Origin of the sequence: Vibrio sp. SG41-7, assembly GCF_014164465.1 — a bacterium.
GTDB lineage: Bacteria > Pseudomonadota > Gammaproteobacteria > Enterobacterales > Vibrionaceae > Vibrio > Vibrio splendidus.
The window spans coordinates 1-47821 of record NZ_JACJFF010000034.1 but is presented as its reverse complement, the minus strand read 5'-3'; the positions used below and the strand labels follow the sequence as shown (position 1 = coordinate 47821).

Here is a 47821-nt window from a genome sequence, read left to right as displayed (position 1 = left end):
AACAACGGATTAACTATCGTCCGAAAAAGTGTTTGGGGTTCAAGCAGCCAGCTGTCCTATTTAAAGAAATGATGTCGGCTGCTTGAAAATTAAGAGTGTCGCAGTTCGGAGTTGAATTCGGGAGTCACTAGCAACTGTTAACGATATAGTCAGCTAACTACTTAAAATAACTGAAAGTCCTCATTTAATGCGATGCCTGCGATTTGAAAGATTGCCGACATGAGTGTTAATGAGGACTTTTCTTTTGGCATCTTATCTTGCCACATCTAAGGAAGTAGGCGTCTCAAATCACTTAGTTTGTGTATATCAGGGGTTAACTAACCTTTACCACCAACGAATCTTGCTTTAACAACCTAATAGGCTATTAGTTACATATTCATCATTTAAATAAATCTGTTAATTACAAAATAAATATGAATATCAACGTCACTGGCTTAAAGGGAATTAACCATGAGTAATCCATCGGAACCTCAGCGTCGTTCGCTGTCTCTTTCAATACGCAGTAAATTTATTCTAATCAACCTCACCTTGTTTGTTTCAGTCTTCATATACGCCATTTACGAACAGTTTAGCTTAGACAAGCTTGAATCCTTGGAGCGCGCTGCGACTGAAAACCTCAGGAGTTCAGTTGACTTGCTAACGCTCAGGCGACACGAGAAAGATTTCTTGTCTCGCCACGATCAAAAATACGCAGAACGTTTCGATAAAACCGCCGACACATTGAATCAAAGATTGGTGACGTTGAACCAGACTCTCACCTCGCATGAGCTGCACCTGTCTGACCAAATGACACGGATTTCGGACACTCTCCATCAATATCAAAAGCAATTTCTCCAAATCGTCGAACAAGTAAATAAAATTGAACGTACGACCGCACCTTTAGGCTTTGTCGCTGCGTTAGATGGCAAAAGAACCGCGTTAAAATCAGCGATCGAATCTGAATCGAGTTTGGCTTTAGAGCTTGCGCTGTTAGAGTTGATTGAAAAAGACTTCCACTATCTCGCTCATATTAATGACCAAACACATATGGCGTTAGCTGATGCTCTTAAAGAGTTTGAACCCTACTCTCAAACTTCGGTTGCTACAGAGCAAGCCTATTCGGATTACAAAGCTGCGGTTGAAACGCTTCTTCTGGCTAACACCAATTTAGGCTTGTCGGCAGAACTCGGTCTTAGAGGCACCTTACGTAGCAACGTCCACAAAACAGAACAAGCTATTGAAACGGTACAAAACGAGATAAGCCAAGCCATCACAGCGGCGAGTACACATACCAAAAATACATTGCATCTATTTGGTGCCGCCATCGTCGCCCTGCTCTCTTTATTGTTGGTGTTCATTGGGCGCAACATACTTGCGCGAATCAAAGCGATAAACGTGATGATGGAATCAATCGCCAGTGGAGATGGTGACTTAACCGTTCGCATGAACGCCAAAGGCAACGACGAACTCGCACAACTTGCTCACTCGTTCGATACCTTCATCAATAAACTGCACGGTAACATCAAAGAGCTATCCGGCGTGATGACGGTGTTGACCGATAGTTCGTGTAGCTCTGAAGAAGCGGCAATCAAAAGCATGAGTAATGCTGAAAAGCAGAAGCAACAATCTGAATCAGTAGCGACGGCAGTTAATGAGCTGGTGATGACCAGTAATGAAGTGACGGCGAACATAGAAAACGCAGCAATGAACGCTGAGAAGATTAAAGACAATGCACATCAGGCGTTACAAGAAACCCACGCAACCAATGACAGCATTAATGTGCTGGCCGAGAATATTGCAGAGTCTCAAAACCTAATTGTTCAGCTCGAAGACCAGAGTCGTGAAATCAACCAAGTCGTCACTACCATTCAAGGCATTGCGGAACAAACTAACCTACTCGCGCTAAATGCGGCGATAGAAGCTGCGCGTGCTGGTGACCATGGTCGCGGGTTTGCAGTCGTGGCCTCTGAAGTGAGAGAGCTTTCGCTAATGACTAACGATTCAACCCATCAAATTGAATCGACCATTCATGGCCTAACGTCTGGAATAGCAAAAACGGTCGCTAAGATGTCGGTAAGCCTAGAACAAACGGGGTTAGTTAAACACCAAACCAAAGATGTGGTAAATGCGATTGAAGGTATACACTTTCAAGTTGGAGAGATGTTCGACTTAAACAGCCAGATTGCCACGGCGTCTGAAGAGCAATCCATGGTTTCAGCGGACATCGATCGGAACATTACCGATATCGCTCATTTAGCCAGTGATACTCATACCGTGGTTTCAGGGTCAGTTCGTTGCAGTGAACAAGTTTCGAACGTGAGTGTGAAGCTTGAGAAGATTGTGGCGCAGTTTAAGTATTAATGAGCAGTGTAAGTATTGATGAGTAAAGGTATTTGCGACCAACCACTCGACGTTTTTTAACACAAAGAGATTGATATAAAAAACGGATATGAAAAACAAAAGGCCTCTATCTTATTCATAAAGATAGAGGCCTTTTTAATCAGGGATACGTACTAACGTTGTATTACGTATTCATGTTTAATGCATACTAAGCGCGTGCTTTCAAGAACTCAGCGTAAGTACCGCGGAAGTCGTTGATCTTGCCGTCTTTGATTTCAAGAACACGAGTCGCTAGAGAGTCTACGAATACACGGTCGTGAGATACGAAGAACAATGTGCCTTTGTAGTTCTCAAGAGCCAAGTTAAGCGCTTCGATAGATTCCATATCCATGTGGTTTGTTGGTTCATCCATTAGCAGGATGTTTGGCTTGTGCATCATGATCTTGCCAAGAAGCATACGACCTTGCTCACCACCAGAGATAACCTTTACCGACTTTTTGATGTCGTCTTGGCCAAACAGCATACGACCTAGGAAGCTACGAACAACTTGCTCGTCTTCGCCTTCTTGACGCCATTGGCTCATCCAGTCAAACAGGTTTAGATCTTCTTCAAAATCATGTGCGTGATCTTGAGCGTAGTAACCGATGTTTGAGTTTTCAGACCACTTATATTCACCAGTACGCGCTTCTAGTGCACCCGCTAGTGTGTTAAGTAGTGTTGTTTTACCTACACCGTTCTCGCCGATGATAGCAACACGCTCACCTACTTCGAAAATCGCATCGAACTTGTTGTATAGGTCTTCTTCAAAACCTTGAGATAGGTTTTCAACCACAAGTGCGTTACGGAATAGCTCTTTAGACTGTTCGAAACGGATGAATGGGTTTTGACGGCTAGACGCTTTTACTTCATCTAGTTGAATCTTGTCGATCTGTTTAGCACGAGATGTCGCTTGTTTCGCTTTAGATGCGTTAGCAGAGAAACGAGAAACGAACGTTTGAAGTTCAGCAATTTGTGCTTTCTTCTTCGCGTTATCAGAAAGTAGACGTTCACGAGCTTGTGTCGCTGCTGTCATGTACTCATCGTAGTTACCAGGGAACAGACGAAGTGCGCCGTAATCAAGGTCAGCCATGTGTGTACAAACTGAGTTTAGGAAGTGGCGGTCATGCGAAATGATGATCATTGTGCAGTTACGTTGGTTTAGCGTATCTTCCAACCACTTGATGGTGTCCATGTCCAGGTTGTTCGTTGGTTCGTCAAGAAGCATGATATGCGGGTCTGCAAACAGTACTTGAGACAATAGAACACGAAGTTTCCAACCCGGTGCTACTTCGCTCATTAGACCGAAGTGCAGTGATTCTTCAATACCTACCGCAAGAAGAAGCTCACCCGCTTTCGCTTCTGCCATGTAACCGTCCATTTCAGCGAACTGAACTTCAAGATCAGCCACTTTCATGCCGTCTTCTTCGCTCATTTCAGGCAAAGAGTAGATACGGTCTCGCTCTTGCTTGATAGCCCAAAGCTCTTTGTGACCCATGATAACCGTGTCGATTACCGTGAATTCTTCATAAGCAAACTGGTCTTGGTTTAGCTTAGCAACGCGCTCATTTGGATCGTTGCTTACGTTACCTGCACTTGGCTCAAGTTCACCAGATAGGATCTTCATGAACGTCGATTTACCACAGCCATTCGCGCCGATTAAACCGTAGCGGTTGCCTTCGCCGAACTTAACTGAAATATTTTCGAAAAGTGGCTTAGCGCCGAATTGTTGGGTGATATTTGCTGTGGAGATCAATGCCGTTACCTTTTTAATGTGAAAAACGCCGCAACGTTACTTCTTCGGGGCTTTAACTGCAAGTCTTGATTGCAATTACTCACCATTAAGTGAGTGATAACCTAGCCAAATCATAGTTTGAGCTGACTCACATTTTTGATTTTCTATTTGTCGTTAAAAAAACATCTACTTTCAGGGAAAACAAAATATCGAACAGCACCCCATAATGGGCGGTATATAACGTCCCAAATCATGCCAACCATTGAATATATCGTATGCTGATTGGTCGCAGTAAAACTAACCCGATCAAAGCAACAACAGACATAGGCAAGACTAGCCTAATCTCTGACAATTTCATGACAAAATCAGCCAAAACGGGAATAAAGTACTCGCCCCCGATACGGGGTTGGATTTCACAAAGTAAGATTAACTAACTATAGTAATCCTAACCTCATAATTCTATGAGACTTTTATGCGTTCACTTTCGCGCTTCTTAATCTTCACTTTGGCCATTCTCTCTTGGCCGAGTCATGCCAACTTGGAATATGACTTACAATCTCAGCCTCAGGTATCTAATAGTGCTGTAGATCTGGATAAGCGTATTGATTCCCTACCTGATCCCCTCTTTATGGAGCAGTCGGACAGACGCCAAGTCAACATTTTACTTGCCGAAGTTCTGCGAGTTCAAAAGCTGGAAATCAAAACCTTCGAGCAACAGGTAAAAGCCTATAGAGATAACAACGACTCCGATCAATGGTTTTCCGTGCAAACGAGCTACGTCACATTGAATAGCTTGAACGTAAGTAAACAGCATCTTTTAGAGCAGACAAACTCCGCGAATAAAGAGCGCTTAACCGGTTTTGGCCCATACGGCGTGACTCAATTTAAACAAGAGTGGGAATTAACCAAGCTCAATATTGAGTATCTTGTTTACTTCCAAATTCGTAGCTTTAAAGCATTAGTTAAAGACATTTTTATTTCTCCAGTGCCTGTCATTTGGGCTTCTCTAAAGGTGCTGTTCATTTACTTCGGTTTAGTATGGTGGCTTGCCAACAGCACTCGCTTGATTGAGTTGTTTCGAGTTAACTTTCTCGAAGCGAAAACGAACCCTCCTTTTCTGGTTCGTGTGATTTGGTATATCAGCCGCGCTGAGCGTGCGATTGCTTGGTTAATCGCTATCACACTTTCTTTGAGAGTGCTTTCTAGCATCCCTAGCCTGCAGCACCTGATTTTCCTAGAAATATTCACGTGGTGGATTCTAGGTGGTTCGATTGCTATCAGCTTTATTCTTGAATTTGCGTATCGCTTGGGTCGCACATCAAATCAAGAAGTCATCGCGCTGAGACTATCGACTATTCGTCGCTATGTTTGGAGTATTATTGTTGCAGGTCTGACTTTACAGATATCGAGCATCACACTGGGTAAAGGCACCATTTATAGCTGGATCTACACTGCGCTGTTTTTCTGGTTTGTGCTGGTCACGATATCGGTACTTAGATTATGGAGAGCGAAAGTCTTCGATACGCTGCAACACATCTCTGATCGTCCGGTGTGGGTTAACTGGGCGGTAAACCGCAAGGAAACCTTCTTACTTAATATACTAGCGACGGCAATTGGAATCGTGTGGTTGAGTGTTTACAACTTCCAACATCGAATCATGGCATTGCTTTCTAGTTACACGTTGTTTAGTCAAGCATTAGCCTATCTCTTTCGAATCGAAGTGGCTAAGCAGTCTGATCTTGATAAAAACCAACAAAACTTGGTTCGAATCAAAGGAGACAAAACCTATGAATACATTCTGCCGGGTAATATCGATAGCACCTTAATTGATTACGCGGGCGATGAGGTTAAGCAACTCTCTCGTTATTTGATGTCGGACAGCCCTGCTATTTGTATTGTTTCAGGCGAACGTGGTGTGGGCGCTACAACGCTGCTTTATACCTTGCTGCATAAAGTATCCAACGCAGAGCCTGTTTACGTGAGTTGCCCTTACGCGGGTTACCAAGAGCTCTTAGCGCATCTAGCCGTGAGCATCGGCTTGGAAGAAGAAGCGACTGAGATTCAGATCCTGGCGCACCTACGTAAAAGTAACACCACGTACTTGATTGCGATCGACAATGCACAGCGATTGGTTAAGCCAATGGTTGGCGGCCTGTCTGATTTGATCCGTTTAACCAACCTACTGCGTCGCTCTAAAAAGAACCACCGTATCGTGATTTCGATTGCTAAGTCGAGCTGGCGATTTGTCGATCGAGCGCGTGGTGAGCGTCTGCTGTTTGATTTGGTGTGTTTCCTACCTCGTTGGACAGAGAAACAAGTCGGTGAGCTTCTAAATAGCCGTATCAATACCGAACTTGAAAAGCCGTTATCGTTTGATGGTTTAGTTGTCCCTAAGCAGTGGGATCAAGATGACATGAGTGAAGAAGAACGCGCACGCCAAGGCTTCTATCGAATCTTGTGGCACTACTCTGATGGCAACCCTACCGTTGCGCTGCGTTTCTTCCGACTCTCTTTAAACCGAAATAAAGAGACAGATCAAGCGGTGGTACGTTTGTTCCATGTTCCTGAAGCGCAGGAACTCGAGAACATGCCAAAACCTATGTTGGCTGTACTTCGTTCTATCGTGCAATTGGAAATAGCTTCTCCGGAAGTGTTGTCTGAATGTACTCAGCTGAGCATTGCAGAGATAACCGGGATTCTACGTTATTTTGAAAGCCGTGGTTATATTGGTTGGCATGAAGAAAAGGCTCGAATTTCTGAGCACTGGTTCCGCCACATTACAAACGTTCTCGACCGTCAACATCTACTGGTGAAGTAAAATGAAGAAGTTATTTATCCTACTATTTGTTGGCTTGGCAAGTGCTGTCAGTTTCCCGACCTTTGCGACGGAAGAGTTAGCTAACGTAGAAAACATCTCAAAGATTGCGAGCTTGGTGCGTTGGAGCGGTGTGTTCTTCTCCATGATCGTTATTGCCGCAATGTGGTTGTTACTTAAGTTCATCAATTCGTTGGTGACCAGTTTTGGTAGTCAGTTCGTGCAATATCGAATGCTGCTACAGAAACTGCAGTCATTTACTCAGTTCTTTATTTACGTGAGCACCGGCCTTATTGTGTTCATGATGAGTTTTCGAATCAACGATCAAATACTGGCTTTGATTGGTGGTACCCTCGCCGTGTCGGTCGGCTTTGCGCTTAAAGACTTGGCTGCGTCATTCATTGCTGGTATTACGGTGATGATTGATAGACCTTTTCAAGTTGGTGACCGTGTCACGTTCGAAGGTAACTATGGCGACATCATTACCATTGGTTTGCGTTCTGTTCGAATGAGAACCCTGAACGACGACATTATCACGATCCCGAACAACAAGTTCTTAAACGAAGTAACGACCAGTGGTAACTATGGCGCGCTGGATATGCAGGTGGTAATTCCATTTTATGTCGGTATGAATGAAGACATCACCCTAGCTCGAGACTTGATTCAAGAAGCGGCGTCTTCAAGTCGTTACATCCACTTGCCGAAGCCTGTTACGGTTCTGGTCAAACAGACGATCACGGATAATTACTTGGCGATACAGTTAACTTGTAAGGCCTATGTGGTCGACACGGCGTATGAGAAGCTGTTTGAAACCGATATTACCTTGCGTGTGATGAAAGAGTTTAGAAAGCACAATATCAACCCTCCGAAGATTTCAGTAACTGCACATTAGCAAGATTGGCTTAACGCGCTTCTTTTTCTTAACGCTCTTCTTTTGTTGAGCGAGCTAACAATCCAGTTATCTACAAACGAAAACACCTCCGAACTTATCTCAAGTACGGAGGTGTTTTTTTATGGGCTTCTTGGATTCATCTCTTAAAGATAAGAAACCTGTGACTGGCATAGTCCGTTTTAAAAAAACCTTAGCGGTTAAACCTTAAAGTACTTCAACTGATCAGTAAGGTGCTCGGTGGTGTTCGCCATTTTTTGACTGTCTTCTGCGAGCGATTGTGAAGCTTGCAATACTTCATTTGCTGCTAGATGAATCCCTGTGACACTTTCACTCATTTCGGTTGCTACCGTGCTTTGTTGCTCCGAGGCGGCGGCGATCTGCGCGACCATGTCGTTAGCGTTGTGAAGCTCATTCACAATCACATCGAGTTGTTGGCGAGTTTCGTTAGACGCGACAACACTGTGATCGACTTTCTCATTGCTGCTTTGCATTGCTTTAAAGGTACGCTCGGCTTGCTGAGTCAGTTTTTCAATCGTCGATTGAACTTCATTGGTTGAGTTTTGAGTGCGGCTTGCGAGGTTACGTACTTCATCTGCGACTACCGCGAACCCTCTTCCTTGCTCACCGGCTCGGGCTGCTTCTATTGCCGCATTAAGCGCTAACAAGTTCGTTTGCTCAGATACATCACGTATCACGCTCACCACTTGGCTTATCTCTGTGACACCAGATTGTAAGTCTCTGACGAGATCGTTCGCCGTCGAAATATTTTCTGAAACTTGAGATATGGTTTTAGACGTTACTTGCATGTTCTGGTCGTTCTGGTTTGCGTGCTCGACAACCTTATTGGTGCTTGCGGCAGTATTTTCAGCATTAACAGCGACATCAGAAATGGTGGCACTCATTTCTGTCATTGCCGTCGATAGCAACTCAAGCTGTGCATGTTGTGAGTTAACACTGGTCGCAGCCTCTTCACTGGCTTGTGCAATGTGACTCGCCATGTTGCTGGATAAACCTGCTGATTCATTCGCTGTACGAAGCGTGCTTTGTAACTTGTTGAGCATGGTATCAATTTGATTACTCATATCGCCTAGTTCATCTTTACGTGTCATGTTCATGCGTACACGAAGATCCCCATCGGCAATCTTATGGGTGTTGTCGATAAGCTTGTTAAGTGGCACAAGGATATTGTTAGAAATCGCGTAGCCCATAGCAAACAACAGGCCTGATAATACAACCGCGACCAGCCCTTCTTTGAGCGCTAGTGCATAGAAGGCGTCTTGAATATCCGCAACTAAGATTCCCGAGCCAACAATCCAATTCCACTCAGGGAATAGCTGTACATATGAGATCTTGTCTTTGAGTTCACCTTGCGGGCTCATCCATTGATAATCAAGAAACCCTTTCTCCTCTGGGGTACGTGAAATGGTGACCATCTCACGCCAGTGGTGTTTACCTGCACCATCTTTAAAGTTACCTGCGTTCTTGCCATTGAGTTCAGGTTTTAATGGATGGATAACAACGTTGAGTTGTTGGTTTAAGATCCAGAAATAATTGGTGGTGTCGTAACGAAGCGTTTCAATTGCTTGCAGCGCTTGTTTCTTTGCTACTTCTTCACCGAGCACGTTACGTTGGCTGTAATAGTAACTCGCTAAGCTGACCGCGGTTTCGACTTGAGCACTGAGTTTATCTTGGCGCTCTTGCATTGAGCTTTCACGTTGTTGCATTAGGTTGAAAGATGACGCCATTACCAATAGAACAACCGATAAAATGACGATGGAGATAAGTTTTGATTTAATAGATAGATTACTTAATTTCATAGCTGACTGACTTTATTATATTTTTTGATTATGAATTTGGGGTCAATGTATCAAAAATCCGTACAGTTCAGATGATATGCATCAAGATCAAAAGATATACACTGTGTTACATATTCAAAAAGAGGCGCTCGTCAAACAGGCAGAGGTTGAGATTTAGTTGGCGATAGTTTAGTAGTGCGGGATTTTCGTGCTTGGGCTGAAACGTTCATGTAACAGCCCAAGCGCAGTAGAAATATTATCAGGTGATAATATGGTTGGATTCGATTCGAGCTTAAAGCTAAAAAAATTATAGGTTTGAGACCAATAACTGTGGTGTCGCTTTTTGCTGAAGGTAGATACTAAAGCGGCTTCCCTTGCCTACTTCTGATTCGACACGTATCTCACCGCCAGTTTGGCTCAAGATACTTTGAGATACTGACAAGCCTAAGCCTGTACCATCACGTTTGGTGGTGTAGAAAGGCGAAAAGATGCGTTTCAATTGTTCTTCTTTGATACCGCAGCCTTCGTCTTCGACATGAACGATTGCACCATGAGACACGCCATTCTCCACCCAGTCTTCACTTGAGATAGTTAATGTGCCCTGTCCGTCCATGGCATGAATCGCGTTCATCTGTAGGTTAACCAAAATCTGCAAAAGTTGGTTTCGGTTAACTTCCACAGACGTTTTCGCATGCAGTTGTGATACGTAGACAATGCCTTTCTTTTTCGCGCCTGTTTTTACGAGCGTAATACTTTCATCCACTATTGGATTGATATGTTGCCACGTAATTTCGTCTTGTACACCGCCGTGTCGGCTGTATTGAAGCAGGCTTCGTGTGATATTTCGAATTCGGTCGATCTGTTCCATGATGGCGTGGACTTCTTCATCTACACGAGCGACTTCGTCACCGAGTTCAAACTTCATTAATTCGACATTGCCAAGAATCACCGCTGTCGGATTATTAATCTCATGGGCAATGCCCGCGGTTAATTCGCCTAGCGCGGCTAACTTTTCGTTGACCACCAGCTTGTCTCGAGCTTGGTTTAATAGTTTGATATGCAGTTCGAGTTCTTCGGTTTTCTCTTTCAAGCTAGCAGTACGAGAATGAACCTTACATTCGAGTTCTGAAGCGGCTTGTTGGATCTCTTGATTACGTTCGTGCAGCAAATCCAACATCTTATCGAATTGTTTAGCGAGCAAAGTCAGCTCGTGTTGATCGTTCAAACCAAGAGTACCAATTCGCTTGTCTTGCCCCATCTGGACTAGCTTCACCACTTTGTGAATGCGTTCAATTGGGTTGAAAAGATCACGCGCACCACGGTGAACGATCAAACCAGAAGCCAGTAACAACAACACAATCGTAATGCTGATTTCACCAAGGTTGGTTAAGTACGTTTCCACCAATGGCCAAATCAGATAACCGGTATAGAGCATGCCGATGACGTTATCGAATTGGTCATGAATCGGTTGATACGCAGTGATGTACCAAGCGTCGTAAACATACGCTCTATCTAGCCACTCTTTGCCTTCATTCAATACTTTAGAATGAACCTCGTGAGAAACACGAGTACCAATTGCGCGCCCTGCACTTTCTTCGCTGCTCAACGGTACATTAGTGCTGACACGTAGGTCATCAAGGAACACAGTGACGGTACCAATGCGGCGATTAAAGCCCTCGCGTTGCGGATAAATGAGATTGCTGATCTGATCAACTAACTGTGTGCTGTTATTAAGGAGGATCCCGCCATCAAGAAAACCAATTACATGATCATTCTTGTCACGAATCGACACAACGGTGCGGCTAACTAAACCTCGAGTTTCAACATTTTGACTATTGAGCATTGGGACTTCGGCTTGCCTGGCAAGGTTTTGGTCTAAATCGTTGAGTTCGTTTTGGCTCAATACACTAAAGAACGATTCTTTGTGTGTCAGGTTGAGGTATTCAAGCTTTTTCTCCATGCTCTCGACGCTACGCCAGCGTAGAAAATCGAGTTCATAGCGAGATTTGTTTTCTGAAACCCAACGTGTGAGCTCTTCTTTCGAAATATCACTCGTGAGTTTGATTCGGAAGTTGTAAGACTCAGCAAATGCTTGAACGTTATAGGCCTGTTGGTTCTGAATTAAATGGATACTGTTGTCGGCAACATCCAAACGCTCATCGACATCAATCAGAGCACCCTGCCACGTGTAATGTACTGACCAATACAGTGTTATAGCGACAAGCGCACACAAAGTAAGAATGATGGGAGCGGATGTTAGAAATAGCAGGCGATAACGCACCATGGTTTTGAACCGGAACGCCCACTTTGTCCACCAATGACGTCTAATCGGCATATTCAGAGCCTTCTGTGTTCCATTCTTTGTACTTACGCTCTAGTGTTTTACGCGCCACACCGAGATCTCTCGCTGCTGCAGATTTATTGCCATCATGAAAACTCACCAGTTGTTCTATGTGAGATTTCTCGACTTCTTTGAGTGTCCAAGTGTTCGGGTAACCCTCAGCTGCGTCTACATTATTCAAGTTTGGTATTTCCGCCCCATGTGACACCGTCACTGAAATGCTGGTTGGGGCTGGATCACCATTCACTTCTCGCCAATGGTGTGCTGGTGGCTTGTCTAAAAGAATGCATCTTTCGACTAAGTTCTTAAGTTCGCGGATATTGCCCGGCCATTCGTATTCATTCATTGCCAAGATATCTTCATGTGCCCAGTTTGGAACCGGCATACCCAGTTCACTAGATAAAAGACGAGTGAAGTATGGAACAAGCTCTATCAGATCAGACGGTCGTTCTCTCAATGGCACAACATCAATCTTAAGTACATTGAGTCGGTAGAACAGATCGCGACGGAAGTGGCCTTTATCGACCTCTTCTTGAAGGTTTCGGTTTGTTGCTGCGACGACACGTACATCGACAGCGATCTCTTTCTCACTGCCAACTGGACGAATAGTACGTTGCTCTAACACACGTAACAGCGCTGCTTGCATTGGCAGTGGCATTTCACCTATTTCATCTAGGAACAAGGTGCCGCCACTTGCGACTCTGAACAGACCTTCACGGTTTTTCTTCGCACCAGTAAAGGCACCAGAGGTATGCCCGAATAGCTCACTTTCCAGAAGTTCAGGCGCAATTGCACCACAGTTGATTGGCACAAATGGGCCACTACGCTTGCTGGCTTCATGTACACCACGAGCAACTAACTCTTTACCCGTACCTGACTCACCTTCTATAAGAACGGATGCTCTCGACGGTGCAAATTGACTGATCAGCAATTTAAGCTGTTTAGTCTTGTCTGAATTGCCGATCAATTCGGTCTTGATATGACGGCTAACATCGCGCTTCAACGCGTACTGCATTCTTTGGTCAAGTCGCTTATCCATACAACGCAGAACCGCTTGTATCATCTGTTCTAAGTTGAACGGCTTAAGAATGAAATCTGAAGCGCCAAGCTTAAGCGCGGATATCGTCATCTCTAAATCAGCATAACCTGTCATGAAAATCACATCGGCACGTTTGTCGTTGTCGTTAAACGCCTCTTCCCACTCAATACCAGACCGACCTGGCAGGTTGATATCAAGAACAATCAGATCAAAATGCTCGCTCGAACGCAGTATTTCGGCTTCTTCAACCGACCCCGCACTCGATACCTTGCCAAAGAACTTACCCAGAGCTTTCTTTAAAATAGCCTGCATACCCATTTCATCATCCACAACCAAGACGGAAAACGCTTGATATTGAGTCAATGTGTTCGGATTGAGGTTGGGTGCAGATGAACTAGGTATAGACATAATGATTAGCCGGTGGGGAAAGTTGGGACAGAGTGTACCAATTACCCTTTTGTGCAACAGGGACAATGTGCGACATTTTGTCCTAGCTCATGTTTTGATTCATTTTAGAGGGCTAAATGACGCAGTTTTGTCCGAAATAACAGCAATTTAATGAGATCTGATGCATGATTTATTGGCATTAAGATTGCTTGTAAGGTGTAGATTTCTAATTACAACAATTAGCGTCTTATGCACATGCCCTTTTTTGAGCCCTTTAAAACTGAAGGCATGTCATTCATTTATAACAGAATGGACATAATAATAATGAAAGCAATTCCCCTAACTATTGCAGCTCTATCTATCGTCAGTTACACGGCTAGCAGCGCGGAAGACACCACCCATATCAAATTGGCAACAACCACAAGTACCTACCACTCAGGTCTACTTGACTACTTATTACCTGAGTTCGAAAAAGATTCTGGTATCAAAGTTGATGTTCTAGCGGCGGGTACAGGTAAATCACTTCGTATGGGTGAGAATGGCGATGTAGACCTAGTGATGACTCACGCACCAAAGGCTGAAGCGAATTTCGTTGAACAAGGTTACGGGGTTCTACCTCGCAAGCTGATGTACAACGACTTTGTCATTGTTGGTCCTCAAAGCGATCCGGCGAAGATTGAATCTCAAAAAGCAGTGACTGATGTGTTCAAAGCAATCGCGAACAATAACGTGACCTTTGTTTCTCGTGGTGACGACTCTGGTACTCATAAGAAAGAGATGGGTATTTGGGCACAAACTAAAATGGAACCAAACTTCGGTGGTTATCGCAGTGTTGGTCAAGGCATGGGCCCTACTCTGAACATGGCGTCAGAAATGCAAGGCTACACCATGACAGACCGTGGTACTTGGTTGGCTTACCAAAACAAATTGGATCTTAAAATCCTTTTCCAAGGTGACAAGAACCTGTTTAACCCTTACCAAGTGATTCTTGTTAACCCAGAACGCTACCCGAGCATCAACTACCAAGCTGCGAAAGTATTCAGTGATTGGCTGGTTAACCCTAAAGGTCAGAAACTGATTAACGACTTTAAACTGCACGGCAAACAGCTGTTTGTTGCGAGCGCAGAGTAGTTTGTTGTAAGCAATGAGTCGTTGGTTGTAAGTAAAGCGTAGCGTTGAAGGTGTAGTCAAAACCAACAAGCACTACACTTAGCTAAACAGTTAACGAAACACTCTTAAAAACAATAGCTGGCCAATTCAAGCTCAAATAGTTTGTGTCAGCTATGATTAACATCAGTCATTACCGATAAAGACCTATTATCGATTCACACGAGATACTTCATGACCCTATGGCAAACAACGATTGATGCAATGAACCTACTAGTGAGTTTTGATCACGAATTGTGGAAAATCGTCGCGGTATCCTTCAGCGTATCTTTGTCCGCCATCTCATTAGTGATTGTTCCCGCAATCCTTATGGCTTTCTTATTGGCTTATACCGAGTTCCCAGGGAAGTGGGCATTGTTATCGGTGATCAACACCCTGCAAGCTATCCCAACCGTGGTTATCGGTTTGTTGATGTACATGATGCTCTCTCGTTCTGGCCCGCTCGGTGATTGGGAATTACTGTTCACCCAAAAGGCGATGATTCTAGGTCAGATGCTGATCTGTTTCCCAATCCTAGTCGCGATGATGCACGGCGCTCTCCAAGCCAGTGACCGCCGAGCGGTTGAAACGGCACGCACGCTTGGCGTATCAACGACTCGTGTGGCGTGTACGTTAATTTGGGAAACGCGCTTCCCTCTTTTAGCGGCAACTATCGCTGCCTTCTCTCGTATCGTCACTGAGGTTGGTTGTTCAATGATGGTCGGTGGCAACATTATGGGGATGACAAGAAATATCCCAACAGCTATCGCTATGGAAAGCCACAAAGGCGCATTCGCTCAAGGCGTCGCCCTCGGTATGGTGTTATTAGCATTGGCATTAGCCCTTAACTTTTTCCTTTCCAGTGTGAGAGGAAAAGGCTATTTAAGAACTTAGGAACGCTGTCATGAGTATAAAAATAACAACGCAGCAAATTTCAATGCGCTACAAAGAGCGTGTTTTGTTCCATATTCCCGAATTGTCGATCGGCCCCAACGATGCCATTTATCTCAAAGGAGATAATGGTGTGGGTAAAACGACCCTACTTAAAATATTGTCTGGATTGATTCAGCCAAGCTCTGGCCGCATTCAGTCTCCGACACAAAGCTGGCAGCAGATCTTATTCCCTAGGCTCAAGTTCAAAGACATTATCTACCTGCATCAAACCCCCTATCTTTTTGATGGTTCGGTGTACCAAAATGTCGCTTATGGCATTCGCTTTAACAAAGAGAGCCAAAAAGATAAGCGAGCTCAAATAATTAATGCGCTGAGAATGGTAGGTTTAGAAACCTTGGCAGATGAACACATTTCTGTGTTGTCTGGTGGTGAGCGTCAACGCGTTGCAATGGCACGAGCCTGGATTCTTAAGCCGTCAATCTTGCTTATGGATGAACCAAGTGCCTCTTTAGACAAAGAATCTATTGAAAGATTGGTGATAATGGCCGAAGATCTTCTTCAAAGAGGCGCGAGTTTAGTCATCACGAGTCACCAAACTAACGCGTTAACCGACTTATGTAAGAAGCAATGGTGGATCAAAGACAATACTTTGACCGAATCGCCGCTTCTGCAAGTTATTCAGAAAGATAAAGCACAAGAGAATATTTATGCTGCTTCCAACGCAAACTAGTTGGGTTATTTTGGCTGGCGGACAGGCCAGCCGCATGGGCGGAAAAGATAAAGGACTTGTTGAGCTCAACGGTTCTCCGCTTATTCAATACGTTATAAACAAGCTGTCACAGCAAGATGTCAGCATCACTATCAATGCCAACCGTAACTTAGACAGTTACCAAGCATTTGCTCCGGTTGTTTCCGATTCCTTCCCTGACTATCCAGGTCCATTGGGCGGCATTCATGCTGGCCTTAAAAACGCGAGTACAGACTGGGTCGGCTTTGTCCCTTGCGACAGCCCACAAATCAGTGACGACCTTGTTGAGCGTTTTTGTTCTGCAGTTAAAGAAGACAGCGACATTCTTGTCGCGCATGATGGCGAATTTAAGCAACCTGTATTCACCCTATTCCACAAACGTGTTCTGCCAAAGCTAGAAGCGTTTTTGGAGCGTGGTGATCGTAAAATCATCTTGTTATACAAAGAATGTGTCACGGAATATGTCGATTTTAGCGATTCTCCTAACTGCTTTGTTAATCTGAACACGCCAGAAGAACTCACCCAATTCGGAACGCTTCAATAATGAAAGATTCAAAACAACGCCCTAACCTTCCTCTATTGGGCTTTGCTGCTTATAGCGGTACAGGCAAAACGACCGTACTTGAAGCTCTGCTTCCGCTGTTGACTGATGCGGGTTTAAAAGTGGGTGTTCTTAAACATGCTCACCACGATTTTGATGTCGATAAGCCGGGTAAAGACAGTTACCGCTTACGTAAAGCGGGCGCGAATCAAATGTTGATTGCATCGCGTAATCGTCACGTGATGATGACAGAAACGCCAGAAGCCGAAGCTGATTTTGATTACCTTCTGACACGTTTCGATACCAACACGCTTGATCTGATTTTGGTTGAAGGCTGCAAGAACATTGCTTTCCCTAAAATTGAATTGCACAGAGATGAAGTCGGTAAACCTTGGTTATACCCGAACGATGACAACATTATTGCCATTGCTGCAGACAGCCAAGTGGAATCCGAACTGCCACAAATGGCGATCAGTGACTTAGAAGCGATTCGTGATTTCATTATTGAATATGCTCAGTCGTTTGACGGTTCCTCGAAAATAAGCGAAACCGCTTCTTGTTCGTCTTCAAAAGACAACACGCCTGCAGTGTGTTGTGATTCGTTCTCTCCTGCTGGCTTAACCGTTACTCAAGGCCAACAAAAGATTGTTGATAGCATTGACGCGCTCGATCTCACAGAGAGTGTTGAACTATTGCAGGGCTACGGTCGTGTTTTGGCTGAAGATATAATCTCGCCAATCAATGTGCCTCAAAACACCAACTCAGCAATGGACGGCTACGCAATTCGTAGTGAAGATTTAGAACTGGATAGTTACCAACTGGTTGCTGAAGTTATGGCTGGTCACAGCTACGAGCAAACTGTTCAACAAGGTGAAGCTGTTAAGATCATGACGGGTGCACCAATGCCTGAAGGCGTTGATGTTGTTGTGATGCGCGAACAAGCCGTTCAAGATGGCGATAAGGTTAGCTTCCCAGGTGCGAAAATCTCAATTGGACAAAATGTCCGTATGGCTGGTGAAGATTTAGAAATCGGCCAACCTGTCTTTACTCGTGGTACACGCATCGAAGCACCTGAAATGGGCATGATGGCGTCGTTAGGTTTTGGTGCCTGCCCTGTTCTGCGTAAAGTTAAAGTGGGTGTGTTCTCTACGGGTGACGAAGTTCAAGCACCGGGCAGCGAGCAAAAACCAAACTCTATCTATGACTCGAACCGTTTTACTATTATCGGCATGCTTCAAAAGCTTGGCTGTGACATCGTCGATTACGGCATCATTGAAGATGATGAGCAGAAGATGATGGATATCCTGCATTCAGCGTCGCTTGAAACCGATATGGTTTTGACTTCTGGTGGCGTGTCTGTCGGTGATGCGGATTACATCAAGCTTGCGTTAGATAAGCTAGGTGAAATCAACTTCTGGCGTATCAATATGCGTCCGGGTCGCCCACTGGCTTACGGCAAAATTGAAAACAAACCTTTCTTCGGTTTACCGGGTAACCCAGTTGCTGTGATGGTGTCATTCATTAACTTTGTAGAACCCGCGATCCGCAAGCTTCAAGGTCAAACCAACTGGACACCAGTGAAAGCGAATGCAGTAGCAACTGAACAACTGCGTTCACGCCAAGGTCGTACTGAGTTTAGCCGTGGTGTGTTCTCGATGAATGAATCGGGTGTGCTTGAAGTGAAAACGACGGGCAAGCAAGGTTCAGGTATCCTGCGTTCAATGAGCGAAGCGAACTGCTTAATTGAAATCTCGCCAGCGGTTGATACCGTGAAAGTTGGTGAAACGGTAACGATCATTCCATTGCAAGGGCGTGTTTGATTCAAAGCTCAAACACCTAAATTGACTTAGCTGCTTTTTAATTGACTTAGAAGCTCATTGCCAAGACATAGATGAAGCCCCTTCTATCGAGCTTTCGATGTTATGGGGCTTTCTTTTCTGTTTATTTCGTAAAAGACAACCTGTTAGTTCCTTTAAATGCAAAAAAGCTTAAAAAGCTTAAAAAGCTTTAAGCGTGAAGAGCGTTAATCTTAAGATTTTTTATCATAACCTTGAGCCACGTACTGTTTTTATGTAGAGTGCGCGCAAAGTAATAATTCTATTGGAGAGCACCATGGCTCGTACCATTCTGTACACTTACAAAGACGAAGACAAAGAGTTACTGTTTTCGAAACAAGAACACCGCACGATCCAAGAAGCTGTAGCTGCAGCCGAAGGCATCGACATCACTGAGTACCTAAAAACTGAGCAACAGCTTGAGTTTATTTCTGATACTAAAGCGGTTCGTAACTACCAAGACAACTATTTCCGTAAGCTTGGCTTCACTAAGCTTACGTTGAAGCAAAAAGACAACCTTGGTGTTGGTAAAAAGAAGAAGTAAGCCCTCTGGCTTCTTTTTCTCGATCTGTAGTTTCTAGCTTTTCGTTTGCACTTGAGAGCTAAGAAGTTAAGAGCTAAAGAAACTGAAACACCGAACAATAAAAAATGCCGCAACCTCTTTTGAGATTGCGGCATTTTTGTTTGTGCTTTTAACTATCTAACCTTAACTAGGTTAACGGTAAGTAACGATTACTTAATGTTAAGGAATGCTGCGCCACGAACGCCGCCTGAATCACCGTGCTTCGCTTTGATGATTTTTGGACATTTCGCTACAGACAATAGGTATTTAGGAACACGCTTTGGCATCTCTTCGTAGATAAGTTCGAAGTTTGAAAGTCCACCACCTAGAGCTACAACATGCGGGTCAAGTGCAGTAAATAGGTTTGCGAAACAGATAGCCAATAGCTCCATGAAACGGTCAACGTGCTCAGCTGCTTTTGCTTCGCCTTCGTTGTACGCTTGGATGATTTCAATCGCTTTCTTTTTCTCACCGAAGTAGTGCTCATAAATCAGTTCAAAGCCGCGACCAGATAGGTAGCTGTCTAAACAACCTTTCTTACCACAACCACAACCCAATAGCGGTGCGTTGTCACCAAGGTGGAACCATGCATCAATAGGAAGACGCATATGGCCGAGCTCGCCAGCAACGTGGTTACGTCCTGAGAATACTTTACCATCAAAAACCAAACCACCACCAAAACCAGTACCTAGAATTAGGCCAGCTACTGATGGTTCATCTTTCAATTCATCATCCCACGCTTCAGACAGCGCAAAACAGTTCGCATCGTTCTCGATTTTAACACTACGACCAATCAGCGCTTCTAAGTCTTTGCGTAATGGCTTACCTGTTGAAGCCGGTACGTTAACAACAAGCATAGTGCCGTCGTCCGCATCTTCCATACCAGGAAGACCAAGGCCAATTTTGCCTTCGCAAGAGAATTCGCTATCGTATTTTTTTACCAAACCGGCAATCGTATCAAGTAGCAGTTGATAATCTTCAGTAGGCGTTGGTACGCGTTCGGTTGCTACTCGCTCAAGTTTTTCATTGAACGCACCAAACTCAATTTTTGTGCCGCCAACATCAAAGCCGTAATACATGAAATCTCTCCAATTTTTCCCTAAATTCGGGCAAATAAAATTTTTAAATTAAACAACTAGGAAGCATTATCCATAACACTCCCCCTACAAACCGTGATAGATAACAAACTTATCTCGTGTTCGAATCTGTTTGAACAACAAGTCAGCACAAAGCGGTTAAAGGTTAGAGTGACGTCTCACTTTTAGTATGCTCTATGAAAGCATTCAGGCTTGGCTTGGTTGGATCCGATTTATAACGTGTCTTACTCAACATGTAGCTTTCACGAAATGCTTCAAACCATAGCTGTAAAGTCTTAGCACCCTGCTCTTCACCGGCTTGTTTCAAAACTAAGCTCGCGACTTCGGCCGTTGATAGATGTTGTTCGTTGTCTGACTTACGCATCATGTATTGAGAAACCGATTCCGGTTCAATCGACAGCACGGGTAAATCTTGCAGATACTCTGATCGACGGAAGATACGTCGTGCTTCGCGCCAACTGCCATCAATGAAAATCAACAACAGTGTTTTGTTTGGGTCGCGCATTTGTGGCAGATCTTGAACAACACGCTTTTTGTCGTCGGTATAGTCTTCAGGGAATACGATCACAGGTTGGTATTTGTCATCTTTGAGGACATCCAACATCTCTTGATTTGGCTCAGTACGATGCCAAAGGTAGGCGTAACTGTCCTTAACCGTATCAACAATCAAACGGCCAGTGTTACTTGGCTTTAAGATTTCGTTGTCTGACAAGATCAACATAGTCGCGACATTCGTATTAACGTTAGGTTGATGCTCACAGATACAGCTGTCTTGTTTGATTTTACAGAATTCACATCGCACGACTTTACACCCGCGCGCATTAAACGGTTTGGTAGCAATGGATAAACGATGTTGATATAAACGGTGAAAAGCGTGGATTCTCATGGACAATAACGATAACTCTAGAAAAGTGGCACGATTGTACTTACAGTGTCCTTAGAATGATAGAAGGAATTCCCATGCAAGACCCATCACTGCTTCGCCTTGTTTGTTTTATTGTCGTTTTTGGATTGTGTGCGCTTTGGGAATACCGTTTTCCGCGAAAAACACTGACTCAAAGCAAATGGTTTCGTTGGGGGAATAACTTTGCGTTGGTTGCTTTGAACAGCTTTCTATTAGCCACTCTGATTCCTATCGCAGCATTCCAAGCGGCGGTTATCGCACAAGAAAACCAATGGGGTCTGTTCAATACCCTGTCACTTCCGAAAGAGCTCACCATTCTGGTCTGCGTATTACTGTTAGATTGCGCCATTTACCTGCAGCACTTGGTGTTTCACCGTGTTCCTTGGTTGTGGAAGCTACATCGAGTTCACCATGCGGACCTAGATATCGATGTCACAACCGGAACGCGCTTTCACCCTATTGAGATGATTCTTTCAATGCTCATTAAAGTGAGTTTGGTGATCGCACTTGGTGTCCCTGTTATCGCAGTCGTGATATTTGAAATTGTTCTTAATGCGAGTGCGATGTTTAACCACAGTAATGGACGTCTTCCGCTATGGGTGGATAAGCGATTGAGAAAAGTGATTGTGACCCCAGACATGCACCGCGTTCATCACTCGGTCATTGTGAAAGAAACCCACTCTAACTTCGGCTTCTTTTTATCTGTGTGGGACATCTGGTTTAAGACTTACCGCGCTCAACCAAAGCTTGGCCACGATAAGGTGCATATTGGCGTTCCAGAGATTCAAGATGGTAAAGAACAACGGTTAGATCTGATGCTACGTCAGCCATTTACTCAATTCCCGACGACGAAAAACTAGGTTTGAAGTCGTTTGAGGCTCAAGCTTATCTTGAGGCCAAAATTACCTTAAAGCCAAACTTATCTTAATAACAAACTTATCTGAATCCGAAAGCAAACGCCCTTAGATTCTTCCGAGAATTTAAGGGCGTTTCTGTGTCGATAGTTGTTATAAGCGTAGTTATTGATTAAGTGCTGCTAGTGCTTAAACTCTTGCGTTATCTAGCTTACCTCTCACGCTCGTTTATTTCAGTACGTTTGTTTATTTCAGCACGTACTTGTGAAGCATAGCTTGTTGGTGCCCTGCTATCTCACCAACTTGCTCTGAACTCTCGATCATAGATTCAAGTTGAAGTTTAGTCTTCTCACCCTGCTCAGACACGCGAGTGATAGAATGCGTTACATCGACAGTCGCACGGGCTTGTTGTTCGGTTGCCACCATGATTTGCTCAACACGTCCTTTGATCTGGCTAACCGCGAATTCGATTTTCTCGAAGGCTTGTTTTACATCGCCACTGGTTTCCAGTGCATTCGCCATTTCGCTTCTCGATTCTGTTACAGAAGCACGTGAGCGATCAGCCGCCGCCACCAATTCGTTCATCATATTACGAATATTAGTGGTTTGCTGAGAGGTACCACTCGCCAATTTTCGTACTTCATCGGCAACCACGGCAAACCCGCGACCTTGCTCCCCTGCTCGCGCTGCTTCTATTGCGGCATTCAATGCGAGTAAGTTGGTGTTTTCAGCAATACCACTGATCACGTCGACCATTTCACGAATCTGTTTAACGCGAATATCCAAGTCCGTCATCGATTCTTGATTCAGGCTAAGAGATTGCTCGAGTGCTTGTAATCGCTTCTGATTAAGGCCGATCACTTGGCTACCATTGACTGATTCGTTTTCTGCTATCTGCGCGTCGTCATTCGATGCGTTAGAGATACGAGCAATCTCACCAATGGATGCTTCGAGCTCTGTAATTGTGGCGATCATATTCTGTAGCGATTCGTTCTGCTCGTTCAAGCTTGAATTGGTTTGCTCGGCAGCATCATGACTTACTTCAGCGGTTTGATAGAGCGTTTCACAATTACGCGTTACCAAACGAACCGAGTCAGCGGTGGAATCTACGACCGTATTGAGTTTTGAAGTAATAACTTGCAGCTCTAGCGGCCCGAGTAGTTCACTCTGTTTAGAGAAATCGTGATCTGCAAGTGAACTCAACTGGTGAGTAATGTTTTTAAGCCCTTTATTCATCCAACGGCGTAACACGAACCATGAAATCACAATGATTACGGCAATCACTAGCCCGCTGATAAACAACACACGATCAATGTTGGTGATGGTTTGATTTACAACCAGTTCACTCTCATTAATCAGTTGGGAGGCTGTAGAAGACAACTGATTCAGTGTGCTGATGACGGTATTCGCTAGGGTGATGACTTGCGTTAAGTTTTGCTCTTGCTGCTGAACCAGTTCGAGTTTCAAGAGGATTTGTTTGATTATCCCTTGCTCGGTAAAGCCTTCTTTCACCATCTCGTACGGAGCCGTCAAGCTTGCGAACTCAGCAATGTCTGGGTGCCAATCGGCAAAATCGCTGTAAGCCAAGTTAAGGCCTGCGATTCGGTTTCTCAATTGACGGTATTCGTCTTGTGCTTTATCAATGTCAGATTGCATCATCAACATCAAGAAGGTGTTCGCCATAGCAGACGCACTGGATGTAAATCGGTTCGCTGCATCGCTCGCTTCTGGGTTGTCTTCAACCAAGAATGAGCTGATTCGGTTCATTTCTGGTCCGATAGATCCAACGCCATAACGGAACTCGCCCATTTTACTGTCGATTAGGTTTTGCTTACTTTGAATCTCAATCTGTGCCAGCAATACCGTATTAGTCATGGTTTGCAGTTGCGCCATATCATCAATAAGGTTTTGTTGCTGCTCTAAAGAGATCGCATCAGGAAAAGATTGGGAGATAAAAAGGAGTTCCTCAAGCGTGGTATTACTCTCTGTTGCGAGTTGGTCAATTGAAACCCTTGTCGAATTCAGCGCATCTAAGTCGGTTGACTGGGTGCTATAGGTGAGAAGTTTCACTTGCTCTAATACGCTTTGCGTTAATTCGGCGTTGTGTAAAGCAAGGGGTAAAGCTTGTTCTGAAAGTGCGTCAAAATGTCCTCCGACTCGTTCAACTCCCCGAATGCTAACCATTGATAAAAAACTAACGAGTAAAAGAATGGAAATAAATACAGCAGTGACGGTTTGAATGAGCGAGAATGTATAACGTGAGGGTTTTATTGATAAATTTGTGTCGGGCATGTGAAATCCAGTTTGACTACGAAAAGAGATATCCTTAAGTTAGTTCGTATACTAGAAGTCCTTGATGACGTTTTTATTTCAGTTTTTTGTCAGAAGAGTTACATATGAAATTCAGAAAAATGGCTGTAGTTACAATAACTTTAGCAACATTGGCTGCTTGTAGCTCGTCACCATCGCCTTCTCAGCTTAGTCAAACCGCACAGAAACCCTTATCAAAGTCAGAACAATTGACTACAAAAGCTTATATGAGCGTGTATGAACAGTGGAAAGGTGTGCCATACCATTTCGGTGGGACATCATTTCGAGGCGTAGATTGCTCCGCTTTTGTTCAAATTGCCGTGCAAAATGCGACACAACAAGCCCTACCGAGAACCACAAAAGATCAGAGTAAAAAGGGAAAAGAAATAGCGTATGGACAAGCAACAAGCGGAGATTTGGTATTTTTCAAAACGTCGATGACGGTAAGACACGTAGGTGTGTATTTAGGGAATAATCAATTCCTACATGCTTCGACATCGAAAGGTGTCATTATATCGAGGTTGGATAACCCTTATTGGGCTTCTAAGTTTTGGCACTTTAGGCGTTTATAGCGGTTTAAAGTCTTAACCGCTAAACGAGGTCACTTTTAAAGCTACGACGTAAACGCCTATCATCGTGAACATAATCATCGTGAAAAAATGACTAACGAGGAAATGGACAAATAGTTAGTCGTATTTAGCAACAGCAGAATCAAATAGATTCTTCACTAGCGCGATGTATTCATCTAGAAATACAATTTGCTCGTTGGTCGCTTTCTTAGCCCATACACCCGCTAATACTTCGCCTAAATCCGCTACCACAGCATCGGCTTCTTTCAAAAGTTGAAAACGAACACTCGAATGCAACTCTGGATTTTGCTCAAAAATAGCCATGATGTTTGTTGAAATCATGTCTGTGATGATGTCTTCAACACTCTCATTGCCTGTATCGCCATTACTATTTGTAAAGACATCCAGATTAAACGATAAGTGCTCGATCAGAGCCAAATAGCCATCGGTTTCTACAACCACAATAAATCTCCGTTTTAAGCTCAAGAGCAGATTAATACGTACTTGCTTAATACTATGTAAATGAAGCGATTTGTCATCACTTTATTACCAAAAACCGTATTAAAATGATCCTAGTTAGTATTTCAGCTTAAATATTAAACCAATAGCTGCATATATATGTGTCGCTAGATGTCTGTTGGTCAAGATACTTGCAGACTCTACACGTCATCATTACTCGGCTATTAAAGAGTTAGTAAAGAGCTAGCAAGCTGAGATGGTCACGTGCCCTATCGTTAACTATAGTCGTTTCAACCTACTCTGATAGCACATTTAAGTTGATGCGTAGACAATAACAAGCTCCAACTACTTTTCCAGTTTGTTTCGACCAAAACCGTTTCGATTGTGAGGCCAGTTCCAAACAATTCTATAACTTTACGTTGCCAATTTCTGTTTGTAGTTCAAAGAGCTTGAATCAGTTCGAGTTCACAAATCAGCCAATTGATTATACATAAGGTGAAGAACAGATAAGAACATTGACGAGTACGTCTATAAATTGCTCAAATTTATCCTAAACTATGGCTAACAAACAGTATTTCTAACCTTCAATTTTTTAACTTTCAGTCTTTGAGGATTTCCTATGTGGCAGGCCATTTCTCAACAACTTTCAGATACTCTTCTATTTAACTTTCAGATTACTGAACGTACCAAGGTTTCTGGTGGTGACATTAACGATTGCTATATGATCAGCGATGGTAATGAACGCTACTTCGTAAAAGTGAACCAGCGAGAATTTTTACCTAAGTTTGAAATCGAAGCTGAGAACTTACGCTTGTTAAGAGAAACCTCCACCGTTTATGTGCCTGAGTTGGTACTGATTGGTAAAACCAAAGAATGCTCATTCATTATTCTCAATTACTTGCCAACTAAGCCGCTTGATACGGGTAATAACAGCTTTGATTTCGGGGTGCAGCTTGCTCAGCTTCATAAATGGGGCGAGCAAAAAGAGTTTGGTTGTGACCAAGATAATTATATCGGTAGTACACTTCAGCCTAACCCTTGGCATAAGAAATGGGGTCGCTTTTTCTCTGAACAACGCATCGGCTTCCAACTGCAATTGCTAAAAGAGAAAGGCATTGAATTCGGTGATATTGATGACATCGTTGATGTGGTGAATATGCGTCTTGCTGGCCACAATCCTCGTCCTTCTTTACTTCATGGTGACCTCTGGAACGGCAACGTAGCAAATTCAGCCTTTGGGCCAATCTGTTACGACCCCGCTTGTTATTGGGGCGACCATGAATGTGACTTAGCGTTAACGGAATTGTTTGAAGGGTTTCCAAAAGAGTTTTATGAAGGTTACCAGAGCGTCAATCCACTCGACGTTGGCTATACTGATCGGAAAGACATTTACAACTTGTACCATCTTCTTAACCACTGCAATCAATTTGGCGGCGAATATTTAGCACAAACTGAAGCATGCATTCAGAAGATACAGGCCGTTTAATACCAATCACAGCTAGCTATTGCGTTCTATAAAGCTACTGCATAGATCTATACAAGCTACTGCGATCTTTAAAGCTACTACGATTTGGACAAGATACAGTGAGGAGAATTAGCCATGCATAAATACACAGAGAAACATGTCTCGTGCCCCCACTGTGGGCATGCAATCAGCATAACGCTCGATGCTTCTAATGGGAGCCAAGATTTTTATGACGATTGCCCGGCGTGTTGCAATGCCATTCACCTCGATATGCAGGTAGATGAAGTCAGAGACAGAATTAATCTCTCGATTGATGCAGACGACGAACAAGTCTTCTAACCCCTACTCTCTTGTCGAGTTGGATCTACATCTCGATTTAGAGCTACACCTCGATTTTGAGGCTAGCTTAGGAAAATACAAATACACAAAAATAGAAAAAGAGCACCTAATGTGCTCTTTTTTAATATCTTCGACTTTTACTTAGTGTCGCTTTTGGGGCAAATGCTATTGATAAACCGTCACTACGATTTCTGGTTTGCCAATACGCGCTCAACAGTATCAACAATCGCCTGTGTTTGAGGGTCGAATTCAATATTTACTTGTTCGCCTACTTCACGGCCGCCAAACAGAGTACGATTCAGCGTTTCTGGGATCAGGTGAACAGAGAAACGGTTCTCTTCCACTTCACCGATTGTCAATGAACAACCATCAACGCCAATGTAGCCCTTGCTCAGCACATACTTCATTGATTCTTGCGGCAGCTCAAACCAAAGCGTACGGTTATTTTCTGTCTTAATCACATCAACGAGGTTACCCATCAGAGTAATGTGGCCAGACATGCTATGTCCGCCAATTTCGTCACCAAACTTTGCTGCACGCTCAACATTCACTTTGTCACCAACATCCAGTTGGCCCAAGTTCGTCAATCGCAATGTGGCTTGCATTAAATCAAAAGCAATCTGATTGCCCGAAATTTCCGTTACCGTTAAGCAACAACCGTTATGAGCTACTGAGGCACCAATTGCTAATCCCTCAACCATTTCATCTGTTAACTCAATGGTATGAGTCTGAAACAGCTCTTTTTTGTTTATTGCAACCAGTGTTGCCATGCCTTGAACGATACCTGTAAACATAAGATTCCTATTTAGCATTCTAGGGCGTGTTGACCTTTCGCGGTGAAATTTTGTTCGGATGGGGACGCCTAGTCAAAAGCGTTTTAATCGCGGCGAGGGGGAAGTAGCCTAGTCTCCTAAGCAAATCTCCCTCAACAAAGAGTAAAACGCTTTTTGCGGGGGCGCCCAGCTCGAACCCTTCGGGCAGCGTTTGCTGGTCATTTTTACTACGTTATCGGCTTCTCATGTAGGCTAGCTACACATCAAAGCCTCTGCCTTATATAAATACCCAGCAACTCGCTGCAAAAATCAGCTCGAAAGAACAACACGCCCTAATAACAGTTTTTCATAGCAGTTATTGTGACATTTCTTTATGATTCGTCCAGTGGAAGCTTAAGATCATTGCCTCTGATTCCTTCAGAGTGTCCTTTCCTACACTGTTATTCTAATTTTCCCTCTTATTTGGAGTTGTTTGTGCATCGTTACAAAGAAGAATCCTCGAATCTAATCAAACTTGCGACACCAGTTTTGATTGCATCTGTCGCACAAACTGGAATGGGTTTTGTTGATACCGTAATGGCCGGTGGCGTAAGTGCTATCGATATGGCAGCGGTTTCGATTGCAGCAAGTATCTGGCTACCATCAATATTATTTGGTGTAGGTCTTTTGATGGCGTTGGTTCCTGTTGTTGCACAACTGAACGGTTCAGGCCGCCAAGTCAAAATTCCATTTGAGATTCAGCAAGGTGCATTTTTAGCGCTCGTCATCTCGTTACCTATTATTGGCGTGCTGTTCCAAACGCAGCTGATATTGGAATGGATGGACATTGAGCAACTCATGGCAGACAAGACCATCGGCTATATGAATGCGGTGATGTTTGCTGTGCCTGCGTTTTTGCTGTTCCAAACATTGAGAAGTTTTACTGATGGCATGTCTTTAACTAAGCCTGCCATGGTGATTGGTTTTATCGGTTTGCTATTAAACATCCCGCTTAACTGGATGTTCGTATACGGAAAACTTGGTGCCCCTGCTCTTGGTGGTGTTGGCTGTGGCGTTGCAACGGCTATCGTCTATTGGGTGATGTTTGCTCTGCTGTTCGCTTACGTTTTAACATCAAAGCGTTTGGCTAAAATCAACATCTTCGGGACGTTCCACAAGCCTCAACTTAAAGCTCAAATTCGTTTGTTTAGACTTGGTTTTCCAGTTGCTGCCGCTATCTTCTTCGAGGTCACGCTGTTCGCAGTGGTTTCCCTATTGGTAGCCCCATTAGGTTCATTGGTTGTTGCCGCACACCAAGTCGCGATTAATTTCTCTTCTCTCGTGTTTATGATTCCAATGAGCATCGGTGCCGCCGTGAGTATTCGTGTTGGCCATAAGTTGGGTGAAAACAACACTGAAGGTGCGAAGATCGCAACACACGTGGGTATCATCGTCGGTTTGGTAACCGCCTTTATGACAGCGGCATTAACAGTATTGTTTAGAGAGCAGGTTTCGTTACTTTACACAGAGAACACGGCGGTAGTTACCGTTGCGATGCAGTTATTGTTGTTCGCTGCGGTTTATCAATGTACCGATGCAATCCAAGTTATCGCTGCAGGTGCTTTGCGTGGATACAAAGACATGCGTTCGATCTTCAACATTACCTTCGTAGCGTATTGGTTACTTGGTCTTCCTATCGGCTACATCTTAGGGATGAAAGATTGGATTGTTGAACCTATGGGCGCACATGGGTTCTGGATTGGTTTCATTGTCGGCCTAACATCAGCTGCCATTATGCTTGGTATGCGTTTGCATTGGATGCATAAACAAGACGATGATGTTCAGTTAGAATTTAGCTCTCGTTAGATTCGTCCTCGCTAAACCGGTATCGCCGTTATCGCATACAAAAAGAGCTCTGATTTTCAGGGCTCTTTTCGCTTACGGCTGTAAATAATTTTGGGGGCGATTAGTTTATACTCAGAGATTAGTATTCACTCTTCTCTCTAACAAAGCGTGCAAACTTGGGCTTTCCGTTTTGAGTAAAGCCATTGTATCGAAAAGTAATACGGCTACCTATTTCGGGCGGTGCGAGCCTCATCTGGTCACTGAACCCGCTTCCAATATAAAATTCCACACCCTCTTCTGTGTGAACCAAAATCGAACCCATCATCCCTTTATACTTCCCTGTTCCGCCTTTGTAACCAATAACCGTGGCTTCCGCATCGTGATGCCTTTTAAGCTTTAAAAGGTCATTACTTCGACCGGCTTGATAGCGACTGGTGATCTTACGAAGCATCAAACCTTCACCATTACTCTCATCGACATTATCGAGTTGATGGAACAGAGCTTCTTCATTGTGAGTCGGTACATGTTCAATGTAGCTGACATGAGGTTCTCCAATCATGCTTACCCAATGCAAGATGTTGTAATAGCGCTTTTGATAATCACCAGCAGCCCCTGGCATATCAAACAGCATGAAATCTATTTGGCGCCACGCTACGTCACTAGGCGTATGATCGAGGACGGTAGATTGGACTAAGTGGAACTTACCTCTTCCTGCCCACAACTCCCCTTCGAGATGCACCTTAGGCAAGTTTTTTGTAAACCACTTCGGTGAGTAAATGCGATTTCCGTTTCGAGTATAAAGGTGTTGTCCGTCCCAAAGAGCCCGAATCCCATCAAGCTTTTCACTCTTCCAGTATTCAGAAACATCAATGCCTTGTTGGTATGTATTGGCCAGTACCAAATGGTCGGGAGGTAAATAGGATGAATGAGAAGAAAGCGAACACGCCCATAGAGTTGCTATCGCCAATTTAGTTAATCTCATCATCTGCTCCGTATTGATATCTGTAGTGGTCAACAAACGCCTTTAATCCTAAGTGTTCTGACACGTAGGTAGGCAACCTTTGCTAGAAGATGCGATCCACACGCCAACCTTATTTAACTTTCAATTTCATTCATGTAATTAATGACTTATGGGTCTCAAATGTTCACCCATTTTTAGTTCTCATATTGAGAAACCGACTTTCTCAATATGAGATAGAGATTAGCGATCAAGTTAAGTTATTGAAAAATATAAACATAAAAGTTGGCACATTCAGTGCAATTGTCCATACATACTCAAAAGGAGATATCGCTATGGAACTACGTAAGATTGATTTAAATACAACGACACTGACTCTTTCTATCTTCGGTGATTTAGATGCAGCAGGTAGCCGTGATGCTCAGACCGATATTGACGATGTAATCTCAAATGATGGCCACCCTGAAATCGAAGTTGATTTTAGCCAAGTTGAGTTTTTAGATTCATCTGGTGTTGGCGCAATTGTTTACATGTTCAAACGCCTAACTGAGCGCGAGCGCAACATGCGACTTGAAAATGTGACTGGCCAGCCTCTTGAAATTATGAACTTGCTACGTATTGGCCACGCTATCCCAGTAAATTCAAAAAATCCTACAAATTCATGAAGATCCACTAAGCTAGAAGTAACAAAACATAATAATAAAAAGTAAAAACATAGGACGTTGGCATGAAAATACTGAAAAACTACATAGCCCTTTCTCTGTCTGCTTCAGTTCTAGGTGGCTGTACTAGCTACCCTGAACAAGGCACTGGCGGCTTGGCTGAAAGTTATGACTCTATTAATTACCAAAATGCCGACTTTTCTCCTGTCATGCCAGACGAGCCTCTTGGTCCTGAACACGGATTACGTTTTGATTGGCAACTGGCTAAATTACATCTTGATGCCTTGATTCAAGAAGGCGCCCGTTGGTGCTTCCCCGCTGCTGTTGTGCAAGCGATAGAGAAGCAAAATCGTATCGCTCGCGAACTACAAGGTGGCCTGCTTCTAGATGCGGCAAACGACCTAGTCATTCAAAGAAAACGTTTAAACGAACTTGAAGTCCAACTGGACTATGTGACGTCACAAGCACGGTGTGAACCACCAAAAAACGAAAACCAATTTAGAATGCAATTGTCGGTTATCGAACAGTTGTACGACCTGCTTAACGTTGACAACCAATTCGCGGAAAACTCTACCGAAGTCAACCCCAAGTACATGGGACGACTTGCCGAGGCGACGACACTACTGAAAGAGCATAAATCTCTAGACCTTGTTGTTACGGGTCATGCCGATGCGACGGGGACCGAAGAATATAACGATAAGCTAGCACTAGGACGAGCTAAGCAAGTCGAACGCTACCTAACTATTTTTGGCTTAGGTGCTCAGCGAATAAAAGCAGTGTCTGTTGGGGAAACTGTCCCTCTTTTTGAAGGCGAATCAGACGGTACGCGTTTAACTAACCGCCGAGTGAGTATCGAAGTTATCTCCCCTAAAAATGCCGCGAAAATGGGAGGTGGATTATGAAATTATTGATCGCTTTTATCTTCACCCTATCGTTAAGCTTTACGAGTGTCGTGAATGCGAGCGAAGAGTTTTCAGACGCGGTTCAAGTCGGTGATCTTATCCAAGTTAACGTACCCGGTGAAAGTACGTTAAATACAGGGTTCCAAGTGGATAAACGTGGCCGCATTACCCTTCCTGAAGTTGGCGCCGTATTTGTTGCGGGTTATGACAGTGAGCAGCTTAACAAAGTCGTTCTAGAATCACTGGCAACCGCTTATAAAGACCTTTCGAACGCTTCGGTGTACGTCAAAGAACAACAAATCATTATTTACGTTCAAGGTTATGTAGAACAGCCTGGCGAATACACACTGGCATTGGGTTCTAGCATCCAAATGGCGCTTTACGCAGCCGGTGGATTACGTCCGGGAGCACAACTGGACAAATTGATTCTCAAGCGAGGCGCGGACAAGAAAGAGTTTAACTACAAGCGTTTCCTTGATTCAGGTGACGAATCAACGCTACCTACTCTGCAATCACTCGATTCGCTTTTTGTTCCAGCATCGCCATTAGTAGGCAATATTGAACAAGAATTCGATGCTGCTAAGCTTGCTAACTCTGGTGACAGTGCCGATTCTCGCAATTCAATTAAAGTATTTGGCGAAGTAAATGCACCGGGTTCGTTCACTTATAAAGAGAGCACCGATCTGGTCGACGTACTAATGCGCTCGGGCGGTGTGACTCGTTATGCCAGTGTTGAGCAAATCCGAGTAATTTCAAACAACACGCCTACGCTATTCAACCTTAAACGTTATTTAGATTCTGGTGACGAAAGCCTACTTCCAATCTTACGCCCGGGTGCAACCATTTTTGTGCCGAAGCAAGAAGAAGAGATCAAATCCGGCGCCAACATGGTTTACGTTATGGGTGAAGTTGCCGCTCCCGGTGCTTTTGAAGGAAAAAGAGACGCCACCTTCATGGATATCCTTGCGAATGCTGGCGGTCCGACTCGATTTGCAGAATCGCGCCAAATACGTGTGATCAAAGCGGATGGCAGAGTACTTAAATTCGATTTAGCGGCTTACACAGAAGGTCTACCTAACTCTAACCCACCGAGTATTAAAGCCGGTGACGCTATTTTCGTTCCAGAGAAAACCGACATGAACGAGAAGTCTTGGTTGAAGATTGCACCAGACAGAGCGGTTAACGTTATCGGTGAAGTCAACCGACCTGGTCGTATTGAATGGTCAGATGAAATGAACTTCATGGGATTACTGGCCCACGTTGGCGGCCCTACGCTACGCGCTGACACATCAAAAATTGAAGTTGTGACGGGTAGAAAGATGGTTGTGTTTAATCTTGATGATTTCATCAGAAATGGCGCGCCTCGAGATCTGATGCCGCAAATTCGAGCCGGCTCTATCGTCCGAGTCCACGACTTGCCACAAGATCCTTCAGACAATAAATCTCAATGGGTACGTCAAAGCTCTGATGCTTCGATCTACATCTTTGGACAAGTGAATGCACCCGGTCGTTACCGCTTCACCAAAGACATGCACTTCCTTGATATCTTGTCTGCGGCAGACGGCCCTACTAAGGATGCCGATATACACAACGTTCGTGTCACGCATCGTGATAAAACCTACTCTAAAGTAAGCAAACTCAATCTATCGCTCTACTTTGAAACCGGTGACGAATCATTACTGCCAAATGTAACCACCGGTGACACCATTTATATTCCGGAGAAAGGTAAAAACTGGTTAGACACACCGAAAGAAGAAACCGTTCGTGTGCTTGGTGCGATTAACAACCCAGGTCGCTATGTGTTTAACGACAACATGACGATTCTAGATATATTGGCAGAAGCGGCAGGCCCTACTGACAATGCTTACGTAGAGAAAATTACCATTGTGAATATGTCTTGTTGCCAAGGCCAAGCTCGTACCTTCGACCTTGTTGAATTCAGCAAAACAGCCAATATTTACAACCTACCAGTACTGCGCGCTGGTGACACTATCTACATCCCAGATCGCCGTGAGAGCTTTATGGAAAAAGCTCGTGTAGGTCTAGAAGACATATTACGTCTAACAACAATGATTGTCTTAATAGGAGCTTTATAATGACAATTTCAGCGACCCATGCCGAAGTCGAGCAACTGTATTTAGCTTCTGAACTTAACGGACAGAAATCGATTTGTGTGACTGCCTGTCATTCAGGTGACGGTGTAACCTCTGTTGCTACTGCATTAGCAGAACGTTTTCTTCTTGCTGGTCATTCTACGCTTTATGTTGACCTCAACTTATACAACCCCGCTTTCAAAGATTTGAACATGTTAGAAGACAGTCAACAGGGGCAGTTAATAGAACATGTTGAGTCTCACCGGATGTTCATTGGTGTCCCGGCACCTCAAGTGGCATCAACACAGCTTGCTTATAAAGACCCGACAACGTTACAAAAAGTGGTCAACAAATGGCTAGAGAAATACGACAGAGTCATCATCGACACCTCACCGCTTCTCAACATTAACAAAGGGAATATCCCTGCACAGTCTGTTGCGAGTGCCTGTGACAGCACATTGATGGTTGTCGCCTATGGTGAAACGTCAACTCACCACCTAGAACAAGCGAAAAAGCTGCTTGATGCTCAGAGTATCAATCTAATGGGCAGTGTGATGAACATGAAACAAACACCTAGCTTTACACAAGAGTTGGTAAGACAAATCAATCGAATGAAATTCCTTCCAACTAAACTTCGCGATAGCTTGGCAAACAAGCTGTATCAAAATGAGTTTTTAAACCTGCCGATGTAACTTTTTCGCGCCACTGTAACTTTCTTGTACAACTATAGCTTTCTTGTACAACTGTATGGCTGTCATTGATACCATGACAGCCACCTATCCTATTAAACTTCAAGCCCCCGACAGCTCTAAATGCCCCAAAACCAAATTGGGTGTTTTTGGCGAAATTATTATTGAAAATAAGATTTTAAAAACCATTCAACGCATTTCACACACGTCAACCATGGTCTTATCACCTTTAAATCCCTTCAAAAATCAACAGCCCCATGCCTAACTTTAGCGGTAATGTGACACAGACGGTTAAAGTGCCATGTAAATCGCATCAAAGATGGAATTCGTACGATTATTCCCTAAGATTATAAATAGAGGTGGTTTTTGACGAATTTGTAATAGTTTGACAAAGTTATCCGATGGCTGTTGAAACACAGTGGATGAATTGGCAAATCACACTTCACTGACTTTGCACGTTTATCTATTCAAACTTCACCCATCCCTCCTTCTGCTCAAATGGTTCAAATACACGGAAAGGATCACCATCGAGCAATTTAGATAATCAATTTACCTTGGTTACCTTAGTTGTATTATTAAAGAGAAAGGAAACTCAATATGAAATACAAGTTAAGCTCCGTATTTTTGTTAGTAGCAGCAGCCAGCGGTAGCGGTAATGCTAACGCTGGAGAATGTGGCAGCGTAACAATCGCAGATATGAACTGGAACTCTGCAACACTGATCGCCAATATCGACCAATTCATCCTAGAACATGGTTATGGGTGTGATGCCGAACTTATCCCAGGCGACACCATGCCAACAGGCACATCCATGATTGAAAAAGGCCAGCCTGATGTTGCACCTGAACTTTGGAGCAACAGCTTAAAAGACGCATTGGACAAGGGTGTCCAAGAGAAACGTCTTCGCTACGCAGGTAAAGCACTTGTGAATGGCGGTGAAGAAGGCTTTTGGGTTCCAGCTTACTTAGTTAAACAATACCCAGAGATGGCAACCATCGAAGGTGTACGTAAAAACGCTAGCTTATTTAAGCACCCTGAAGACCCAGATACATCAGCATTTTACAGTTGCCCAGCAGGCTGGAACTGTCAGATCAGCGCCGGAAACTTGTTTAACGCTCTTGAGCTGGAAGACAGTGGTTTCACGATTGTTGATCCAGGCTCGAGTGCCGGCTTATCTGGCTCTATCGCAAAAGCTTATGAGCGCGAAGAAGCTTGGTTTGGTTACTACTGGGCGCCAACCGCCGTTCTAGGCAAATACGACATGGTTAAAGTTGACTTTGGTAGTGGTGTTAATGAACAAGAGTTCTTAACTTGTACCACCAAAGAAGACTGTGATTCACCTAAAGCGACGATGTACCCGCCTTCACCCGTTCACACTATCACCACTGAGAGTTTTGCGTCACGTGCACCTGAAGCTTATGACTACTTCACTAAACGTGGCTTCACAAACGATAAGATGAACTCCCTGCTTGCTTGGATGGAAGACAATCAAGCGGATGGTGAAGAAGCGAGCTTGCATTTCTTGAGTGAATTCCCAGAAGTATGGCACCCATGGGTTTCTCAAGAAGTCGCTAAGAAAGTTGAAGCTGAGCTTTAATCGCAGCATTTCGATAGCCGTTATATTTCAATGATAGCTATATTTCGAAACGCACTGTGCACTAAGGCTAAGCACTAAGCTTCAATAATACGGAAATAACGTCGCTATACTTGATGTTATTCATGATTCGGAGCCCTTTTCATAGGCGATTACCTCATCGCATGAACAAGTGGCTCCGAACTATAAGGATATAAAATGGCTGACACCAATTGGTTATCAACGTTTCCAGAGATGGAACGCGCTGATTTACGAACCATAAAAAAGACGCTAGATGGCGCATACCGTGAATTCTCTCGTGAATACGGTGAAATGATTGAATCTCTATTTGACCCTCTTCTTTCATTCCTTGTTTGGTTTGAAAAACTTCTTATCTCAACCCCTTGGATTATTGTCCTCGCCGTTTGTACAAGCCTTGTCTACGCCGCGAGTCGTTCTTGGAAACTGGCTTTAGGTTGTGTCGTTTCTCTGCTCCTTATTGGTTACTTTGGAATGTGGGAAGACACCATGCGGACGCTCAGTATCATTACTGTTTGTACCTTGGTTTCGATATTCTTAGGCATTCCGATTGGTATTGCGATGGCTCGTTCAAATCGAGCTCAATCTATCGTTACACCGATGCTTGATATCATGCAAACCATGCCGGCATTCGTTTACTTGATCCCAGTGGTGATGTTACTCGGCATCGGTAAAATTCCAGGGCTGATCGCCGTGGTTATCTACGCGATCCCACCTGTGATTCGTTTAACCAACCTAGGCATACGCTTAGTCGATAAAGAAGTCCTTGAAGCAGCAACCGCTTTTGGTGCGAGCAAGAAACAACGCTTATGGGGTGTTCAACTCCCTCTAGCAATGCCAACGATCATGGCGGGTATCAACCAAACCATTATGATGGCACTGTCTATGGTTGTTATCGCATCCATGATTGGTGTGAAAGGCCTAGGACAACCAGTTCTTAAATCCATCACCAACCAATATTTCACATTAGGCTTGATGAACGGTTTTGCCATTGTTGCCCTCGCAATTCTTTTTGACCGCGCTTCACAGGCATACGCAAGAAGAACCAATGCGCATTTAGGAGGACTCAAGCATGACTAAACCATTGATTGAAATTAGTGGTCTATACAAAGTGTTTGGACCGAAACCTATGTCTGTTATGAACCGAGTTCAGGACGGTGAACACAAAGATCAGATTCTTGCGGACACAGGTCATACCGTCGGTTTAAAAGAGATTAACCTCGAGATTAACCGCGGTGAAATCTTCGTTATCATGGGGCTTTCTGGCTCGGGTAAATCGACTCTAATTCGCCACTTCAACCGTTTAATTGACCCAACTCAGGGTAAAATTATGGTCGAAGGTATTGATGTAATGAGCCTCAACACCAAGCAATTAGAAGAGTTCCGCCGTCATAAAATGTCGATGGTATTCCAACGCTTTGGCTTAATGCCCCATCGCACCGTGGTAGAAAACGTTGCGTACGGGTTGGAAGTACAAGGCATCAAAAAAGAAGACCGTTTAGCGAAAGCCAATGAGTGGCTAGAAACGGTGGGGTTGAAAGGTTACGGCAAGCAGTACCCTGCCCAGCTTTCGGGCGGGCAACAACAACGTGTTGGGCTTTCGCGAGCACTGTGTACTAACGCTGAAATCTTATTAATGGATGAGGCGTTTTCTGCGCTCGACCCTTTGATTCGAAGTGAAATGCAAGATCAGCTCATTGAACTGCAAGAGAAGCTTCATAAGACGATTGTTTTCATCACCCACGATTTGGATGAAGCACTCCGTCTCGGCGATCGAATCGCAATTTTGAAAGATGGCGAGTTGGTACAACAAGGTACGCCACATGAGATTCTACTGAATCCAGCCGATGACTATGTAGAGGCATTCGTTAAAGACGTAAACCGTGCTCGTGCATTGACGGTTGAAACGGTTATGCAGCCTCCTCTCTATCGAATCACTTCAGAAACGATTGAAGGTGCTCTGGCACAAATGAAGATGCTGAAAAACGATTACGCTTATCACGTAACGGACGAAGGCTATCAAGGCCTAGTCACACAAGAGAGCTTACAAGACGCGGTTGAAGATGCCTCTGTTCATGACTTCAGCGATGAGATTTACGAAGAGGTACCTGCTGTTTTACCTGATGCGGTAATTGAAGAAGTACTTCCAGACACTATGTCTTGTGACTACTCTCTTCCGGTTGTTGATGAAGACGGTAATCTAAAAGGTGAACTAGAGAGAAGCGCTGTTGCTGATATCTTCTCAGAAAGTAGCGAGGAAGAAGTAGAAGCCGACCCAAAGCCAAAGATAGCTAAAGCTTCGTAGTTCTACTTTTCGTGATTTAAAGCACGGCTGTTTAAATTATAGCTGTTTGAATTACTGTTATTTGAGTTACAGCTATTTAGATTAGCCTAAACTACTTAACCCGCTCTAAGACCACTGTTGTTAATTCACTGCAGTGGTCTTTTTTATTTGTATTGGCCTCGTTTTCTCCTGAGCTCAACCGGCCCTTACGCTTATAGGCACCTAAGTTTATATTTCATAAGAGAAAACAAAATTAAATCAGTCCGTTAGGTTTGTCACAAACCCAGTAGCAAGATGAGCGAGATGCCAATTAAATGCTCTATTTGTACGGCAACCAGTTGAAATTATTCTAGAAAATGACTAGAACTTAATAGGGGCTGTTGACCTTTCGAGCTGGGTTTTGCAGCATCTTGTGGAAAATCAATACAAGGAAGAGGCTTTGACGTGTAGCTGGCCTACATGAAAAGTCTCTAACGCAGTAGAAATGAACCACAAGGGCTGCCCGAAGGGTTCAGCTAGGCGCCCCCACAAAAATCGTTTTATGCTTTGTTGAAGAATATTTGCTTAGAATGACTAGGCTACATACTCTTCGCCGCACCTAAAACGATTTTGACTAGGCGTCCCCATTCGAACAAAACTTAACCACGAAAGGTCAACAGCCCCTTTACTCACGGATATTATCCCGATCTTGATCGACCATTATGTCGAAGAATCACAAACACGCTTGGTCGCCATAAAAGAGGCTGTCGCTCAGAACGATGCTCAAACACTTGAGTTTGAGGTTCATACTCTTGGCAGCACGGCGCTATCATTAGGTAATCGCCCTTTGGGTGAGTTAGCTCGCGTTTTAGAGAAGCAATGTTTAGAACAGAGTCATGATGCCGCATTTCTACAAGTTGACGAATTGTTAGAACTCGCAGAGCGTTCAATCAAAGCCTTGCTTGAAAGAAAAGAGGCTGGTTTCAGCGAGCTCTGAATGCTCATCAGTGTAAGTGTCGGTATCAGATAAAAACTCAACATAGTCGTTATCAATATAGTCACCATTAATAGGCACTCTATCGTGACCAACAACGCGAGAAAGTACACCTATCGTTTCTTAAGAGATTGCATGCGGTAGATAACAAATACACAAGTCTCGTGTTGATGGATACATACCACTATGTTATCGATTAGTTAGGATAAAGTTTCAAAAGGAATACACAATGCGCCCTAAGGTATTGTTAGTTGAAGACTCCACCTCACTCGCCGTACTCTACAAGCAGTACGTAAAAGACGAGCCCTACGATATTTTTCACGTCGAAACCGGCGCGGAAGCTAAGATCTTCATTGAAAGGCACTCACCACAGCTTGTTATTCTCGATCTTAAACTGCCCGACATGCCAGGCGAAGAAGTCTTAGATTGGATAAGTGCGAATGAAATACCGACCGCCGTCATTATCGCGACAGCACATGGCTCAGTTAATATTGCTGTAGACCTCATCCAGCGCGGTGCGGAAGACTTCTTGGAAAAGCCAATTCAAGCCGATCGACTTAAGACCTCTGTCCGCTTGCATTTGAAACGAGCTAAGCTAGAAAACCTCGTCGATAACATGCAAAGCAAGTTCGATCGTGACCGTTTTCATAATTTCATTGGCTCTTGCCTACCCATGCAGGCGGTTTACAAGATCATTGATTCTGTCGCGCCAACCACTGCCAGCGTGTTTATTAACGGCGAGAGTGGTACGGGTAAAGAAGTGTGTGCAGAAGCGATCCACCAAGAGAGTCAACGTAACGGTAAGCCCTTCGTTGCCATTAACTGTGGCGCTATCCCTCGAGACCTAATGGAGAGTGAAATCTTCGGTCACGTCAAAGGAGCGTTTACTGGTGCGACAACCGACCGTAAAGGTGCAGCAATGCAAGCGCATGGCGGTACCCTATTTCTCGATGAGCTTTGTGAAATGGAACTAGAGATGCAGAAGAAGCTCCTTAGATTTTTGCAAACCGGTACGTTTACTCCACTCGGTGGCAACCGCGAGATTAAAGTTGATGTCAGGATTATCTGTGCGACCAACCGCGATCCACTGGTTGAGGTAGAAGAAGGACGCTTTAGAGAAGACCTTTACTATCGTGTTCACGTTGTGCCTATCGAGATGCCACCGCTTCGTGAACGAGGAGGTGACATTGTCACGCTATCCAATTACTTCTTAAAGCTGTACGCGAAGCAAGACAAAAAGAAGTTCAAATCAATAGACAAAGAAACGCAGAATCTACTTAAGCGTTATGCGTGGCCAGGCAACGTGCGTCAGTTGCAAAACATCATCCGTAACATCGTGGTGTTGAACAATGAAACAAGCGTGACCAAAGACATGTTACCGCCTCCGATTAATAAAATAGATGCAGCTCCAACCTCGAAATCAGTGACACCAATTCGAGTAGCGGCGCCCCAAACTGCTGTTGTGGAAACACCAGAAGCTAAGTTGCCACCGATTACTCCTGAAGAGTTGGAGCAATCGTCAGTTGTTCCCGCTAACAACGACCCGATGACGCCCGCATTTACAACAAGCGGAGGTGCTATTCGTCCAATGTGGCAAATAGAGCGCGAAGCCATTCAACACGCGATCAATCATTGCGATGGGAATGTGCTAAACGCTGCTGTGTTGTTAGAACTTAGCCCTTCTACCGTCTACCGTAAGAAGCAGGCTTGGGAATCGGAAGATGAGTACAATCAAGCCTAGCCAAGGTGTACTCAACGTAAACCTTCATGAAATTTGGCTGTTGATCGACAGCCAAACTTTTGGAGGTATAGAAACGCATGTTTTAGAATTAGCACAAGGCCTGATTTCTGAAAGCGCTCAGTATTCAGATGCTGTTCGAATCGTTCTTTTGACTCAGTTTAATCCTGAAGCGATCATCGTTGAAAAGTTGAATACGCTGAACATCCCTTTTAGTTACCTCTCCGATTTAGCCTTATGCTGTTCAGATTCAAACGGCAATAGCGCGACACAGCTTAAACGTGCAGTTCAACATTATCAGCCAAGGCTTATCCATGCTCATGGTTACAAAGCCAGTTTGGTCAGTAAACTCATCAAGCTCCCACCGTGTTTTAACAACACCAAACAAATCACCACTTATCACGCAGGTGAAACCCCAGCAGGCAAAGTATGGCTTTATGACTGGCTCGACCGTTACAGCAGCTTTCTTTCTGATCAGTCGCTCGTGGTCAGTGAGAAGATTAAAGCGAAAGTGCCGAGTAAAACCCATCAATTGAATAACTTTGTTAAAGTCCCAACCGGGTTAACAAACTCCCCTTCATCAAGCCCATTCCATGTAGGCTTTGTGGGGCGGTTAAGCCATGAAAAAGCGCCTGATCGATTTGTCGCATTAGCCAAACAGTTTCCTGATGCTCGGTTTGAGCTTTTTGGTGACGGACCCGAAATGGAGGCCTTAGTTAAATCGCAGCCTGATAATGTTACCTTTCATGGGCATCAGACCAATATGGACGACGTCTGGAGCCAAATCGATTTGTTAATCATCCCTTCCCGCTTTGAAGGCTTACCTATGGCGGTATTAGAAGCCATGATTCGCGGCATTCCCGTTCTCGCTACCTCAGTTGGTAACTTGCCTAAGCTCATCGTGCACCAAGTTAATGGCTACCTCGCCAATTCAGAATCTGATTCAGAAACAGTGTTAGTACTAGAACAGCATTTATCCTCGTGGATGTCATTGACGAGCGAGCAACGTGACTCTCTCAAGAGTAACGCGATAGAAACCGTGAAAGACCAATACTCGCCACAAGCTGTTGTCCCGCAATTGTTGGAAATCTATCAACTCGACCGTTAATACTCGTCTTAGTAGTTAACTGGTCATTTGGGCTAGATGATTTAAGTACTTTAGACAGTTTTATACTGATTCTCAAAATGACAAAGCTCACCTCAAGGCTAAGCCCTCACTTAATAATCCAACACTAAATCAGTTAGTTAAACAAAATGCATAACTGGCACTCGCTTTGCAATATTTAACATCAGGCGTAACTACGTCTCACAAAATTGCGAGCCGAGTCATTAAGAGTTTATTTGCGAATAGAGGTCACAATGGTCCACCCTGAAGCCAATAGATTGCCAGTCATCATCACGATCAGCGCCTTGTGTGTCGGGCTCGGTATTGTCTGGTACTTCGTGCCGCATCCCGCTGTTATTGTTGCGCTCGCTCTTGTGCCATTGGCCGGATTATTCGTGTTAAACAAGACATTCTGGCTAGTCCTATTGTTCGTTGTCTTTTCATTTTTCCGAATTCACGAAGCCATACCTCAACTCTATTCGTTAAAAATACCACTGATGCTTTCATTAGGCGCTCTGTCGGCTCTTCTTTGGCATGCATTAATCAGTAAAGAGCTTAAAATCTTCTGGCACCCTTGTTTAAATTGGCTCGCCATTTTTTGGGTATTGGTTTTTATTGGTATTATCTTCGCGTCTAACAGGCCCGTAGCACTTGCAGAATTCAAAGGCGTTTATTGGAAAATCATCGTGATGACGCTTGCGATTACTTGGCTAGTAAATACCACTGAAAATCTCACAAAAACCGCGATGACGATTATTTACGCTGGCGCTTTAGTAAGCTCTATTGCCGTGTACAACTCAGTAAATGGCATTGGGCTTGTTGAAGGCTCACGTGTGACTATTGGCCGCGATTTTGGCTCTATGTTAGGTGACCCGAACGATCTAGCACTGGTACTGATGTTCCCACTCGCCTTTACGATAAGCCAAGCCACCACGACTGGCATCTCACGATCCAAACGCTTAATTAGCGGGTTAGTCTGTTTGTTGCTGCTCGCCGCCATTATTGCCACTCAAAGCCGTGGCGGATTACTGGGGTGTATTGCGGTGATTGGTATTTTTGCGTGGAAACTAGTGCGCTCTAAAGTTCTCTTAATCTCCGTAGGAACTGTCGTGGCCGTAGTGCTCTACTTGGTTGCTGGGATCTCAGACAGATCTTCTGGTGGTGCCGCTGAACAAGGTATCGATGAATCTGCAATGGGGCGAATCTATGCTTGGGAAGCAGCAGTAAAAATGGCAGTTGAGAATCCACTGACAGGCGTAGGGTTGAACAACTTCTTCTCGAACTACTTCTTTTATAGTTCGCACTGGGACGGACTGAATCACGCCGTTCACAGTACTTGGTTTGGTGTGTTAGCAGAGACCGGATTCATTGGTCTGATCATTTTTGTTTGTCTTATCGTTTCTTTGATCAAAACCTCTCGCTCTACGTTAACGAGGTTAAAAAACTCGGCCACAGAAATCGCCCCCGAGCTTAATGCGGTCGCCTATGCGATCTATGCCGGTCTGATTGGAACAATCGTGTCGGGTACATTTTTGACTCAAGGCTTCAACTGGCCGATTTACATCCTCGCAGCACTCACAGTTTGCGTCTCTAACGTATCTCATACTGCCTGTCAAAATGAGAAAACCTAAAAGTCAACTTGTAACTCATTGAAAATATTGCACTTATTAAATGGCACAATATATAAAAGTACTTCTATATAACAAAAAAGAGGATTTTCATTATGACGTCAGTATCTATACATCAATTCAAACATTGGCTTAAGTTTCATCCTAATTCTCGAATTAGAAATGTGTTTATCATTTTGAAAAACATCAGAAGCGCAGAGCTACCTACCCCTCAAGTACTTAATCGCTGCCTATATCAAGCGCACAAGCTAGTGGTGAATTTGGTTTCTGGCTTTACGCGATTCTTCTACTGGACTCCGGCTTTCAAAGGTCGTGTCGCTCAATGTGGCAAACGCCTGTATTTATACGGTGGCCTCCCTTTCGTCAGTGGTCCGGTACAAATTACGATTGGCGATAACTGCCGTATCTCTGGCCACACGACATTCTCTGGTTGTACCCAACCACTTGAAGGCTTGGAACACCCACTACTGTCGATTGGCAACAATGTAGACATCGGTTGGCAATCGACCATCGCTGTTGGAGGTAAAGTCGTTATCTCCGACAACGTACGCATCGCTGGCGGCGCTTTCCTGTTTGGATACTCTGGACACCCGCTTGATGCAAAACGTCGAGCACTAGGTGAAGGCGATGACCCTCAGCAAATCGGCGACATCATTCTTGAACAAGATGTATGGCTAGGCACCAATGTTACCGTTAAAGGTGGCGTAACCATCGGCGAAGGTGCCGTAATAGCCGCAGGCAGCGTGGTAACAAAGAACATCCCTGCCTTCGCAATCGCAGGCGGTAACCCTGCTCGAGTTGTCGGTCAGATTAAATCCGTTGAAGTGACAGAATCCGATGTGTTCGATTCGTTAGAGACTCATGGAGGCGACCATGCGTGATTTAATCGTATTTGGTGAAGACTTTGGCGGTCTGCCTTCATCGACTCAACACTTGGTTCGCCACTTGGCTAAACAACATAAAGTCTTATGGGTCAACTCTATTGGTCTTAGACAGCCAAGACTGTCAGTTAAAGACATCACTCGTGCATTCAATAAACTGACAGGGCGAAGCAACGCAGTTACTCAAAACATGCTGGATCCACAAAACGCCGCTGATTCAAACGACCAAGGCAACATAACGGTCGTGAACTTGAAAACCATTCCTGCGCCTTCTTCTAAGTTGTCTAGAAAACTGGCTCAGCAAATGATGTTACGCCAGTTGAAGCCAGTTATTGCTGAGCTGAAACTTCATAATCCTATCTTATGGACTTCCCTTCCTACCGCTGTTGATTTGTGCGGACACTTAGGCGAGTCAGCGGTTGTTTATTACTTCGGGGATGACTTTAGTGCGCTCGCGGGCGTTGACCACAAAACTGTCGCTCAGCATGAATTGGAATTGATTGAAAAATCAGATCTGATCTTCGCTGCTAGTGAAAAGCTGATGGGCAAATTCCCTAATGAGAAAGCTCAACTCTTACCACATGGTGTCGATGTCGGGCTATTTTCTACACCAGTTCCAAGAGCACACGACTTGCCAAGCAACCACCGCCCGATTGCAGGCTTTTACGGAAGCTTATCTGAATGGCTGGATTACGACATGGTCAAACATGTGGCGACAGCCATGCCGGAATGGGACTTTGTATTCATCGGCCCTAATGAGCTTGATACATTGTCGTTGCCTAACCTCGATAATGTTCATTACTTGGGGCCTCGCCCACATCACACGTTGCCAAGCTATTCACAACACTGGGATGTGAGCCTATTACCTTTCGTTGATAACGAACAGATCCGAGCATGCAGTCCATTAAAGTTGATGGAATACTTAGCCGCGGGAACTCCTATCGTGACCACCCCTTTTCCTGCAATGGTCCCTTATAAAAATCACGTTACGTCCGTTGAAAATGCACAACAGATGGTCGAAGCTCTCGAGCAAAGCCGTCACCTTGAAAACTCGCCAGTCTCTGTTGTCTCTAAAGACAGCTGGCAGAACCGCGGTAACTTCGTACATTGGATGTTGGAGCTATTATGAATAATCTGAAATTGCGGTTATTGTTCATCTTGAATGCCATGTGGCGCCAACGCTACGTTATTGTTCTACCAATCCTTATTTTGCCCTTTGTCGGCTTTGGTGTGAGCAAGTTGGCTCCAACTAAATATGACGCGCATACCAGTATGTTGATTCAAGAAACGGCCAAAATGAATCCATTCTTGGAAGACATTGCCGTTTCTACCATGCTCAAAGACCGCCTTAACGCGTTGAGAACACTACTTCATAGTCGACATGTGCTTTACTCGGTTGCTGATGAACTGCAATTAACCACGCCCGATATGCCTGAAATTGAGAAACAAGAGATCATTACTGACCTATCTCAACGTCTAACGGTGACTCAGCTTGGAAAAGATTTTCTAAAAATCAGCTTAAGCTCAAACACGCCAGATGGAATGGAAGCGACGCTTCGTTCGGTAAGTGAACATTTCATTGAACAATTGCTCGCTCCGGAACGTTCGTCGATTGAAGACTCGAGTAACTTCTTGAAAATTCATATAGATAAACGCAGTGCTGAACTTGAAGTAGCAGAAGAAGCTCTTGCCTTATACATGAATGAGAATGTTCATTCGACGCCTGAGGTACAGAGCCAAAGTTTGAATCGCTTAGCGTCACTCAAACAAACACTCGCAGAAAAAGAGGCCGAGTTATCCGGTGTTGAAAAAAGCTTAGGGTCAATCGATCAACAGCTTTCAAAAACCAACCCTGTGATAGGTCGAATAGAAGATCAGATCATCGATATTCGTAGTGAACTGGCTCTGCTTCAAGCCAAATACACAAACAAACACAGTGCCGTACAAGCTAAAGTTCGTGAACTAGACAGACTTGAAAATGAGAGAAAGAGTTTGCTCGATGTAACCCAACCTACGATGAACAGCGACCAGCTTTGGGACATTGCAAGTAGTACGACACTGAACAAACTTTCGGATACCCAACCTCTTTTAGTCACCCAACTACACAGTTTACAACTGGTTCGCGCTCGCTTTGAGTCTTTAACTGAAGAAACGAAAAGCCTTCGTACTATGATTTTCGAATTAGAACACAAGGCGAATAACTTCGGTGAAAATGCAAAAGAGATGTATCGCCTTAAACGCCAAGTTGAAATCAAGCGTCAGCTATACGATGAACTGACAGAGCGTTATGAAATGGCTCAATTAACGGGTTCGCTTGGCGTATTCGAGCAAAACAAACGTGTGAAGATTATCGATTTACCCTTCACGCCTAGTATGAAATCTAACATACCTTCTTTTGTGTTTGTTTTGGCTGGTTTCGTTGCAGGTATCGGCCTTGGCATTGGGTTGGCGATATTGTTTGAGCTGTTTGACTCTTCAATCAAGCGTAAAGATGAAATTGAAGACATCTTAGGTGTCCCTGTGATTACCGTTATCCCTAAAATGAGTTGATTAGCCTAAAAGCTATTTTTAACTTGCTAGCTTCTTAGCTTCTTAGCTTCTTAGCTTCTTAGCTTTC

39 protein-coding genes are annotated in these 47821 nt (G+C 44.1%); 29 read left to right on the top strand and 10 right to left on the bottom strand.

Annotation, left to right across the window (positions count from 1 at the left end; genetic code table 11):
- Positions 1–450 precede the first annotated feature (450 nt).
- Positions 451–2340 carry a methyl-accepting chemotaxis protein gene (locus tag H5300_RS11500; protein WP_182796011.1) on the top strand — a complete coding sequence of 630 codons (1890 nt, stop codon included), beginning with the start codon at positions 451–453 and terminating at the stop codon, positions 2338–2340.
- 187 nt (positions 2341–2527) lie between these two features.
- On the opposite strand, the gene H5300_RS11495 is transcribed toward H5300_RS11500, so the two are convergent.
- Positions 2528–4111 carry an ABC-F family ATPase gene (locus H5300_RS11495; RefSeq protein WP_182796010.1) on the bottom strand — a complete coding sequence of 528 codons (1584 nt, stop codon included), beginning with the start codon at positions 4109–4111 and terminating at the stop codon, positions 2528–2530.
- Positions 4112–4562: 451 nt separating this feature from the next.
- Here H5300_RS11495 and H5300_RS11490 point away from each other — a divergent pair, with 451 nt between their 5' ends.
- Together H5300_RS11490 and H5300_RS11485 are read left to right on the top strand one after the other, a co-directional pair.
- Positions 4563–6908, top strand: coding sequence for an ATP-binding protein (locus tag H5300_RS11490; protein ID WP_182796009.1), 2346 nt, complete (start codon positions 4563–4565; stop codon positions 6906–6908).
- 1 nt (position 6909) lies between these two features.
- Complete coding sequence (locus H5300_RS11485) at positions 6910–7797, top strand: mechanosensitive ion channel family protein (RefSeq protein WP_004733762.1); 888 nt, start codon at positions 6910–6912, stop codon at positions 7795–7797.
- Between the two features lie 197 nt (positions 7798–7994).
- On the opposite strand, the gene H5300_RS11480 is transcribed toward H5300_RS11485, so the two are convergent.
- The 3 genes from H5300_RS11480 to H5300_RS11470 form a co-directional block, all read right to left on the bottom strand.
- Positions 7995–9614, bottom strand: coding sequence for a methyl-accepting chemotaxis protein (locus H5300_RS11480; RefSeq protein ID WP_065682421.1), 1620 nt, complete (start codon positions 9612–9614; stop codon positions 7995–7997).
- A 286-nt stretch (positions 9615–9900) separates the two neighbouring features.
- Positions 9901–11928 (bottom strand): cache domain-containing protein, encoded by a 2028-nt coding sequence (locus tag H5300_RS11475; protein ID WP_017083659.1) that lies wholly within the window; start codon positions 11926–11928, stop codon positions 9901–9903.
- Positions 11918–13381: a sigma-54 dependent transcriptional regulator gene (locus H5300_RS11470; RefSeq protein WP_182796008.1), complete on the bottom strand. Its 1464-nt coding sequence runs from the start codon at positions 13379–13381 to the stop codon at positions 11918–11920. Before H5300_RS11470 ends, H5300_RS11475 begins: the two co-directional genes overlap by 11 nt.
- Positions 13382–13684: 303 nt before the next feature.
- On the opposite strand from H5300_RS11470, the gene H5300_RS11465 reads away from it, so the two are divergent.
- The 6 genes from H5300_RS11465 (at position 13685) to H5300_RS11440 (ending at position 19068) form a co-directional block, all read left to right on the top strand.
- Entirely contained in the window at positions 13685–14491 is an 807-nt protein-coding gene (locus H5300_RS11465; protein ID WP_017077255.1) for a substrate-binding domain-containing protein, read from the top strand.
- 210 nt (positions 14492–14701) lie between these two features.
- On the top strand, positions 14702–15400 hold the full coding sequence (locus H5300_RS11460; RefSeq protein ID WP_017068184.1) for an ABC transporter permease: 699 nt from the start codon (positions 14702–14704) through the stop codon (positions 15398–15400).
- Between the two features lie 10 nt (positions 15401–15410).
- Positions 15411–16130 (top strand): energy-coupling factor ABC transporter ATP-binding protein, encoded by a 720-nt coding sequence (locus H5300_RS11455; RefSeq protein WP_004733775.1) that lies wholly within the window; start codon positions 15411–15413, stop codon positions 16128–16130.
- Positions 16108–16692, top strand: a complete 585-nt coding sequence (gene mobA / locus H5300_RS11450) for a molybdenum cofactor guanylyltransferase MobA (RefSeq protein ID WP_004733776.1) — start codon at positions 16108–16110, stop codon at positions 16690–16692. Before H5300_RS11455 ends, mobA begins: the two co-directional genes overlap by 23 nt.
- On the top strand, positions 16692–18509 hold the full coding sequence (locus tag H5300_RS11445; RefSeq protein WP_182796007.1) for a bifunctional molybdopterin-guanine dinucleotide biosynthesis adaptor protein MobB/molybdopterin molybdotransferase MoeA: 1818 nt from the start codon (positions 16692–16694) through the stop codon (positions 18507–18509). The genes mobA and H5300_RS11445 overlap by 1 nt, the downstream gene beginning before the upstream one ends.
- Positions 18510–18801: 292 nt before the next feature.
- Positions 18802–19068, top strand: coding sequence for a DUF2960 family protein (locus tag H5300_RS11440; protein WP_004733780.1), 267 nt, complete (start codon positions 18802–18804; stop codon positions 19066–19068).
- A 188-nt stretch (positions 19069–19256) separates the two neighbouring features.
- Here the strand turns inward: H5300_RS11440 and nagK are convergent, their stop codons facing one another.
- Both nagK and H5300_RS11430 read right to left on the bottom strand, forming a co-directional pair.
- On the bottom strand, positions 19257–20165 hold the full coding sequence (gene nagK / locus H5300_RS11435; RefSeq protein WP_004733781.1) for an N-acetylglucosamine kinase: 909 nt from the start codon (positions 20163–20165) through the stop codon (positions 19257–19259).
- Positions 20166–20328: 163 nt separating this feature from the next.
- Positions 20329–21075: a tRNA-uridine aminocarboxypropyltransferase gene (locus H5300_RS11430; RefSeq protein ID WP_182796006.1), complete on the bottom strand. Its 747-nt coding sequence runs from the start codon at positions 21073–21075 to the stop codon at positions 20329–20331.
- A 68-nt stretch (positions 21076–21143) separates the two neighbouring features.
- Here H5300_RS11430 and H5300_RS11425 point away from each other — a divergent pair, with 68 nt between their 5' ends.
- Positions 21144–21947 (top strand): sterol desaturase family protein, encoded by an 804-nt coding sequence (locus H5300_RS11425; RefSeq protein ID WP_017093012.1) that lies wholly within the window; start codon positions 21144–21146, stop codon positions 21945–21947.
- Between the two features lie 240 nt (positions 21948–22187).
- Here the strand turns inward: H5300_RS11425 and H5300_RS11420 are convergent, their stop codons facing one another.
- Positions 22188–24233 carry a methyl-accepting chemotaxis protein gene (locus tag H5300_RS11420; RefSeq protein ID WP_182796005.1) on the bottom strand — a complete coding sequence of 682 codons (2046 nt, stop codon included), beginning with the start codon at positions 24231–24233 and terminating at the stop codon, positions 22188–22190.
- A gap of 104 nt (positions 24234–24337) precedes the next feature.
- On the opposite strand from H5300_RS11420, the gene H5300_RS11415 reads away from it, so the two are divergent.
- Complete coding sequence (locus tag H5300_RS11415) at positions 24338–24823, top strand: C40 family peptidase (RefSeq protein ID WP_182796004.1); 486 nt, start codon at positions 24338–24340, stop codon at positions 24821–24823.
- Between the two features lie 114 nt (positions 24824–24937).
- On the opposite strand, the gene H5300_RS11410 is transcribed toward H5300_RS11415, so the two are convergent.
- Positions 24938–25282 (bottom strand): DUF3802 family protein, encoded by a 345-nt coding sequence (locus H5300_RS11410; RefSeq protein WP_004733787.1) that lies wholly within the window; start codon positions 25280–25282, stop codon positions 24938–24940.
- A 616-nt stretch (positions 25283–25898) separates the two neighbouring features.
- Here H5300_RS11410 and H5300_RS11405 point away from each other — a divergent pair.
- Together H5300_RS11405 and H5300_RS11400 are read left to right on the top strand one after the other, a co-directional pair.
- A complete protein-coding gene (locus tag H5300_RS11405) occupies positions 25899–26765 on the top strand; it encodes a fructosamine kinase family protein (RefSeq protein ID WP_004733788.1) in 867 nt (288 codons plus the stop codon).
- A 114-nt stretch (positions 26766–26879) separates the two neighbouring features.
- Complete coding sequence (locus H5300_RS11400; RefSeq protein WP_004733789.1) at positions 26880–27083, top strand: CPXCG motif-containing cysteine-rich protein; 204 nt, start codon at positions 26880–26882, stop codon at positions 27081–27083.
- Positions 27084–27265: 182 nt separating this feature from the next.
- Here the strand turns inward: H5300_RS11400 and H5300_RS11395 are convergent, their stop codons facing one another.
- The gene (locus tag H5300_RS11395) at positions 27266–27877 is read right to left on the bottom strand and encodes a riboflavin synthase subunit alpha (protein WP_108111340.1); all 612 of its coding nucleotides are present in this window, start codon (positions 27875–27877) and stop codon (positions 27266–27268) included.
- 453 nt (positions 27878–28330) lie between these two features.
- Between H5300_RS11395 and H5300_RS11390 the strand changes: the two genes are divergently transcribed.
- Positions 28331–29701 (top strand): MATE family efflux transporter, encoded by a 1371-nt coding sequence (locus H5300_RS11390; protein ID WP_004733791.1) that lies wholly within the window; start codon positions 28331–28333, stop codon positions 29699–29701.
- A 118-nt stretch (positions 29702–29819) separates the two neighbouring features.
- Here H5300_RS11390 and H5300_RS11385 read toward each other — a convergent pair whose 3' ends face one another.
- Complete coding sequence (locus H5300_RS11385) at positions 29820–30662, bottom strand: DNA ligase (RefSeq protein WP_182796003.1); 843 nt, start codon at positions 30660–30662, stop codon at positions 29820–29822.
- Between the two features lie 311 nt (positions 30663–30973).
- Here H5300_RS11385 and H5300_RS11380 point away from each other — a divergent pair, with 311 nt between their 5' ends.
- From H5300_RS11380 to H5300_RS11310, 15 genes are all read left to right on the top strand, one after another.
- A complete protein-coding gene (locus H5300_RS11380) occupies positions 30974–31303 on the top strand; it encodes an STAS domain-containing protein (RefSeq protein ID WP_004733793.1) in 330 nt (109 codons plus the stop codon).
- 62 nt (positions 31304–31365) lie between these two features.
- Positions 31366–32202 carry an OmpA family protein gene (locus tag H5300_RS11375; RefSeq protein ID WP_182796002.1) on the top strand — a complete coding sequence of 279 codons (837 nt, stop codon included), beginning with the start codon at positions 31366–31368 and terminating at the stop codon, positions 32200–32202.
- The gene (locus tag H5300_RS11370) at positions 32199–34298 is read left to right on the top strand and encodes an SLBB domain-containing protein (protein WP_017090932.1); all 2100 of its coding nucleotides are present in this window, start codon (positions 32199–32201) and stop codon (positions 34296–34298) included. Before H5300_RS11375 ends, H5300_RS11370 begins: the two co-directional genes overlap by 4 nt.
- On the top strand, positions 34298–34987 hold the full coding sequence (locus H5300_RS11365; RefSeq protein WP_102482961.1) for a tyrosine-protein kinase family protein: 690 nt from the start codon (positions 34298–34300) through the stop codon (positions 34985–34987). Before H5300_RS11370 ends, H5300_RS11365 begins: the two co-directional genes overlap by 1 nt.
- A gap of 55 nt (positions 34988–35042) precedes the next feature.
- Complete coding sequence (locus tag H5300_RS11360; protein ID WP_182796001.1) at positions 35043–35249, top strand: hypothetical protein; 207 nt, start codon at positions 35043–35045, stop codon at positions 35247–35249.
- Positions 35250–35581: 332 nt separating this feature from the next.
- Positions 35582–36580, top strand: a complete 999-nt coding sequence (locus H5300_RS11355) for an ABC transporter substrate-binding protein (RefSeq protein WP_182796000.1) — start codon at positions 35582–35584, stop codon at positions 36578–36580.
- 195 nt (positions 36581–36775) lie between these two features.
- On the top strand, positions 36776–37675 hold the full coding sequence (locus H5300_RS11350) for a proline/glycine betaine ABC transporter permease (RefSeq protein ID WP_004733798.1): 900 nt from the start codon (positions 36776–36778) through the stop codon (positions 37673–37675).
- Positions 37668–38900: a glycine betaine/L-proline ABC transporter ATP-binding protein gene (locus H5300_RS11345; protein ID WP_182795999.1), complete on the top strand. Its 1233-nt coding sequence runs from the start codon at positions 37668–37670 to the stop codon at positions 38898–38900. Before H5300_RS11350 ends, H5300_RS11345 begins: the two co-directional genes overlap by 8 nt.
- Positions 38901–39504: 604 nt before the next feature.
- The gene (locus H5300_RS11340; RefSeq protein WP_182796012.1) at positions 39505–39855 is read left to right on the top strand and encodes an Hpt domain-containing protein; all 351 of its coding nucleotides are present in this window, start codon (positions 39505–39507) and stop codon (positions 39853–39855) included.
- A gap of 226 nt (positions 39856–40081) precedes the next feature.
- Entirely contained in the window at positions 40082–41593 is a 1512-nt protein-coding gene (locus H5300_RS11335; protein ID WP_004733802.1) for a sigma-54 dependent transcriptional regulator, read from the top strand.
- The gene (locus tag H5300_RS11330; RefSeq protein ID WP_182795998.1) at positions 41574–42698 is read left to right on the top strand and encodes a glycosyltransferase family 4 protein; all 1125 of its coding nucleotides are present in this window, start codon (positions 41574–41576) and stop codon (positions 42696–42698) included. Before H5300_RS11335 ends, H5300_RS11330 begins: the two co-directional genes overlap by 20 nt.
- A gap of 251 nt (positions 42699–42949) precedes the next feature.
- Positions 42950–44326 carry an O-antigen ligase gene (locus tag H5300_RS11325; protein ID WP_182795997.1) on the top strand — a complete coding sequence of 459 codons (1377 nt, stop codon included), beginning with the start codon at positions 42950–42952 and terminating at the stop codon, positions 44324–44326.
- A gap of 92 nt (positions 44327–44418) precedes the next feature.
- Positions 44419–45204 carry a DapH/DapD/GlmU-related protein gene (locus H5300_RS11320; protein WP_182795996.1) on the top strand — a complete coding sequence of 262 codons (786 nt, stop codon included), beginning with the start codon at positions 44419–44421 and terminating at the stop codon, positions 45202–45204.
- On the top strand, positions 45197–46333 hold the full coding sequence (locus tag H5300_RS11315; protein WP_182795995.1) for a glycosyltransferase: 1137 nt from the start codon (positions 45197–45199) through the stop codon (positions 46331–46333). Before H5300_RS11320 ends, H5300_RS11315 begins: the two co-directional genes overlap by 8 nt.
- Positions 46330–47754, top strand: a complete 1425-nt coding sequence (locus tag H5300_RS11310) for a Wzz/FepE/Etk N-terminal domain-containing protein (protein WP_182795994.1) — start codon at positions 46330–46332, stop codon at positions 47752–47754. Before H5300_RS11315 ends, H5300_RS11310 begins: the two co-directional genes overlap by 4 nt.
- The last annotated feature ends 67 nt before the right edge of the window (positions 47755–47821 follow it).

Excerpts from the sequence above, each read along its gene's own strand:
- H5300_RS11500 (WP_182796011.1), top strand. The coding sequence starts at position 451 with ATGAGTAATCCATCGGAACCTCAGCGTCGTTCGCTGTCTCTTTCAATA.
- H5300_RS11490 (WP_182796009.1), top strand. The coding sequence starts at position 4,563 with ATGCGTTCACTTTCGCGCTTCTTAATCTTCACTTTGGCCATTCTCTCT.
- H5300_RS11485 (WP_004733762.1), top strand. The coding sequence starts at position 6,910 with ATGAAGAAGTTATTTATCCTACTATTTGTTGGCTTGGCAAGTGCTGTC.
- H5300_RS11480 (WP_065682421.1), bottom strand. The coding sequence starts at position 9,614 with ATGAAATTAAGTAATCTATCTATTAAATCAAAACTTATCTCCATCGTC.
- H5300_RS11475 (WP_017083659.1), bottom strand. The coding sequence starts at position 11,928 with ATGCCGATTAGACGTCATTGGTGGACAAAGTGGGCGTTCCGGTTCAAA.
- H5300_RS11470 (WP_182796008.1), bottom strand. The coding sequence starts at position 13,381 with ATGTCTATACCTAGTTCATCTGCACCCAACCTCAATCCGAACACATTG.
- H5300_RS11465 (WP_017077255.1), top strand. The coding sequence starts at position 13,685 with ATGAAAGCAATTCCCCTAACTATTGCAGCTCTATCTATCGTCAGTTAC.
- H5300_RS11460 (WP_017068184.1), top strand. The coding sequence starts at position 14,702 with ATGACCCTATGGCAAACAACGATTGATGCAATGAACCTACTAGTGAGT.
- H5300_RS11455 (WP_004733775.1), top strand. The coding sequence starts at position 15,411 with ATGAGTATAAAAATAACAACGCAGCAAATTTCAATGCGCTACAAAGAG.
- mobA (WP_004733776.1), top strand. The coding sequence starts at position 16,108 with ATGCTGCTTCCAACGCAAACTAGTTGGGTTATTTTGGCTGGCGGACAG.
- H5300_RS11445 (WP_182796007.1), top strand. The coding sequence starts at position 16,692 with ATGAAAGATTCAAAACAACGCCCTAACCTTCCTCTATTGGGCTTTGCT.
- H5300_RS11440 (WP_004733780.1), top strand. The coding sequence starts at position 18,802 with ATGGCTCGTACCATTCTGTACACTTACAAAGACGAAGACAAAGAGTTA.
- nagK (WP_004733781.1), bottom strand. The coding sequence starts at position 20,165 with ATGTATTACGGCTTTGATGTTGGCGGCACAAAAATTGAGTTTGGTGCG.
- H5300_RS11425 (WP_017093012.1), top strand. The coding sequence starts at position 21,144 with ATGCAAGACCCATCACTGCTTCGCCTTGTTTGTTTTATTGTCGTTTTT.
- H5300_RS11420 (WP_182796005.1), bottom strand. The coding sequence starts at position 24,233 with ATGCCCGACACAAATTTATCAATAAAACCCTCACGTTATACATTCTCG.
- H5300_RS11415 (WP_182796004.1), top strand. The coding sequence starts at position 24,338 with ATGAAATTCAGAAAAATGGCTGTAGTTACAATAACTTTAGCAACATTG.
- H5300_RS11405 (WP_004733788.1), top strand. The coding sequence starts at position 25,899 with ATGTGGCAGGCCATTTCTCAACAACTTTCAGATACTCTTCTATTTAAC.
- H5300_RS11400 (WP_004733789.1), top strand. The coding sequence starts at position 26,880 with ATGCATAAATACACAGAGAAACATGTCTCGTGCCCCCACTGTGGGCAT.
- H5300_RS11395 (WP_108111340.1), bottom strand. The coding sequence starts at position 27,877 with ATGTTTACAGGTATCGTTCAAGGCATGGCAACACTGGTTGCAATAAAC.
- H5300_RS11385 (WP_182796003.1), bottom strand. The coding sequence starts at position 30,662 with ATGAGATTAACTAAATTGGCGATAGCAACTCTATGGGCGTGTTCGCTT.
- H5300_RS11380 (WP_004733793.1), top strand. The coding sequence starts at position 30,974 with ATGGAACTACGTAAGATTGATTTAAATACAACGACACTGACTCTTTCT.
- H5300_RS11375 (WP_182796002.1), top strand. The coding sequence starts at position 31,366 with ATGAAAATACTGAAAAACTACATAGCCCTTTCTCTGTCTGCTTCAGTT.
- H5300_RS11370 (WP_017090932.1), top strand. The coding sequence starts at position 32,199 with ATGAAATTATTGATCGCTTTTATCTTCACCCTATCGTTAAGCTTTACG.
- H5300_RS11365 (WP_102482961.1), top strand. The coding sequence starts at position 34,298 with ATGACAATTTCAGCGACCCATGCCGAAGTCGAGCAACTGTATTTAGCT.
- H5300_RS11360 (WP_182796001.1), top strand. The coding sequence starts at position 35,043 with ATGGCTGTCATTGATACCATGACAGCCACCTATCCTATTAAACTTCAA.
- H5300_RS11355 (WP_182796000.1), top strand. The coding sequence starts at position 35,582 with ATGAAATACAAGTTAAGCTCCGTATTTTTGTTAGTAGCAGCAGCCAGC.
- H5300_RS11350 (WP_004733798.1), top strand. The coding sequence starts at position 36,776 with ATGGCTGACACCAATTGGTTATCAACGTTTCCAGAGATGGAACGCGCT.
- H5300_RS11345 (WP_182795999.1), top strand. The coding sequence starts at position 37,668 with ATGACTAAACCATTGATTGAAATTAGTGGTCTATACAAAGTGTTTGGA.
- H5300_RS11335 (WP_004733802.1), top strand. The coding sequence starts at position 40,082 with ATGCGCCCTAAGGTATTGTTAGTTGAAGACTCCACCTCACTCGCCGTA.
- H5300_RS11330 (WP_182795998.1), top strand. The coding sequence starts at position 41,574 with ATGAGTACAATCAAGCCTAGCCAAGGTGTACTCAACGTAAACCTTCAT.
- H5300_RS11325 (WP_182795997.1), top strand. The coding sequence starts at position 42,950 with ATGGTCCACCCTGAAGCCAATAGATTGCCAGTCATCATCACGATCAGC.
- H5300_RS11320 (WP_182795996.1), top strand. The coding sequence starts at position 44,419 with ATGACGTCAGTATCTATACATCAATTCAAACATTGGCTTAAGTTTCAT.
- H5300_RS11315 (WP_182795995.1), top strand. The coding sequence starts at position 45,197 with ATGCGTGATTTAATCGTATTTGGTGAAGACTTTGGCGGTCTGCCTTCA.
- H5300_RS11310 (WP_182795994.1), top strand. The coding sequence starts at position 46,330 with ATGAATAATCTGAAATTGCGGTTATTGTTCATCTTGAATGCCATGTGG.